The organism is Streptomyces sp. NPDC055140 (genome assembly GCF_053607285.1).
Genome location: NZ_JBSGTG010000016.1, coordinates 48,702 through 106,372 on the forward strand (window position 1 = coordinate 48,702; position 57,671 = coordinate 106,372).

Here is a 57,671-nt window from a genome sequence, read left to right on the forward strand (position 1 = left end):
GGGCTTGGTGGGGGTCTTGCCTCCCCCGCCCCCCCCCCCCCATCGGGGCTTTTTTCTCTGGGGGGGGGGGGGCCCGCGGGGCCGGGGGGGGGGGGGGGGGGGGGGGGGGGGGGGGGGCCGGCCCCCCCCCCGCGCCAGTGGCACAGAGCCGAAGGTACGGGGGGAACCCGCGGCTCGTGCACGGCCGATGACCAGTCGGCTCACTTGTTACTGCGCCATGCCGTCCAAAAACGTCACACCCGCCTCGGAAATCCTTTGTTCCCGCAGGTCAGGGCGCATCAGAGCAGGTCGGTACGGAGGTCAACGCGGAGGTCAGCGCCGGCTCAGGACGTGCTCAGGGCTGTACGGCCGCGGCGCTGTACGAGGCCGAGGCCGTCGCGGTCGGCGTCGTCGGCCCGGTGCCCGAGGCGTCGCCGCCCGGATCGGACGGGACCCACGAGGCGGTCGGCACGGCGCCACTGACGCCGGAGTCCTCGCCGTTCTGGCTGTCCTCGTCGCCGTCCTTGCCGCTGTTCTTGTCGTCGCTCTTGTTGCCGCCGTCGTCCGCGCCGGCGGAGTCGTCGGCCTCTTCGAGGACTCGGGCGCAGAACCGGTCGGGGTCACGGTCCCGCTTCTTCGTGGCGATGCGCTTCGCGGCGGCCCTGAGGCGCTCCTTCTCGGAGTCGCTCAGGGCGCCGCCGCGGTACTTGCGGCAGGCGTCGACCAGGTGCTGCCGCCAGGCCTCCCGGTCCGCGGCGTCCGATTCGCGCAGCCCGGTGCCGGGCTGCGTCGTCGCCGGACCGGGCCGGCCCGCCGTGTCGTTCCGGGACGGGGCGTCCGAGCCCGGCGCGTGCGAGGGGCCGTCGGGCACGGCGCTGCCCGAGCGTCCGCCGTCGGTCTCCGAGATGTCGGACGACGGTGAGGTGAGGGGCTGTTCGGGAGACGCGGCGGCGGAGACGCTGGCGGCGGGCCCGGGTTCGCCGCGGCCGCCGAACGGCGACGGGAGCACCCCGGTTCCGGCCGCGACGGCGACGCCGCCGATCATGCACCCGGCGAGCGCGGCGGCCATCCCGAACCGCACCGGGCGGCCCCAGCGGACGGGCCGCGCGTCGGGTCTCACGAGGCGGACACTGCCGACGTCGGAACCGGCGCACCCGTCGATGGCGACGTTCGTGTTCGCGTTCGCGTCGTTCTCATGGCCCACGGGTCCGTGGAGCGAGGAGACCGGGGCGAGAGCCCCGCGGGGCCTGGCATGGCGTGCCTTCAGAGCCGCCGCGCCGGACTCCTCCGCGACGGATTCGCGCGCCTTGCGGAACGCGGCCAACGCGGCCGCCTCGCCCGGCAGCTCGCCTCCCTCTACGCGTGTCACGGCAAGGGCGTCGAGTGTCTCGGCGAGGCGGGCGGCCCGGGCGCGGGTGGCTGCGTCGACGGCTTCCAGGGGCTCACCGCGCAGCAGACGCTCGGCCGCGTCCCGGTCCAGCCACTTGTTGTGCTCGTCGGCCATCACATGTCCTTCTGCGTCCGCGTCCGCGAATGCGTCACACCGGCGGACGTCACCGCGTGCCCGCGCGGCTCTCTCGGGGGCGGTACGGCGTCGAGCGTGCCGTCACGGCCCGCGTGCTCCGTCTGCACATGCGAATCCTCGGCGCCGAGCAACTCGGCGAGGCGCTTGAGGCCGCGGTGCGCGGCGGTCCTGACGGCGCCCGGCCGCTTGCCCAGCGTCTGGGCGGCGCTCTTCGCGTCGAGCCCGACGACGACGCGCAGGACGACGGCCTCGGCCTGGTCCTGCGGAAGCTGGGCGATGAGCGCGAGCGTGTCGCCGGTGGCGAGCAGTTCCATCGCCTCGTCGGCGGTGTCGGATACCGCGGGCCGGCCGGTGAGCTCGGTCTCGTCACCGCCTATGGCGGGCCGGCGTCCTCGCATCCGTATGTGGTCGAGGGCGCGGTTACGGGCTATGCGTGCGGCCCAGCCGCGGAAGCGGTCGGCGTCGCCGCTGAACCGGTCGAGGTCCCGGGCGATCTGCAGCCAGGCCTCGGACGCGACGTCCTCCGCGTCCGGTTCACCGACGAGTGTCCGTACGTACCCGAGCAGGCGTGGATGCACCGCGCGGTACACAGTCCGGAACGCGGTCTCGTCCCCGTCCTGCGCCGCATGCACCGCGGCCGTCAGCTCCGCGTCGTCCCCCAGCACTGCGCCACCCTTGCGCTTAAACCCTGCGCCGCTCACCGACGCGAACCAGCACGCTACGGCCTGATACGGCTCCCCGTCCACGTTTGGTACAACCCGCAACTAGCACGTGACACAACGCGGTGTGACAGAAACCGCACGCGCGGCGCTGAAGGTAGTACGGGCCGCCGCGCGGCCCGTACCGCGCGACGGCCGGGGCCTCTCCTGTGGGGGGTGGCGGCCTCGGCCGTCCCGGCGGTGCCCTTCGGGGGTGCACGCCGAGGCGTGCCGGTACCGCCCCCGCACTCTTGCTTGCTGGGACTCCCCTGCTTCTTGGGGTTCAGCTACTTCTTGGGATTCTTCGCCCGGCTCGGCTTCGGGCTCGAGGGCCCGTTCTGCTGACCGCCGGCTTTCCCGCCGGCCGCCTTGTCGCTGCCGTTGCTGCCGTTGCTGACGCCGCCGGTCTCCTGGCGGGCCCGCTCCGCCGCGCAGTACGCGTCCACGGAGGCCTCTCCGCCCGCCTGCGCGAGGAAACGCTGCCAGGCGGCCGAGTCGAGCGCCTCGCCTCGACCCCGTACGGATGCGTACGCGTGGCACTTGGCGAGGGTGTCGCCGGCCTGGTCCGGGTGGCCGGCGGACCGGCCCGGCGCGTGGGACGGGGCGGGCACCGTGGCGGGTGGCAGGACCTGCTCGGGCGTGGGCCGCCCGGGGGAGCTGGAGGCGCTCCGCCTGGGCGTCGGCCGGTGTTCGGCATCGTCGCCCGGGGCGTCCCCGACCGCGCCGATCCCGGCCATCGCGACGCCGCCCAACGCGACGCCTGCGACCAGCGTGCCCACGGTGGTGCGCAGTGACCAGCGGGCGAGGCCTCGGGGGCGCGGACGCCAGTCGTCGCGGCGTCGCGTCCTGGCCGCATGGGCTCCCTGGTCGCGGGCCTCGCGGAACGCGGCGACGGCCTGCTCCTCGGCGTCATCCCGCGGCCTCGCGGAACGCACCGCGGCCGCGAGCAGGGCCTCAAAGCCCCCGGCAGCCTCCGAGCCGGCCGGCTCGCCCTCGGACACAAGTGGGTTTTCAGTCATCTCGACTCCCCCAGCGTCGTGGGGCCGTCATCCGTCACACCTCGCGTGCCGAGCCGGTCCGCGAGCTTCTTGAGGCCGCGGTACGCGGCGGTCCGCACGGCCCCGGGGCGCTTGCCGAGGACGCGCGCGGCGGAGGGTCCGTCGAGCCCGACGACGACGCGCAGGAGCACCGCCTCGGCCTGGTCGCGCGGGAGGTCGCTGATCAGCGTGAGCGCCTCTGCGGTGGAGATCGTCTCGAGGGCCTGGTCGGACGTGCTGTGGGTGCCGGGGAGTTCGAGCATGTCCTGTTCGAGGCCGGAGGGGCGCGGGCGCACCTTCTGGCGGCGCAGCAGGTCGAGGGCGCGGTGCCGGGCGATGGTGGCGGTCCAGCCGCGGAACCCGGCGCCGTCCCCGCGGAAGCGTCCGAGGTCGCGGGCTATCTCCAGCCAGGCGTCGGAGGCCACGTCCTCGGCCTCGTCGCCGACGAGGCCGCGCACGTATCCGAGGAGACCGGGCTGCACGAGCCGGTACGCGACCGCGAAGGAGGCTTCGTCCCCCTCCTGCGCCCGTGCCACGGCCATGCCCAGCTCCTCGTCGCGCACGTGCGTGCGACGGGGCTCCCCACCCTGGCCCAACCGTTGTCCTCTTCGTACGTCTGCGTACCGACCCGACGCGGCACGGATCGATGTGTCCATGCCCTCACGGTCATCAGCGTCACGGCCCACGGAAATGTCACTGGGCACACATGTCACAGGGCGGCGCAGGTCTTGCCCTTCGCACGGTCGCCGCCTCGTCCGTGGAGGGTCAGGTAGAAGGTCTGGAGGGATTCCTCGCGGCCGAGTTCGAAGCGGTTGACGACCTTGCCGAGGGGGTTCCACACGCGCCCGTCGGGCATGCGGACGCCCACGGGCTGGCCGAAGTAGGCCCGCTGGGCTTCGTCGAAGTCGACCCACACGGCGCCGGCCCGCCGCACCAGCACCTCGCCCACGTACGCGCCGATACCGAACAGGGCCCCCGCGACCGACGCCCGGTCCGAAGTCCCTTTACGCAGGCCGTCGATGAGGAAGTCCGCGACGCGGAGGCTGGCGACGGTGTAGTCGAGCGGGAGTCGGTTGCGCGCGGTGGCGTGTGCGACGAATCCCGCGGCGTGCCGCCGCATGTCCGCCGCATTCGGCTCAGGTTTGTGGCCCACACCCATGGTGTCCGCTCCTCGTCCAGTTCGGGGAGCAGCCTTCGCGACTCCCCTGCCTGGCCCAGCGGATGACGCCACGTAAGCATCACGCGTCATGCACATGTCGCTTCTCACACGACCAATCAGTGAAGGCCGTACAACCTTTGAGGCGACTGTGCGTCGTGCTGGACCGCAGCGCGGAGGAGCGGACCGGGTGCCTGGGCTTCCGGCCCCGGGCCGTCAGCCGATCGCGATGCGCGGATGCGCGCCCGGCTGAACCCAGCTCATGATGCGGTCCATCGTGGCGCGCGGCACGGAGACGCAGCCCGCGGTCGCGCCCGAGCCGTTGACGTGGAGGAAGATGCCCGCGCCGCGCCCCGGCACGGCGGGCCAGCGGTTGAAGTTGATGACGAGCGCCTTGGCGTACTGCGTCGGGTAGTTGACGAGGTGCTCGCTGCCCCGGTCGCCGCTCTCGGTGAGCGGGAAGTCCGCGCCGGCCGCGGTGTGCATCGAGTTGTAGAACTTCGACTCCGGGTCCTCGACCCACCACTGCGTGGAGTCGACGCGGGTGTACGGCATGTTGGTACCGCCCGCCTCGACACCGAACCCCTCGGTGAGGGTGTACGTGCCGGACGGCGTCGTGTAGGTGCTCTGGCGCCGCGTCGAGCCGGGGACGACGCCGTTGGATCCGACGCGTCCCGCGCTGGTGGATACGACCGACTTCCATCCCGCGGCGCCCTTGGCCCACGCGGTGACGGTCGCGTACGAGCCGCTGGACTTCACGGTGATGACCTGGGTGGCGTTGCCCACCTCGACGGGCACGGGGAAGTCGGGGGCGGAGCCCGGGGCGGGGGCCTTGGGCTCGGTGGCGGCGGACTTGGCCGGGGAACCGGCGGAGGACGTGGCCGAGGCGGACGCGGAGGGGGAGCCACTCGGGCTCGCCTTCTTCGACTTCTTCGACTTCTTCGATGCGGAGGGCGAGGCGGACGTGGATGCCGGGGCGGACGCGGCACCGGCGTCCTGGGCCCGCACCTGGTCCGCGCCGGACGACCCCGGATTGTCCTGGTGCCCGCACGCGGCGGTGGCGGCCAGCAGGATCACGGCCCCTGCGGTGGTAAGTCCGGTACGAAAACGGGAAACGGGCAGCACGAAGAGACCCTTCGAGTGGGCTGGCGTGGGGAGGCGGCCCGTTTATATAGGAGCCCCACACACGCCCGCGACCCGAAAGACATTCAGGGCACACCCTTCGGAATCAGCCCAACGCCGCCAGGTTGCACGGGTTCCACGGCGATCAGTGGAGGTAATCCGCCAACGCGGCGCGCGCCGACGCCGAAAGCCGGTCCACCGCCATGTCCTCGAGCGTGACGCGCAGCATCTCCGGCTGCATCAGGGGGACGGCCGCGACGAGGAGTTCCTCACTCGCGTACAGCGGCTCCACCAGCTGGTAGAACACGGCGGACGCCACGGGCTGGGTCGAGTTCAGGAGCAGGTTCTCGGCGAACTCGGCGCACCGGCCGAGCAGTTCGGCGTCACGCTCCGCCTCGGGCGCGAACAGCTCGGGCCGTACCAGGTCGCGGAAGACCACGTCGCGCAGGAAGTCGTAGAGATCGAACCAGCCGAGATCCCCGGAGACGGCCTGTTCCGCGGACATCCCCGCCACGGCCTCGATCCCGTCCCGGGACTCCGGGACCATGATCAGGAGGAGACCGGGGATCTGGTGCCTGCCGATGCCGAGCCCGGTCACTCGAGCGCCCCCGCCGCTCGCAGCTCACGGAGTGTCGCCGGATATTCCTCGAGCATCGAGACGATCTTCGCCCGTGTCACGGGAAGGCTGGACCGCAGGGCCGCCAGCAGAATTCCCTCGCTTTCCAGGAACTGTTCCAGGATTCCGAAGTAGACGGAGCTCTCCACATAGGAGTTCGGGTCGGATGCCAGGGATTCGACGTACTCGAAGCAGGCACGGACAGACGCCCCGTCGGCAGTGGCGCCGGCCCTCAGCAGGGGCAGCAGCACGGGCCGCGAGAACGCCTGGAGCAGGAATTCCAGCAGGTCGTCGACGCGCCCCCGCGCCCAGGCCCCGTAGTACTCCGGATCTGCGGCGATCACCTCGTCGAGCACGGCGCGCGCCCCAGGGACGATGCGCAGGAACTCTTCGACCGCTCGACCGGCCCCTGTCGAAGTCACTCTTCTCGAACCTCTTTCCTGAGTACGGATGCACTGTAATGCCGGCGGGAAATACCGGCGCGGAAAGGGCCCGCCACGCTGGGTGCGCGGCGGGCCCAGGAATCAGCTGTGGTCAGCCGTTACCGCTCAGGCGCAGTTCCCGCTCGACGGATCGCAGATGTTCGAACCGCCGCCGTCGTCGACGAAGGGGTCACCGTAACTGTTGGCGACGCCCAAGGGGTCGAAGGTGTCCTTGAACATCTCCCATGCCCCTCTGCCCCAGCCGTATGTCTTGATGTAGCTCGGCGCCTGGGCTGCCGAGACCACACCTCCGACGATGCCGAGCGTCTTGAAGGCGCCCCGCATCTTCACGGGCTCACCCACGGGCGTTTGTCGCGCCAGGGGATGGGCCGGGGCGAACTCCTGCCCCGTCAGGTCCTGCATGGCGCGCGTCCCCGCGACAGTGGCCCGGTTCGTGTTGACCGCGGCGAGCATCTCGGGGTTGGCCGACACGTCCTTGGTCAGCGCACCCGCGACGTCCTTGGAGTTGAGGGCGTTCCACAGTTCGCCGGCCTCGGCCTGGGCGACCTTCAGGTCGGCGTCGTTGAGCAGCCCGTTCCCCTTGACCCGGGCCCGGCGGTCGTTCTCCAGAATTTTCGAGAGGGCGACCATCGCGTTGGACGCCTTCTGCATGTGCCAGAGCTTTCCGGTCTTCTGACCGGAGTTGAACTCCTGGAGGAGCGCCGTGGTGGTCTTGCCGTCACCGAAGACGTCCGAGTCCTTGACGAAGTCGCGCGCATACAGCTGGTCGAGCGCCTTGTCCAGGTCCGTGTTCGCGACGGCCGGCTTTCGCGCGATCGGCTTGGACGCGCCGGGGTTCGGCGTGGCCACACAGATCAGGCAGACACCGCCCATGTCCAGCGATCCGCCGCACACGTCCATGATGCCCTCGGCACACGGCGCATGGCCGTCCATCTCCACGAAGCTCGTGGGGTTGCCGCCGGTGAAGGCGTACCGGTTGCCGGTCATGGGGTCGGTGCCGAGGTCACTGTCGGCGAGGGCGCCGTTGTACATGTCCCGGGTGGTGAAGCGGTTCAGGCCCGGGTTGTACTCCCGGAAACCCATGTCGTACGTGCCCGAATTGGCATCCCACCGCCTGGCGTTGTAGCGGTACGGGTTGTACGCATCCTTCGTGGGGTCGGCCGCGTCGGGCTTGTCGATTCCGGTGAACTCGGAGTCGTCGTTCTTGCCGTAGGCGGTGTATCCGTAGGTCGCCTTGGTGTCGCCGTCCTTCGTCGTAAGGGTCTCGACGTCGGAGTGGCCGTTGTAGCCGTAGTAGCCGTCCTCGGTCGTGCCGTCGCTGTTGTGCGTGATCTGCGACAGGCGCTCGCCCCATGGGCTGTACTGGTAGGACTTGGTCAGCTTGCCGGCGACTTCCTCGCCCATGACCTCCGTCGACATACCGAGGTAGTCGTAGTCGGTGGTCTTGCCGTCCGCCGTCTTCGAGGCGGTGCGGTCCAGCGGGTCGAAGGTGTACTTCGTCGACTTCAGGGTGCCGGAGTCGTCGAGCTTCTGCGCGTCGACGACGTGGTCGAACCCGTCGTAGACGCTCCGCTCGATGGTCTTGCCGCCCCCGGTGACCGACTCCTGCCGGCCGAACGGGTCGTAGTCGTACGAGAACGTCGTGCCCGAAGTCGTCGACGAGAGAAGCCGGTTGCGGTCGTAGTCGTACGTCGACGTCGTGCTGTCGACCGTCTGCGAGACGACGTTGGCGTTGTCGTCGTGGACGTAGGTGTCGGTTCCCGCCCCCGTGCCGGTCTTCACGGACTTCGCCAGCCGGTCGGCCGGGTCGTACGTGTAGTCGGTGGTCGAGGAGAGGAGCGCCGCGTGGTCGTCGGCGTTCATCTTCTTCGCGATGTCCTGCGCCTTGTTCCCGTTCGGGTCGTAGGCGTAGGTGTGGTCGCTGACCAGGGTGCCGTTGGATTTCTTCTCGGTCTGGGTCTTGAGGGAACCGTCGAGGTAGTAGCCGTAGTCGACGGTGTTCGCGTTGGCCTTGGTCTCCTTCAGTTTCAGGCCGCGGTCGGTGTAGGCGTACGAGGACACCTTCGGCGACGCGTCCGTGGCCGACGTGCCCACCGACACCGTCTTGACCAGCTCACGCAGGTCATAGGTGTACTTGGAGAACTGGTCGGGGTGGGTGACCGTGTCCGGCTGGCTGTTGGCGTCGTACGTGTAGGACGTCGTCTTCTTGTCCTGGCTCGCCAGCGCCTCGGTGACCTTGGAGATCTGGTTGAGGCCCGTGTACGCCAGCGTGTACGCGTCGATCTTCGCGCCGGACGAGGTGTCGTCGATGGACGTCAGGTTGGCGTTGGCGTCGTAGGCGTATGCGAAGGACTTCTTCTCCGTGTCGGCCGGATCGCCTGCCGTGTCGCGCACCAGCTTCACGCCGTCCGCGACCGCGATGCCGCCGCTGTTCTGGTCCAGCTTCAGCTTGGAATCCTCGCCCTGCTTGAGGGAGTAGGAGCCGAGGCTGACCCACGTACCGGTGTTCGCGTTCTGGTCCTTGGTGACGGCCGACTCGGTCGTCGTACCGTGGGTGAGCGTGTACTTCGCCGTGGTCGCGGCGCCGGTCACCTTTGGGAACTTCACGTACGCCGTGTACGTGCCGTCCTTGGGGATGTTCAGCGTCCACGTGAACGCGTCGGTGCCACTGCCCGCCGCGTGCGTGCGGTGGTCATAGCCCTGCTGCCCGGGGATGTCACCCTTCGCCCAGGTTCCCGTCGAGGACGTGTTCTGCGTGTCGGAGTTGTCGACCAGGACCACCGACTTGCCCACCGGCACACCGTCGTCGGACTTCGACTTCAGCTTGCCGTCGGGGTAGTACGACCACGACATGGTGCGGTCCGAGGAGCCGCCGGCCGACGCGAGCGTGCGAGCGGTCTGCTTGCCGAGCTCGTCGTAGTCGTACGTGGTCCTGATGTCCCACGGGTCGGTCGACGACTTCGTCCAGCCGTTGTCGAAGTAGCTGTAGCCGGTGTCGTTACGGACCGTCTGGCCCTCCGACGGCGGCATCGAGGTCGTGGCGACCCGGCCCACCGCGTCGTAGTCGGTCCGCGTGTAGACGTCCGCCTTGTTGTAGCGGGCGTCCGCCGGGTCGTACGGCTGGTACTGCTTGACCGGACGGTTCAGCGCGTCGTACTCGGTACGCGCGGTGAAGTCGTCCGAGGCCGCGGTCGCCACGCCCCTCGGGGTGATCACCTTGGTGGTGTTGCCGACCTGGTCGTACTCGAACTTCGTCGAGCGGTACGTGATCGGCGCGGTGCCCGAGTACGGGACCTTGACCTCGGTCTGCTTGCCGCGCTCGTCATAGGTGACGTTCACGGTGTTGTTCTCGGCGTCCGTGGTCGAGATGGCGAGGGAGTCCTTGTCGTAGGACTTCTTGCTGGTCTTGCCCGCGGCGTCGGTCAGCGTGGTGACCCGGTGGTCCAGGTCGTAGTCGGTCTTGGTGGTGTAGTCGTCCGGGTCGGAGGTCGCGTTCTTCTTCGGGTCCACGACCTTGGTGGTGTTGCCGACGTTGTCGTAGCCGTACGAGACCTTGTCGCCCCCCGCGTTCACCACGGACGTGAGCTGGTAGATCTCGTCGTAGTTGTTGGTGGTGACGTAGTCGGTGGTGTCCGTCGACGTCAGGGAACCCTTGGGCTCCGTCGTCGTCTTGAGGTTGCCGACCTTGTCGTACGTGTAGGTCGTCTTGCGCTCGTCGGACGTGGTCGTGTCCTTCGGGGCCGTGGCCTCGCTGACCTGGTCCGACTTGTCGTAGACAGCCGTGGAGAACGCGCCGTTGGGCGACGTCGACTTCGTTATGTTGTCGTTGGCGTCGTAGACCGGCGCCGGCGTCGTGATCAGGACACCCGCGGACTGGTCCTTCGGCACGCTCCGGCTCAGCGGACGCCCGTACGCGTCGTACGTCTGCGTGGTCTTCTTGCCGAGCGCGTCGGTGACCTGAGTGACCTGACCGCGCTCGTCGTAGACGAACGACGTCGACTTGCCGAGGGCGTCGGTGATCGTCGCCGGGTACCCCGTGGGGCCGAAGTCGCTGTTGGTGCTCGGGTTGCCGTTGGCATCCGTCGCCTTGGCCAGCTCACCGTAAGAGTCGTACTCGTACGACGTCGTGTAGTCCCCGGCGGTGCCGGTGGTGGCGACGCCCTTCGGGTCGGTGACCGTCTTCAGGTTGCCGAACGGGTCATACGCGAACTGCCACTTGCGCCCCTCCGGGGACGTCTTCGTGTACAGGTCGGCGGAGTAGCCGTCGATCCGGTTCTGGTACTCGTACCGGGCCGAGTTGGCCGGGTACGTGCCCGGGGCGCAGTCCGACTGAGGCGGGACCCCGGCCTTGTTGTTCTCCGGGTCGCGCTGCCAGAGCGGGTAACCGGTCTTCTGGTCGTAGCAGTAAGCGGTCTTGGCGCCATTGTCCTCTTCGAGGTACGTGACGTTGTTGTCCGCGTCCCAGCCCATCTTCGCGGTCTGCGACTTTGCGTTGGTGTTCTGCACCGGACGGCCGAAGTCGTCCGCGACGTGCGTGGTGACGTGCGACTCGGCGTCGGTGACCTTCGAGTCGGTGAACTTCGGGTTCGTGGCGTTCGCCGAGTACGTGAAGCCCGTGTCGCCGCCCGCGCGGTCGGTGATGGTCTTGGTCCACCAGTGGTACTTCGGGTCGTCACCGGCCTTGGGCTCGTTGAAGGCCAGACCGGTGGCGTTGCCGCGCGGGTCGGTGGCCTTGACCAGCTTGACGTTCTTGTTGCCCTGCGTCGCGTCGTACTCGAAGCCGAACACCTTCGGCTGCGACGATCCGGTGCCGTCGGTCAGCTTCGTCAGGAGCGCCTTGTCCGAGTACTCGAACGTCAGCTTGCGGCCCGAGATGTCCGTCATCGACTGGACGTGGTCGATGACCTTCGGGAAGGGCGCCTCACTCTTGTCGTAGTAGTCGACGCTCAGCGACTGCCGCCCCGCCGGGTCGGTGATGTACTTGAGGTACTTGGTGGGCTTGCCGCCCGCCTTGTGCTCCTCGTACGTGTAGGTCTGCGTGTTGCCGTTCCGGTCGACGACCGAGGTCAGATATCCGTCGCAGCCGAAGAGGAAACGGGTCCCATCGGGGCGCGTGAGCGTCCAGGCGTCGGGGATCGGGTCCTTGTTCGGCGTGCAGTCCAGGCCCGACTTCATCGTGACCTTGTAGTGGACGCCCGCGGGCGCCTTCCACGTGCCGTCGCCCTGCTTGGCGAAGACATGGGTCGTACCGTCACCGTCCGGGAGACGGATCTCCGTCGGGTTCGGATTCGGATGGAAGTCCAGCGGCGCGCCCAGGCGGACGGGGCCCGCGGTCTGGCCGGACCAGCCGGCACCCAGCACGGTGTCACTGGTGTCGAGCGAGTTGTACGAGAACCGGGCGAAGGTGTTGAGCCCGCGGCCTGGGTTGTTGAACGCGTTGTACGACCAGACCGCGTTGCCTGAGGCCAGGTTGTTCATCACGGTCGAGCCGGAACCCGTGTTCTTCCCCGTGTACGAGTAGAACTTCTCCAGCCCCAGCGAGTTGGAGGTCGGGTCTTCCACCGCCACGTTCTGCTTGAGGGACGGGATGCCACCGGTCCCGGCCGACAGCCAGCTGCCGTCCGACACCTTCTTGATGTCCCAGCCGAGCACGTAGTCCGTGCGCTTGTTGCCCTCGTCCGAGTTGATCGGCGTCTTGACCTGCGCCTGGACGGTCGCGGACTGTCCCGGCTTCAAGTTCGGGACGGCGGTGGAGAGCTGGTTGCCACCGTTGGTGACGTCCGTGCCGTCGGGCAGCTTCCAGGTGTACGAGAGCTGCCGCTCACCGGCCAGCCACTCGCTGTTGGTGGTGTTGGTGACGGTCATGTCGACCGTGTACGTGGAGTTCGGCGTCATACGGGCCGGCGTCTGCGGCGCGTAGTACGTGTTCTCCGTCGTCGCGTCCACGTAGATGACACGAAGCAGCGGGCCGAGCTGCTGGTCGGCGGCCTCCGACGCCAGGAACAGGGTGCGCTCCTGGGGTCCGGTGGTCGTCTCGTCCTTGAGCTTGACCATGGCGCCCTTGTTGCTGGACGGGGTCTTCACCCAGCCCTGCGTGAGCGAGGTGGCGTCCCACCAGTGACGGCCGACTTCCGAGACCTGGGCGACGGTGTCCGAGACGGTCGCCCCGAAGTCACCGCCCGCGGCGGTCCAGGGGGTGGTCGCCGTGGCGTTGTTCCAGGTGGCGCCGGTCTCCGCGAAGTCCTTGTTGAGACCGTGGAGTTCGTAGATCGCGCCGTCCGTACCGGTCGTCGTCTCCGCGCCCCACATGTAGAGCTTGGAGTCGAGAACGGTGGCCGTCGCGGGGATCGACGTCGTCGGGAACTTCAGCCCGGCGCGCGTCTTGCCGTACGTGCCCGAGTTGTTGCCGACGCTCAGCCACTTCTGCGGCGTGTACGAGAGGATCGTGTCCTCGTTGGTCGTCGGCTGCTGGGACGAGAGGGTGGTGTCGGTGACGCCGCCCGCCGTGCCCTGAATCAGCTTCATCGTCCGGCCCGCCTTCGGCACACCGACGATGCGTGTGGGCGACCCGATGACGGAGCCGTCCTTCGTCTTCACCGCGATTTGGTAGTAATACGAACGCCCGATCTCGTCCGTGGACGAATCGGGCGTCGGGGTCGCGGTGGTGTCGGTGTAGGCGGTGGCCGTCTTGTCGATCGGCGCGACGAGGGTCGCGGCGGACGGGGTGAACACCTGCTGGGTGGAGCGGTGGAGCTGGTACTCGGCGATGTCGAGCCCGCTGTCGCCGGTGGTGTTGCTGTACGCGTTCCAGGTGAGCTCCGGGCCGGTGTCGTGGACGACGGTCGGCGAGTCGAGAGCGGTCCCGACCTTGCCGTACGTCACGGTCAGCCGCGGATACGTCGCGGTCTCGCCGCCGTACGAGGTGCCGTCACCGGCCTCGTAGCGCGGGCCGCCGGTGAGCGTGCCGGCCACGGTGTCGTCCTTGGCCTGGAGCACGAAACCGTTGTTCGTGGACGTACCCGAGACCCACTGCTGGACGGTGTCCGTCACCGGGAACTTGTGCCACTGGTTGTACTCACCGGTGTTCTTGACGATCTGCGCCGGGTTCACCAGGCGGATCGAGTCGGCGATGTTGCGGGTCGTGGAGCTGCCCGTGTCACCGAGGACGATCTTCCCCGCGTTGCCCTTGGCGAAGTAGAACTGGCTGGCGTTCACCGCCTTCCACGCCGACGTCGAACCCGACTGGTTCACCGTGCCGGTCGCCGTGCCGTCCCGGTGGTTGATCGTGTACGGGGCGGCTGTCGCGCCGTCCGTCGCGGGCGGGAAGTGCGCGTCGATCCGGTAGGACGCGGTCTCCGGGATCTGCGGCTGCCAGGTGTACGACTCGCCCGTCGTGCTGTTCTTGTTGTAGGCGAAGTCGTCGTTGGTGGCAGCGCCGCCCGTGGTCGTGGCACGAGGCCACTCCCCCACCGCGGCCGTACCGGCGTCCCCGTCATCTATCTGGTACGTCGTGCCCGACAACTCACCCGACAACGCACTGGTGTTGGCCCAGGTCGCTGTCGACTCGTCCCAGGCGCCGGTCGCCCGGTGAGCCTCGATGGTGACGTCGTTGGCGTTGGTGGTGTGCGCCTGGTCGAAGTACATCTCCAGACGGGCAGAGTCGATCTTCGTGCCCGAAGGGATCTCATTCAGCGGGAACTTGATGAGCGACCGCGAGATGCCCGTGTCGGTCTTGCCCGCCGACAGCTTCCAGGTGTTGTTGAAGTTCGCCGACGGCTGGTCCGACAGAACCATCGTGTCCTGGGACTGCGACGGGGTCGGCGCGATGGTGATCGTCGGGTCGATCGTCACCGGGTACCGACGGGCCTTCACCGCCAGCCACTTGGCGTCCGGGGTGACCTTGATCAGCCAGTTCTTCCCGTCACGGACGAGCTTCTGGGAGACCTTGGGGCTGTAGGCGAGCCCGTACGGGGAGTCCGCGTCCTTACGGGTGTCCGACATGTACGCGGCCGGGATCACCATCACCGGCGTGTTCGGCAGCTCGCCGTACAGCGCGATGGACCCGTCCTTACGGGCCTTCGGCGTCAGACCACCGGTGTTGAGGGTGAAGGTGTAGGAGACTGCCTCGCCCGGCGCCTGCGCCAGGACGATGTTCTCCTTCACGCGCCCGGGCCCGACCTGGTACTCCAGATCGGCGCCACCGGCGGCGGCGTCCTTGTACGTGACCGTCGAGCCCTTGGCGACCGGGTCGAGGGACTTGGCGTCCGCGCCGCCCTTGAGGCCGAGGCTGACGGCGGGACCGTCGACGCCGGCCTGGAACTTCAGCAGCCGCCGGGAATCACCACCGAACCAACTGCGCGCGGAATTCGACGTATTGGCGAAATCGAACCCCTTGGCGTGGGTGGTTCCGACGCCCGTTTCAATGGTCTTCCAGGGTGCCTTCTTCCCCTTGCCGGATCGGTAGCCGGTCGGCACGGCAGAAACTTCGGCCTGAATACGCCCATCGGACAACTGCCAGAAACGGGCGTGCTCGGTGCGGCGGGACGTCAGCTCCTTGACCCGCTTGGCCTTCGGGGCCTTCTTCCCCTTGGGCAGCTTCTCGCGACTCGGCATCTCCAGCTTGCCGCCGGTGGGCGGCTTGTCGCCGTCCTCGTCGTCGTCGGAGAACCAGCCTGCGATGGAGTCGATGACTCCCTTGTCATCGTCCCCGGAGGAGGCCGCGTACGCCATCTGCGGCAACGCGGCACTCACCACCGCCGACACGACCAAACAGGAGATCACTCTCCCATAACGGACTTTCACGTCCAGTAACCCTTCGCCTTTGCTCGGCTCAGCCCGGAATCCAGGCATGCCGAAGAGTCGGCCGGGCATGCCCGGCCGACGAATATTTAGATATGGCGACGGAGTTCTATTCATTCAGGGAGTCGCGAGTCAACTCGACTCCCATTTCGGGCAGATGGAGGTCAAGGCGTCTTTCTGCGCGCGCCGACTTCCCTGCCCGCGGTCGTGCGCCGGGGGTACATCAGCACCGTCGCGCACGCCATGGCCGGGAGCCCGAGGGCGGGAACGGTCCACCACGGGATGCCGATCCAGACCGCCGGGAGCCCCACCCCGAAGCAGACAGCGATGCTGGTGAAGAGCAGCCGCCTGCCGTACGGGTCCCAGGTGAAGGGCGCGTAGGCACGAGGCACGACAAGGCGTACCGCGCCGAAAGCGAACGCCTGAGCCGCGAAGAACGCGGCCAGCATGCCCATGGCGGCGTTCATCTGGAGCTCGTCGCGGGGTGCCTCGGAGCTGTTCTGCCGGACGCCGTCCTTGCTGAGTACGACGATGTCGCGGCGCCAGACGGTGGCCGTGACCCGGTCGCCGGTCTCCAGCCGCTCCAGGAGCGGCCCCGGGTCGCCGAAGTCCACGACTCCCTGCCAGGAGTGCCCGTCCTTCAGCGTCGCCTTATAGGTGGAAGTCCTCCCGCCGTTCTTGATCACCGTCTTCACGACGGTGAAATGCCAGGTGCTCAGGCAGTCCTTCCGCATCTGCGCCGTCGCACGGGCGGGGCACGGCTCGGCTGCCACGTAGTCCCGGTAGCGATCCCTGTCAGAGGGCAGCCACCAAGTGAACGCGATGTAGCAGAGCACCGCCGATATCAGGGCCAGCAGAATCAGCAGCACGCCCATGAACCGGGTCCAGCCCGGTGTCCGCCGGCGGGCACCGCCCTTGCCCGGCAGCCCGCCCACACTCTGAGCCGTAGCCCTCGCCCGTTCCGTCATGGCCCACCCCCTCCGCCCCATCCTCCGTGAGCTGGAAACGGGGACACAACGAGGTCGGACGGCAGTCCGTGGGAGGTACCAGCTTCCGCATCCCGGCAATCGGGCCGCCCGGAGCGGCTCTACAGCCGCGCTGCGCCGTCAGCCACTCGCCCCCGCAGGCACTCGCCGCAGAATTCCTCGTCGCCCGCCGGCCGGAACAGGCGCGCCTGCGTATGCACGCCCTCGCATTCCCGCAGTTGGGCGATACGTGGCTGTACGGGTTCGGGACGGCGGGACTCTTCCTCGACAGGGGCCGGTGGTACGTCGCTCAGGATGTACCGGAGCAGGCCGCCCGGCTTGAGGACCGGCTGCTTAGGCCCCGGCAAGCTGCGCTGCACATGCGCCCGTACGCCACCTGGTGTGTGCCCCGCCTCCAGCCAGGCGCTTGCCAGTGCCGCCAGCTCCGGCAGCATGCCGCGCGGCACGCGGAGCCTTGGCTCCAAGTCCAGGATGGTGGCAACGAGTTGGCGCCCGGCATCCGTCACCGCAGGAGCCTCGGGAGGCGTCCCGGGATGGTGGGGGGTGTTCTCGAGAATGGGTTCTTCTGGATGACGGCCGACGGTCCGGCCGGTCGGCTCACCGGCGGCCGGGTTTGCGCCCGTCGGAGCCCCGTCCCGTAAAGCGAGCGCCTGCTCCGGCTTCAGCGGCACATTGGAGACGAGCTGCACGGTCGCCCACAGTCCACGGACACCCTGCTGGCGCCACTCGTGCAGATAGCCCTCGCGCTTCAGTTCGCTCTTGGCGCGGTTGAAGGCGCACTTGCCGATCCCGGCCTGACGGGCGGTTTTCGACAACGGGTCCCTGGCGTCGTCGGGGAGCGACAACTGCCAGGTCAACAGCCGTACGGCGTCCGACGAGAGGCGCGGGTGGCGGAGGATTTCGTTCGGCACCTGACTGAAGAAACGGGCAGGCGCGATAGCATGACGAAGCATTTTCCGGTGGCTCTTTTCCACTGGTGATGAAGGCCCTCATCGCTGGGTGCGAACCGGCGTTGAGGGCCGCCTCATGTCCGATCAAGGCGACACTGAGGCGTGCTACTGCGCCCACCGTACCTCAACTTGCGTATGCGAACGGTCACTTGGCGTAATCACCACTGCCCGCCATATCTCTGCGCACGCTCCCGCAGCCACGCCCGCACCCATACCTCTTCGCTCGCGGACGCGGGCCGCAGGTCTCGCGCCGCGATCGTCGCCACGAAGTACACGAAGCGCACGCGCCGCGATTCCCCGTCGACGCCGAGCACCTTGCCGGGCCCGTAGACGTCCGTACCGGTGTGGGCGACGAACGCGCCTTCCCCGTGCTGCATCGGCACTGCCTCTCGATCTCGCTCTCCGTGGAAAACCGGTCACAGAGTGAGGTCGCCGCAGCTAGGCTCGCGAGTGGTCCGAGCGTGACAACGCAAGTTGCACATACGGGAGTTGCGGATGGCGATCGAGGACAATCCCGGGTCGCGGACGAGTTACGGGGATGAGCTTCGGCGGCGCCGCGAGGCCGCCGGACTCACGCAGGAAGAGCTGAGCGTGCGGGCGATCATGTCCCGCACGCACATCGCCCACATCGAGGCGGGACGTCGCCGGCCGTCCCTTGAGGACGCGCGACGCCTGGACCAAGTGCTGACTACGGGCGGGGTATTCGAGAACTTCCTGCCGACACAGGGAGAGGGCCGCGTCGCCGAACACTTCGCGGAAGCACTGGAGTTGGAGCGACAGGCGACAGCGATCAGGGAGTACGCGCCAAAGCTCGTGCCGGGGGTCCTCCAGACCGAGGCGTACGCCCGCGAAGTCCTCCAATCCGGCTTCCCGCCGAAGACGGATGAGGAACGTGACAGGCTCCTTGTCACACGCCTGGACCGGGCTCACATCCTGGACGACTTCACCTCGCCGGTGGCCTGGTATCTCCTCGACGAAGCGGTCCTGCGGCGCCCAGTGGGCGGCCCGGCGGTGATGTGCGAACAGCTCTGTCACATCGAAAGGTTGGGCGAACGCCGCCGCATTCGCCTGCACGTGCTGCCATTCTCTGTCGGCTACCACGCCCTCCTGGAGGGCATCGTCGCCCTGATGCGGTTCGAGGACCTGCCACCGGTCGCATACGTGGAGGGCCTCAAGACGGGTCGCGTCCTTGAACTCCCTTCCGTGGTGGGCGAATGTCAAGCGGCTTACGATCACGCCATGGGCGACGCGCTGTCGCACCGTAAGTCCCTGGCGCTGATCAGGTCCGTCGCGGAGGATTACGCACATGACGCACAGCAGCAGTGAGCAGCAGCGGCAGTACGCCCGCGTCGCCGATGCCTCATCCCTGACGATGTGGCGGAAGTCGAGCTACAGCGGCGGAACCAGCGGCGACTGCCTCGAAGTCAACGACACCCCCTGCGCCGCCCACATCCCCGTACGTGACAGCAAGAACCCTCACGGCCCTGCGGTCGTGTTCACGAGCGGCGCGTGGACGGCGTTCCTCGGTGCGGTGAAGGCGGACGACCGCCCGCGCCGCTGAGCGACGGGCCTACTGGCCCACCCTTCCGTCGATGCACTCGCGCAGCAGGTCGGCGTGGCCGCAGTGGCGGGCGTACTCCTCGACCCGGTGCACCAGCAGTTCCCGGACCGGGATCTCGTCCTTCCCGAGACGCTCGCCCAGATCCGGGTGCCCGGCGAGCGCGGCGTCGGTCGCGGCCTGCTCGCGTTCGAGATCGGCGTACGCGGCGTCGATCACGGCCGGCTCGGCGACAGCGCCGTTGAAGTCCCCGTCAGGCTCGCCGTACAGCTTCGGCAGCGGCTCGCCGTCGGATATCCAGTTGAGCCAGTCCCGCTCCGCCTCGGCAAGGTGCCGCAGCAGGCCGAGCAGTGACATCGTCGACGGCGCAACCGACCGGCGGGCCAGCTGCTCCGGGTCCAGGCCCTCGCACTTCATCCGCAGGGTCAGGCGGTAGTCCGACAGGAAAGTCCGGAGCGTCGCCAGTTCGCCTTCGGCACTGACTCCCTCGCGGCTGCGGGGGTCGTCGTCCGGGTCGGCCCACATGTCGGGGTAGACGGACGCCTGGCTCCATCGTGCGGGTTGGTCAGTCATACGTCGCATGGTCGTCGGTGGGGGTCCGGGCCCGCCACTGATTTGCCGAGCTAGTCCTCGTCCTCGTAACTCTGGAACCAGTGCGTGTCGTAATAGCGGGCGACGGAGTGCGGATGCGAGCGCTCGGTCAGCATGCGGAAGACGAACTCGGCGGCCGTGCCGTCGAAGCGGGTCCAGGTGTCCGGGATGTCCTCCGACGCCAGGACGGGCCAGCGGTCGGGGTCGTCGCCCTCGGTGAGCCAGTAGAACTGGTCCGCCTGCTCGGACGACGCCCATTCCAGGAGTCCGCCGGGCGCCGGATGGATGCCGTACGGCTCCCACAGGCTCGTGCCCGAGCGGGCCTCGAACCCGGCCAGATACTCCGCGTGCTCCACGAAGTCCATGCCGGGGACGTCGGACTCGGGCACGTAGAGGGTGAGGAAGCCGTCGAAGGCGCCGTGTCCGAAGATCTCGGCGAGCTGTTTGAAGTCCGTGGGCAGCCTGGTGCCGAGCCGCGCCTCCACCGCATCCCAGTCGACCGTACGGGCCTCACCGGCCCACCCGGTCATGGCGACGACCCGGTCCACCCACGTCGCGTCGGCGGGCAGCCCCTCCACGACGGGCACGGCCCGCTCGGCGACGAGGACGACATGCTGCACGTCGCCGCCCGTCCGGACCGTCCCGGCCCCTATCCACGAACCGGCGTGTGCCCAGGCCCGCATGTCGATCACGTCGGTGCCGAAGGGCGCGAGCAGGGGAAACCCGGTCGTCGCGTCCACGGTGGGATCGGCGAAGCCGCGCAGGGCGAGACTGCGGGAGGACCCGTACCGGCTGCTGATTCCGTCCACCACGCCGGCGAGGTCGAGTTCATCGGATATAGCGACGCACACGTGTCCGGCGCTGTGCCCCTTCCCGCGGCACTTCAACGGCTCCGGGTCGCCTCCGACCAACCGCGTGACGGCGTCGACCAGTTCGTCGCGCTCCATGAACTTCCTCCGCTTCCCGCGCTCACGCGCGAGCCCGCCGTGTTCCCTGATCGCCCGTATCTCCCGCCGGACACGGAAGCCGATGTACGCCCACGCGGGAAGCGTCGCGAGCCCCGACGCCAGCCGGTCGACACCGGACTCCCCTGCCCCGAGGGCGATCGACCCCATGACGGCCACCCAGCACATCCCATAACCGAGCAGCCGGTTCATGGCCCCTCCAGCCCGACGACGGCCCCGGTTCTACAACACGGCACCCCTCACACGCGAACGACGAAACAAACGGAACGAATGAAGCAACCGAAGCGATCCGGTCGCGCCGGCTGGTGGTGAAGGCACGCCGGAGTCTCTTCGGACGGCGACAGCTTTCCACGCTCAACAGAAAATCTCACTCGGCACCCAGCACGGCTTCCGTCGCGTAGTCGCCCATCATGATGTCCGAGGTCAACTCATGCCAATATCCGCCCTCGATGAATGCCGCAGGGTCGACTTTCCGCACAAGGCCCACCACATCGTCAGCCGCTGATTCCCATTCGCTCCCTTCGGCGTCTTCCGAATAGAACGGGAACTGCTCGATCACGCCTTTGACGCACGCGGAGAACTTTTCCAGGGACGAGTTGACGAGGCTTGTCGATTCGAACTCATCGTGAGACTCGACCACGGCACCGGTGACCGTATTCAGCAAGATGGAACCAGTGGCACCCGTATGCCCGAAGCAGATGAACCGCGTCCCGCCGATGACGACGGGCTCCAGCTCTTCCGCCGCCCAGTACGCGTACCCGATCGACTCCGCCGGAACTTCGAGCGACGACCGGTCCGCCTCAAGCAGAACCATGGAAAAGGCGGGCATTTCGGGAGGGGTGGCGCCCATGGTCAGCTCCTCGTGGACGACGGGCAGAGGTGGCGCCGCCAACAGTGGCACGGACTCCTTCGGCCTACCCGGGCTGCCACTCAGTCGATACGGTCGCTCAGGCCCAGCACCTGCGGGTTGCTTCTGGGTAAGTTCCTGGGCATGCCCGGCACATCGATGGTGCGCCCGTACACGCCGGCCAGGAACTCGACGGCGCCGACCGGGAACTCGAACCACTCGGCGTTGTCCGTGCGGACGACCACCGGCCAAGCGTCCGGGTCCGCGGGGCTCGTCTTCCAGTACAAGACGTCCCCCGAATTGGAATCCCCCCAGGAAATCAGGCCTCCCGACTGCGGGTAGGGAACGTAGTCCTCCGTATCGCCCATCTCGTACAGATCCTGAAGGATCTCGTCCTCCCTGGACTGGGACGCCCACGACTCCTCGGTGCCGGGTCGGGGAACGGACACGCTCAGGAAGTCGTCGATGACCAGAACCGGATACGCCTCCGCCAAAGAACGGAAGTCCGAGGGCAGCGCCGTCCCGAGGACCGCCTCAAGGGCGGCCCAGTCCACGCTGCGCCCCGCCGCCACACGCCACTGCGTCATCGACGGAAGCGCGGCCTCCAGTCCTTCGATCTTCAGCATGTCGTCCGCCAATCCGGGCTGTTCACCCAAGCTGTTCCAGCATGTCCATCAACTTTCGGTGAGTGGGGTGCCCCTGGAAGTCCGGGTACCTGCGAGCGATGTACTCCAACGTATCGCCGGAGAACCTGGAGACGTCGACCAGAAACTCTGCAATTGTGCAGTTCCCCGCCACCGGGTCCCAAGACCTCGAGATGGTCAGGGTTTCACCACTGGGCACGAGTTCAATCAACAGGTCACTCTCCGTGAAGGCGACGCTGCCAGCGTTCCCCTCTCTGATTTCCTGCGAGGAAAGCAGGAGGCAAAACATGAAATCGAGCACCGGAATTCCTGGGAACTCCTCGACCCCAAGGCCACCTGCGGCCAGCCGAAAATCCGCCCAGAAGTACTCGTAGCGCAGGTCCATTTCACTGGCACGTTCCAGCTTCTCACGCTGCTTATCGGTCATTTCACGCAGCGATTCCGTGGCGAAGGTTACGCTAAACATGACTCCCCGATATCAAAACGGCACCAACCGGGAACTCCGACCAGTCATGTCGTCTACCAATCCGTGCTGTTCTGGACCAAGACGTTATTGAACGGTACTCAGGCGATAAGAACCTGTCGATCCTCCGATGGGCCAGATCGGCCGACTCCATGGAGCCCTAGGGGACAAGCCCTTTACCTCCCGTGCAATGACTCCGCGACGGCCGGAAGTTGTGCGCTCACCGGGTCATCCGACCTCACGAGGAGCAAAGATCCCCCGAAACCCATCCGCCCTCTCGCGCCTTCGTCTGCATGAGTTTCAGTCGTCAACGGTGCGGCGTGCGCGCGCCGTCACACACCCGACTTCGCCCGGTTCCCCGCCCACTCCCGGTAGTCCCGCCGGAAAGTGTCATCCAACTCGGGCACCGCGAGGAGTGCCTCCTTCTGCTGGGCCGTGTAGTCGTCGACCATGAGCACCAGTTCGGACTGGACCACACCCCAGCGCCGGACGGAAGGCGACCGGGACGAAGTGATCTCCGCCAAAAGCCCGGGTCGCACCAGAAGGCGTCCGATCCTGGGAAGTTCCTCCGCCTCCAGCTGACCGGCGAGTCCCGCACCCACGATGGACCGGTTCCGGCCACCGAAAGCCCAGCGCGCGCGGGCTAGCCCGGGGGCCGTCGGCGCGTGGGCACAGGAGTCCGGCGGCAGCACGGAGTACGCGGCAAGCACTCCGGACGAATCAGCCGGCGGAAGTCCGGCCTCCACGTGCTGCCTGTTCAGCCATTCCCAGTAGGGCTCGGGAACGAAGGAGCAGGTAGCGAAGAAGACGCACGCTTCGGGGTCGATCCTCGTGGTCGAGAAGGTCAGGAATACTGAATCTCCGGATTCATTCTTAAATCTGTACTCTGCTCCCTTTTTCCTGAACCCAGCCGCACTCATCACGGGAGTCACGTACTCCCGAAGGAAATCATTGAGAATCTTCACGAAAACCGCCAAAGAAGAGAGGGCCCGGGCCCTCGCGAATCTATCACGCGAGGACCCGAACCAACATCATGCCGCCAAACCGTAGATGGTTCCCGCGACGACTGTCGCCGCGGCCTCTTCAGGCGCCAGGGCTATGCCTCCGCCCACCACCAGAACAACAATGGGGATGAGCATCGGGTCGAATCCCCCCGAGCTGGACTGCGGTCTTGTCCCCACGCCCGGCTGGTACACCGTTCCCGGATAGGTTCCGGGCCCAGGACCTGCCGAAGGCTGTGGCGTGTTGTTCTGGAGCGCCTGTCGCGCCACCGCCATCGGACTGTTGTTGTAGATCTTCTGGAATTTCTTGTTGGACTGCCGACCGTAGATAACGGCACCCTCCTCGGGACCCATTACCTTGTCGCCGTTTCCGACATCGTAAGGGCCGCCCATCATCCAACCGAGAACAGCCTTTTTGCCTTGTGAGCGCAACCGATTCACATACCACTGCGCCTCGGGCACTGCCTTGTTCGCGTCACCGGCCGACTTGACCTCCCAGACGTAATAGACATCCGACTTGGCGTCATAGCCCAGAATGTCCGGCGTCCCGTAGCTGCAGTCGGGAACCGCAAGGCCACGGTTTCCACGCACCTTTCCGCGGTCTCCATTGCGGGGGTACATGCATTCCTTGTTGGCTCCGGCGATCTTCGTCGGCGGAAGCACCTGGAAGTCCGTCGCACCGGCGCTGGCCGCCTGTGCTTCGATTTCCAGGATCGCCCGTGCCTGGGCCTCATCGTGACGTGACGTCTTGTTCCCGTACTTTCCGGGCAGCGCAGCTGCGGCGAACCCGACGTCCCAGCCGCCGGCACTGTTCATGCGGCACGTGGCACCGGGCTCGTTGCAGTCGGCCGGACGGTGTCCGTCGAGTTCGACGAAGCTGGTCGGGTTGCCTCCGCCGAACGCGTAGCGATTACCCGTGAACGGGTCCGCGCCCAGGCCCATGTCCGCCAGCGCGCCGTTGTACATGTCCCGGGTGGTGAAGCGGTTCAGGCCTGGGCTGTAGTCGCGGAAGCCCATGTCGTACGTGCCCGACTGGGCGTCCCAGCGCTTGGCGTTGTACCGGTAGGGGTTGTACGCCTCCTTCGTGGGGTCGGCGGTGTCGGGCTTGTCGATGCCGGTGAACTCGGACTTGTCGTCGGCTCCGTAGGCCGTGTAGCCGTAGGTGGCTTTGGCATCACCGTTCTTGTCGGTGACGGTCTCGACGTCGGTGTGGCTGTTGTAGCCGTAGTAGCCGTCCTCCGTCGTACCGTCGCTGTTGCGCGTGGCCTGGGAAAGCCGCTGTCCCCAAGGGCTGTACTGGTACGACTTGGTCAGCTGACCCGCGACCTTCTCATCGAGGACCTCGCCCGACAGGCCGAGATAGTCGAAGTCGGTGGTCTTTCCGTCCGCCGTCTTCGACGCCGTGCGGTCCAGCGGGTCGAAGGTGTACTTGGTCGACTTCACAGTGCCGGCGTCGTCCGTCTTCTGGGACTCGACGACATGGTCGAAGCCGTCGTACACGCTCCGCTCGATGACCTTGCCGCCCGATTGCACGGACTCCTGACGCCCGAACGGGTCGTAGGTGTAGTTCGTCGGCAACGCGCCCGCCGAGGTGACACTCAGAAGCCGGTTGCGGTCGTAGTCGAATGTCGTGGACACGCCGCCGACCGTCTGACTGACGACATTGGCGTTGTCGTCGTGGACGTAGGTCTCCGTCGCCGCGCCGTTACCGGTCTTGACCGACTTCGTGAGCCGGCTAGCCGGGTCGTAGCTGTAGTCCGTGGTGGACGCCAGGTACGCCGCATGGTCGTCGGCGTTCATCTTCTTCGCGACGTCCTGCGCCTTGTTGCCGTTGGCGTCGTAGGCGTAGGTGTGCGAGGAGACGAGAGTGCCCGATCCCTTCTGCTCCGTGGTCGACTTGAGCGCACCGTTGGCGAAGTACTCGTAGTCGACGGTGTTGCTGTTGGCCTTGGTCTCCCGCAGCGCCTGCCCACGGTCCGTGTACGTGTACGCGGTGACCTTCGGCGAGGCGTCCGTGGGCGTATTGCCGACCGACACCGTCTTTACCAGCTCGCGCAGGTCGTAGGTGTACTTGGAGAACTGGTCGGGATGCGTGACCGTCTCCGGCTGACCGTTGGCGTCGTACGTGTACGACGTGGCCTTCTTCTCCTGGCCGGCCAGCGCCTCCGTGACCTTCTGGACCTGGTTGAGCCCCGTGTAGGCAACGGTGTACGCGTCGATCACCGCGCCGGACGATGTGTCGTCGATCGACGTGAGGTTGCCGTTGACGTCGTACGCGTAGGTGAACGACTTCTTCTCGTTGTCCGTGACACCCGTGGTGTCACGGACCAGCTTGACTGCGTCCGCGACGGCGGTGCCGGCGCTGTTCTGGTCGAGCTTGAGCTTGGTCTCCTCGCTCTGCTTGAGGCTGTACGAGCCCAGGGACACCCACGTGCCGGTGCCCGCGCTCTGGTCCTTCGACACCGGGGGCTCGGCCGTCGTGCCATGGGTGAGCGTGTACTTGGCCGTGGTTGCGGCGCCCGTCACCTTCGGGAACTTCACGTACGCGGTGTACGTGCCGTCCGTGGGGACGTTCAGCGTCCACGTGTACGCGTCAGTGCCCGTGCCCGCCGCGTGGGTGCGGTGGTCGTAGCCCTGCTGGCCGGTGATGTCACCCTTCGTCCACGTGCCCGTGGACGAGGTGTTCTGGGTGTCGGAGTTGTCGGTCAGGACGACCGACTTGCCCACCGGAACACCGGCGTCAGCCTTGGACTTGAGGGAACCGTCCGGGTAGTAGTCCCACGTCATGGTGCGGTCCGACGAGCCGCCCGCCGAGGTGAGCGTGCGCTTCGTCTGCTTGCCCAGGTCGTCGTACTCGTAAGTGGTGACGATGTCCCACGGATCGGTGGACTTCATCGGCCAGCCGTTGTCGAAGTACTCGAAGACCGTGTCGTTGCGAACCGTCTCGCCCTGTGACGGCGGCATCGAGGTCTTCGCCACCCGCCCGACTGCGTCGTATGTGGTCTCCGTATACACGTCCGCCTTGTTGTAGCGGGCGTCGTTCGGGTCATAGGGCTGGTACTGCCGCTTGGGACGGTTGAGTTCGTCGTACGTGGTGCGGGACGCGAAGTCGTCCGCGTTCGCCGTCGCGGTACCGCGCGGCGTGATCACCTTGGTGGTGTTGCCGACCTGGTCGTACTCGAACTTGGAGATCCGGTAGGTGGTGCCGTCGTAGGGCACTTTGATCTCGGACTGCATGCCCCGCTCGTCGTAGGTGACGGTCGAGGTGTTGTTCTCCTGGTCCGTGGAAGAGGTGACGAGGCCATCGCGGTCGTAGGACTGCTTGGTGAACTTGCCCGCCGCGTCCGTGACCTGGGTGACCCGGTGGTCCATGTCGTAATCGGTCCTGGACGTGAAGTCCGTGGTGTCCGCCGACGCGTTCTTGGTCGGCGCAATGACCTTGGTGACGTTGCCGACCGTGTCGTACTCGTAGGAGATCTTGCCCTGGTCTGCGTTGACCACGGAGCTGAGCTGATACAGCTCGTCGTACTTGTTCGTCGTGACGTAGTCGGTGGCGTCGGACGTGGTCACGGAGCCCTTGGGCTCCGTCGTGGTCCTCAGGTTGCCGACCTTGTCGTAGGTGTACGAAGACGTACGGGGAACCGTCGTGTTGTTATTCGTCGGCGCGGTCGCCGACGTGACCTGGTCCGCGTTGTCGTACACCGCCGTCGAGACCGCTCCGTTCGGCGCCGTCGACTTGGTGACATTGTCATTGGCGTCGTACACCGGCGCCGGTGTCGTGATCAGTACACCCGCGGCCTGGTCCTTGGGCGCGGTGCTGACCAGCGCCCGCCCGAAGGCGTCGTAGGTCTGCGTGACCTTCTTGCCCAGCGCGTCGGTGACCTCGGTGACCTGGCCTCGCTCGTCGTAGACGAACGTCGTCGCCTTGTTCAGCGCGTCGGTCATCGTCGCCGGGAATCCCGTCGGACCGAACTCGCTGTTCGTGCCGGCGTGCCCGTTGGCGTCCGTCACCTTGGTCATCTGGCCGTACGCGTCGTACTCGTACGACGTCGTGTAGTCCCCTGCCGTCGCCGTGGCGACGCCCTTCGGGTCCGTGACCGTCTTCAGGTTGCCGAACGAGTCGTACCCGAACTGCCACTTGCGGCCTTCCGGAGACGTCTTCGTGAACAGGTCGGCCGAGAAGCCGTCGAGACGCGTCTGGTATGCGTACTGCTGCGAGTTCGCCGGATACGTGCCCGGTACGCAGTCCGAGGCCGGAGGCACACCCGCCTTGTTGTTCTCCGCGTCGCGCGACCACAACGGGAAGCCCGTCTTCTGGTCGTAGCAGTACGCGGTCTTCGCGCCGTTCGCCTCCTCGACATAGGTGACGTTGTTGTCGGCGTCCCAGCTCATCTTCGACGTCTGCGACTTCGCGTTCGTCGTCTGCACCGGACGCCCGAAGTCGTCCGTCACATACTTCGTGGCGTACGACTCAGCGTCCGTCACCGTCGCGTCGACGAACTTGGCGTTCGTGGCGTTCACCGCGTACGCGAATCCAGTGCCGCCGCCAACGCGGTCACTGATCGTCTTGGTCCACCAGTGGTACTTCGGGTTGTCGCCCGTCGAGGGCGCGTAGTACGCCATCGACGTCGAGTTGCCGCGCGGGTCGGTGGCCTTGACCAGCTTGACGTTCTTGTTGCCCTGCGTGGCGTCGTAGGTGAACTTGAAGACCTTCGGCTGCGTGGAGCCGTCACCGTCGACGAACTGGCCCAACAGGCCCTTGTCCGTGTAGAAGAAGGAGATCTTGCGGCCCGAGATGTCCGTCATGGACTTCACGTGGTCGTAGATCTTGGAGTTGGTCAGGTTCGTGCCGGTTACCTTGGCGCCTGTGTCGTCAATGTAGTCGTACGACGCGTCGCCCTTCTTGTAGTAGTCGACCGTCAGTGACTGTCGCGCGGCCGGGTCGGTGATGTAGGTGAGGAACTTGGTCGGCTTGTTGTTGGACTTGCGCTCCTCGTACGTGTACGTCTGCGTGTTGCCGTTCTTGTCGATCGCCGACGTCATGTAGCCGTCGCAACCGAAGACGAAGCGCGTGCCGTCGGGGCGCGTCAGGGTCCACGCGTCGGGGATCGGGTCGTTGTTCGGCGTGCAGTCCAGGCCCGACTTCATCGTGACCTTGTAGTGGACGCCCGCCGGAGCCTTCCACGTCCCGTCCGCCTGCTTGGTGAAGACGTGCGTGGTGCCGTCACCGTCGGGCAGCCGGATCTCAGTCGGGTTCGGATTCGGATGGAAGTCCAGCGGGGCGCCGAGCCGGATCGGCCCCGCCGCTTGCGCCGACCAACCCGCGCCGGAGACGGTGTCCGAGGTATCGAGGGAGTTGTACGAGAACCGGGCGAAGGTGGTGAGGCCACGGCCCGGGTTCGTGAACGCGTTGTACGACCAGACCGTGTTGCCCGAGGCGAGGTTGCTCATCACGGTCGAACCGGCGCCGGTGTTCTTGCCGGTGTAGGAGTAGAACTTCTCCAGGCCCAGCGAGTTCGACGTCGGGTCCTCGACCGCCACGTTCTGCTTCAGGGACGGGATGCCGCCCGTTCCCGCCGAGAGCCAGCTGCCGTCCGAGATCTTGCGGACGTCCCAGCCGAGGACGTAGTCCGTGCGCTTGTTGCCCTCGTCCGAGTTGATCGGCGTCTTGACCTGGGCGTGGACCGTCGCCGACTGGGCCGGCTTCAGGTTCGGGACCGCCGTGGAGAGCTGGTTGCCGCCGTTGGTGACATCCGTGCCGTCGGGCAGCTTCCAGGTGTACGAGAGCTGCCGCTCACCCGCGAGCCACTCGGTGCCGGTCGTGTTCGTCACCGTCACGTCCACGGAGTACGTGGAGTTCGGCGTCATCCGGGCCGGCGTCTGCGGCGCGTAGTACGTGTTCTCCGACGTGGCGTCCACGTAGATCACGCGAAGCAGCGGGCCGAGCTGCTGGTCGGCGGTCTCCGATGACAGGAACAGGGTGCGTTCCTGGGGCCCGGTGGCCTCGTTGGCCAGCTTGACCATGGCGCCCTTGTTGCTGGACGGGGTCTTCACCCAGCCTTGCGTGAGCGACGTGGCGTCCCACCAGTGGCGCCCGACCTCCGAGACCTGCGCGACCGTGTCGGACACCGTGGCGGAGAAGTCGCCGCCCGGAGCCGTCCAGGGAGTGGTCGACGTGACGTTGTTCCAGGTCGCCGTCGTCTCGTCGAAGTCCTTGTTCAGGCCGTGGAGTTCGTAGATCGCGCCGTTGGTGTCGGTCGTCGTCTCCGCGCCCCACATGTAGAGCTTGGAGTCGAGGACCGTCGCCGTTGCCGGGATCGAACTCGTCGGGAACTTCAGCGCCGAACGCGTCTTGCCGTACGTGCCCGAGTTGTTGCCGACGCTCAGCCACTTCTGCGGCGTGTACGAGAGGATCGTGTCCTCGTTGGTCGTCGGCTGCTGGGACGAGAGGGTGGTGTCGGTGACGCCGCCCGCCGTGCCCTGGATCAGCTTCATCGTCCGGCCGGCCTTCGGCACGCCGACGATGCGTGTGGGCGACCCGATGAGGGAGCCGTCCTTTGTCTTCACCGCGATTTGGTAGTAGTACGAGCGGCCGATCTCGTCCGTGGACGAGTCGGGCGTCGGCGTCGCGGTGGTGTCCGTGTAGGCCGTGCTCGCCTTGTCGACCGGGGCCACCAGCGTGGCCGCGCTCGGCGTGAACACCTGCTGCGTGGAGCGGTGCAGCTGGTACTCGACGATGTCCTGGCCGGTGTCGCCGGTCGTGTTCTTGTACGCCGACCAGGACAGCTCCGGGCCCGTGTCGTGCACGATCGTCGGCGAGTTGAGCGCCGAGCCGACCTTGCCGTACGTCACGGTCAGGCGCGGGTACGAGGAGGTCTCGCCGCCGTAGTCGCCGTCACCGGACTCGTACCGCGGACCACCGGTGGGCGTCGCGGCCAGCGTGTCGTCCTTCGCCTGGATCACGAAGCCGTTGTTCGTGGCCGTGCCCGAGACCCACTTCTGCACGGTGTCCGTCACCGCGAAGTCGTGCCACTGGTTGTACTCGCCCGTGTTCTTGACGATCTGGGCGGGGTTCACCAGGCGGATCGAGTCGGCGATGTTGCGGGTCGTGGAACTGCCGGTGTCCCCCAGAACGATCTTCCCCGCGTTGCCCTTGGAGAAGTAGAACTGGGTGCTGTTCACCGTCTTCCACGCGGCCGCGGTGCCCGACTGATTGACCGTCCCGGTCCCGGTGCCGTCCCGATGAGTGATCGTGTACGGCGCCGCTGTCGCCCCGTCCGAGGCCGGCGGGAAATGCGCCTCGACCCGGTAGGACGCCGTCTCCGCTATCTGCGGCTGCCAGGTGTACGTCTCGCCGGTCAGGCTGTTCTTGTTGTAGGCGAAGTCGTCATTGGTCGCCGCGCCACCGGTCGTCGTCGCCCGGGGCCACTCGCCGACGGCGGCCGTACCGGGGTCGCCGTCATCGATCTGGACGGTGGTACCGGAGAGCTCACCCGACAGCGCACTGGTGTTGGACCACGTGGCGCCCGACTCGGTCCACGGGCCGGTGGCCCGGTGGACCTCCATCGTGACGTCATTGGCGTTGGTCGTGTGCGCCTGGTCGAAGTACATACCCAGACGCGCCGAGTCGATCTTCGTCCCCGCCGGGATCTCGTCCAGCGGGAACTGGATCAGCGACCGCGCGATACCCGTGTCGGTCTTGCCGGCGGACATCTTCCAGGTGTTGTTGAAGTTCGCCGCCGGCTGATCCGAGAGGACCATCGTGTCCTGCGACTGCGACGGAGTCGGCGTGATCGTGATCGTCGGATCGATCGACACCGGGTACTGCCGCTTCGGCGAAGCCAGCCACTTGGCGTCCGGCGTGACGACGATCTGCCAGTTCTTGCCGTCCTTGACCAGCTTCTGCTTGACCTTGGGGCTGTACGACACCCCGTACGGGGAGTCAGCGTCCTTGCGGGTATCCGACATGTACGCGGCCGGGATCGTCATGACCGGCGTGTTCGGCAGCTCGCCGTACAGCTCGATCGAACCGTCCTTGCGCGCCTTCGGCGTCAGACCGTCCGTGTCGAGGGTGAAGGTGTAGGAGACGGGTCCGTCCGGCGCCTTCGCCAGGACGATGTTCTCCTTCACCCGGCCAGGACCGACCCGGTACTCCAGGTCCGCACCGCCGGCCGCCGCGTCCTTGTAGACCACGGTCGAACCCTTGGCCTTCGGGTCGACCGATTTCCCGGCGCCCTTGAGACCCAGCGTCACCGCCGGACCGTCCGCGCCCGCCTGGAACTTCAGCAGCTTGTCCGGGTCCGAACCGAACCAACTGCGCGCAGAGTTGGATGTGTTGGCGAAGTCGTAGCCCTTGGCCTTGGTCGCGTCGACACCCGTGTCGATCGACTTCCACGACTTCTTCTTGCCGGAACCCGTGGGGTACGCGGTCGGTACCTGGGAGAGCTCAGCCTGGATCTGCCCGTTGGACAGCCGCCAGAAGCGCGCGTGCTCCGTGCGGCGGGACGTCAGCTCCTTGACCCGCTTGGGCTTAGCGGCCTTCTTGCCCTTCGGGAGCTTCTCGCGACTGGCTATCTCCAGCTTCCCGCCCGTCGGCGGTTTGGCCTGATCCTCGCCGTCGTCGTCCGAGAACCAGCCCTTGACCGTGTCGAAGACGCCCTTGTCGTCTCCGTGCTTGCCGGAACCCGGCGCGGAGGCGTAGGCGATCTGCGGCAGTGCGGTACTCGCCACCGCCGACACCACAAGGCAGGAGATCAATCTCCCATAGCGGACTTTCACGTCCTGTGCCCTTTCCTTTGCGGCACGCCCCCCTTCCGTGCGGTATTCCCTGCGCACGTAATGCGGGCACGCCTGATCTCCGAACGGCGATTGCGTCCGGACGTCTGGTGTGTGCCACTCGGGAGGGTCGGCATCTGGGCAGCGCGGATTGACCGACGTACGTCCGGAAGGCCCCTGGCCGAAAAGGCCTTCCGGGCATGCGTCGGTCGGTTTCTGGTTTCCTCCTTCGTGGGCGGACGATTTCTAATCAGGCGCACATGGCCATGTCAACAGGGGGAATCAATCGGGCAGTTGGCCCGTCACGGGTCGGATCACCCGGAGATGATCTAGACCCGGCACCCGCTCCAAGCGCATGCCGGGCCGGTATACAGCCGGCGGGACAAACGACGGCGCGGTTTCTATTCACCGAAACAGTTGCGGGTCAACTGCGGGCACAATTCGGGGCGTTGTGCAGCGTGTTCTGAGCACGTTTGGTCTCCGTCCCTTTCGCCCGCTTGTTCCGGACGCTGGAACCGCCGCGCCCCGATGCGGTATAACCGCCCGGTTCTCCGCCGAGCGCGACGCATTCGCGCGAGGAATGATCGCCTCACGAAAGCCAGGCCCATGCCATCGTCGTCCGAACAGTCAGAGCCGACCGAATCCACCGACACGGCCGAAGCGTCCACCGAAGAATCCGAGCCGCACGACGAAGCCGCGGGCACCAAGGACGCGGAGGCAGCGAAGGAAACGAAGGAGCCGCAGTCCTCGGACGAGTCCAAGAACACCGACGGCGCCGACGACGCCAAGCACGGCAAGGGAGTTGACCGTCGAGGCATAGCCGCCAGCGCCGTCGTCGTCGCCGCCTGTGCCGGGCTCGTGCTCTACGGCGTGCTCGACACCGACGAGAAGCCCGAGCGTCACGTCCCCACCGCCTCCGTGACGTACGAGGTCAGTGGCGAAGGCACCGCCGATCTCACCTGGCAGGCCCGCAGCGGGTCCGGCAAGGCCGTCGAAGCGCGCGGCGTCACGCTGCCCTGGAAGAAGACGGTGCGCGTGCCGCTCGGCAAGCCGCCCATCGTGACCATCACGCTCGGCGAGAAGGGCGGGCGGGCCAGCTGCCAGCTCGCCATCCGCGGCAAGCACGTCCAGACAGCCACCGCCTACGGCAAGTTCGGCCGCGCCACCTGCCAGGGCGAGCTGCCCGCGCCCGAGGTCTCCGAGTCCCCGGCGAGCGCGCAGGGAGAGCAGTGATGTATCCGAGCCTCGGCCGCCAAGCCGCCCGTACCGCGCTCGCCGCCGCCGTCGTGCTCAGCGTCATCTCTTTGTCCGGCCGTACGCAGCCCGCCGCCGCGCGGGCCACCGTACACAAGGGCGCCGTCCACACCGTCGCCGTCCCGGGCGGGACCGACCCCGGCAGGCGCGTACTCGCCGCCCGCTCCACCGAGCCGTTCAGCATGCTCGGCGTCACCTGGTCCGACCCCGACGCCACGCTCGGCGACGGCACCGCCGAGATCCGTACCCGCAATGCGGAGACCGGACACTGGTCGGCCTGGCGCACCCTCGAACTCGACTTCCACGCACCGGAGTCGGGACCCGATCACACGAAGACGGGCGTGCGCGGCGGGACCCAGCCGCTGTGGGTCGGCGCCTCCGACGGCGTGCAGGCGCGCGTCACCGGCGCGAAGCTGCCCGCCGGGCTGCGCGTGGACCTCGTCGACCCCGACGCGGGAGCACGGGCCGCCGCGGAATCGACGGAGAAAACCGCCTCGGCGGCCGGGCAGCCCGCCGTCACCTCGCGCGCCGGCTGGGGCGCCGACGAGTCGATCGTCGCCGACCCGCCGACGTACACGACCGACACGAAGGCCGTGTTCGTGCACCACACGGCCGGGACGAACGACTACACGTGCGCCGAGTCCGCGTCGATCATCCGCGGCATTCTCACCTACCACGTGAAGAGCAACGGCTGGAACGACATCGGCTACAACTTCCTCGTCGACAAGTGCGGGACCGTCTTCGAAGGGCGCGCGGGTGGAGTGGACAAGCCCGTCTACGGCGCCCACACCTACGGCTTCAACACGGACACGAGCGGGGTCGCCGTCCTCGGCGACTTCAACACCGCGACCTCCCCGCCCGCCGTGCGCGACGCGATCGCTCACCTCGCCGCCTGGAAGCTCGGGTTGTACGGGATCAATCCGGCGGGCAGCATCGTGATGGCGGCCGGTGCGGACAACGGGAAGTTCACGCAAGGGCAGCTGGTGACGATGAACCGGATCTCCGGGCATCGCGACGGCTACCCGACCGAGTGCCCCGGCACCAACCTCTACGGCGACCTGCCCGCCATCCGCACGCTCGCCGCGTCGGAGAACACACCCGCCAAGGGCGCCGACGTGAACGGGGACGGCCACGCCGACCTGGCCGCCGGCATCCCGAAAGCCACCGCGAACAATCTGGCGGGAGCCGGCCAGGTCAGCGTCGTACCCGGCGCCCGGACCTCGCCCTACGCGGCGAACAAGACAGTCGTCACGCAGGAGTCCGAGGGCGTGCCCGGCGGCTCCGAGGCCGGAGACGGCTTCGGCTCCGCGACCGCGTACGGCGACCTCGACCACGACGGTTACACCGACCTCGTGGTCGCGTCTCCCGGCGAGGAGGTCACCGCGGGCGCGAGCGACGAGGGCGGCGTGAGCGTGCTGCGCGGCACGGCCAACGGGCTCACCGGACAGGCCGGAATGATCAACGAGCCGGCGGCGGTGCGCACGAACGGCGCGAAGTTCGGGGCCACGCTCGCCACCGGTGACTTCGACGGGGACGGCGGCGACGACATCCTCGCCGTGGCGCCCGGAGCCGGGCGTGCCTGGACCGTCGACGGCGCCGACCGGGCCTTCTCCCCCGCGATCGCCCTCTCCGACGGTCCGGTGCAGGGCGCCTCCGTGGCCACCGGGGACTTCGACCACGATGGATTCGACGACGCGGCGATCACGTTCGGCACGGTGGCGGGCGACAGGCCCCTCGTCGTGGTGCGCGGTTCGTCGAGCGGACTGGATACCTCCGAGCCCGCCGTCCTCGCGGGCGCGGGCGGACGGTCCCTGGCCTCCGGCGACCTGAACGGCGACGGCTTCACCGACCTGGCCGTGGGGCGTCCCGACGTGGTGGACGGCGGCGAGATCACCACGTACCACGGCTCGGCGGACGGGCTCACGACGACCGGTGCGGCTGTCGTGGCGCGAGGTGAGCTGGAAGGAGCGGAATCCGGGGGCGAGTTGGGTGCCTCCGTGGCCGTGAGCGACACGGACGGCGACGGGTACGCCGACGTGCTCGCCGGTGCGCCCGGAGACGACTCCGGCGCGGGCCGCGCGTTCCTGCTGCGCGGTGGCGCGAACGGGCTCGGCGTGGCGGGCGCAGTCACGTACGTCCAGGGAGCGGGCCCGGTGCCGGGCGCGGCCGAGGCCGGTGACCGGTTCGGTTCCGCCGTCACTGTCGCCGATCTCACCGGGGACGGCGTCGCCGGCCTCGCGATCGGCGCCGAGGGCGAGAACGCGGGCGACGGGACCGTGATGACCCTGAGCGGCGGAACGGGAACCTCGTACGGGCCGACCGCTCTCGGAACGACCGCCGGTGCCGGTATCGGCGGTGAACTGACCAGGTGACCGCCAGGTGTCTTCCGGACTACTTACAGGTGAGTTACAGCACACCAGTACAACCAGTGACGTTTACCGACGGTCAACCGCTGAATAGAGCAGTTACCCGTGTAACTGGTGTGGCATTTGTGAACTTCTTCGAGGGGTGGGGCATTTGAGCCCGCGTAATTCGCGTGCGCGCAGATCACATGCGTACAAACCGCTGAGTCTCAAGCGCAGGGCCTGGGTGACAGTGGGGGCCGTCGTCCTGGGCGGCGCGGGCGTCATGACCTACGCCATGGCCGACCCTGGGAACGGCGCGTCTCCCCAGGGCGAGCCGCGCCGCGCGTCGGCGATCCACACACTCGGGCTCACCACCAAGGGCGCCGACCGCAAGGTCGTCCCGCAGAAGTCGACGGACCGCTTCAGCGCCGTCGTCGTCACGTGGAAGAACCCGCACACCACACTCGACGGGACCGCCCAGGTCCGGGCGCGCAACGTCGCGACCGGCGACTGGACGGACTGGCTGACCATGCCGGTCGAGCAGCTCGGCACCGACGGCAACGAGACCAAGGCCGACGGCGGCGTCCGCGGCGGCACCGAGTCCGTGTGGACCGGCGACTCCGACGCCGTCGAGGTGCGGGTCGTGGCCAAGGACGGCACGGCATCCGGCCTGCCGTCCGGCATGGACGTCAAGCTGCTCGACCCGGGCACACTCGCCCCCGCGAAGGGTGCGGGCGCCGCCCAGCCCGCCGCGTTCTCCGAGGACACGACGCCCCCCGCCACCACCGACTCCCCGTCCGTGGACCCCGCGAGCAGCGCCCCCGCAGTAGCCCCTTCGGACTCCGGCACCCCCTCCGCGCCCGCGTCCTCCTCGGCCTCCGCCGACCCGTCGTCGAGCGCGTCCGCGTCGCCCGAGCCGTCCGAGACGGTCCCGGCCGCCCGCCCGTCGACGGTCGTCAAGCCGCCGATCATCACGCAGGCCGAGTGGGGCGCGGACACGGACTACAACGGCACGCCCGAGTACGACGACTCGATCAAGGCCGCCGTGATCCACCACACCGGTGTCGACCCCGACAACACGGTGCCCTGCTCTCAGTCGCGCCAGCGGGTGCACACCATCCAGCAGGAGCACATGGCCAAGGGCTGGTACGACATCGGCTACAACTTCCTCGTCGACCGGTGCGGGCAAATCTTCGAGGGCCGCAGCGGCGGCATGGACCTGCCGGTGCACGGAGCCCACGACTACGGCTTCAACACCGACACGGTCGGCATCTCGTACATCGGCAACTTCATGTCGGCGACGCCTACTCAGGCCGCGCTCAACTCGATCGCCCGGGTCGTCGCCTGGAAGTTCGGCCAGTACGGCATCACCGCGAACAGCAAGGTGACGCTGCAGTCCAACGGCGATCAGGGCGTGTCCGACAACAAGATCCCCATGGGCCAGTCGATCACTCTTGACCGCGTCTTCGGACACCGTGACACCGGCACCACGCTGTGCCCCGGCGACAACCTCTACAAGAAGCTCGCCACCATCCGGACCCTGGCCTCGGCCCCGGGCGTCTCGCACGCCCTGAAGACGTCGGACATCTACTCGTCCGCCGCGCCGACGGCCACGACCCGCGACGGCCTGCCCGACCTCGTCGCCGGCACCCCCAAGGCGTCCTCCGGCGGCTCCATCACCGTCCTGCCGGGCGGCACGAACGGGCCGGTGTACACGGCGAAGAAGACCCTCACCCAGTCCAGCACCGGTGTCCCCGGCTCGAACGAGTCCGGCGACCAGTGGGGCGCGGCCGTCGCCGAAGGTGACATAAACGGCGACGGCTACGCCGACCTCGCGATCGGCCAGCCCGGTGAGGACGACACCTCCGGGCACGCCGACCGCGGCGCGGTCACCATCCTGTACGGACCGGCCCTGAACACCGGTGCGCAGATGAACCTCGACGAGGGCTTCTACGCGAACGGCGCCAAGTACGGCTCCGCCGTGGCGGTCGGCGACTTCAACGCCGACGGCAAGGCGGACGTCTTCGCGTCCTCCACCGGCACCGGCGGCACCTGGACCGCACGCTACGCCGAGGGCCAGGAGTCCAGCTCCAACATCACCAGCGGCGACACGGCCCTCGCCTACGAGGCCGCCACCAGCGGTGACTTCAACCAGGACGGCTACGCGGACGTCGCGCTCAACTACCGCGACTCGACCTCGGTCGGCCGGATCGTCTGGTTCAAGGGCGGCAGGAACGGCCTGACCAAGGCCGGCACGCTCTCGGTCAAGGGCGGCCGCTCCATCGCCTCCGGCGACCTCAACGGCGACAGCGTCGACGACATCGTCATCGGCCAGCCCTACACCGCCGAGTCCGGCGCCTACGCGGGCGGCCAGGTCACCGCGGTCTACGGCTCGAAGATCACGTCCACGACGCCCGGCGGCCTCACCGCCACCGGCGCCAAGACGATCCACCAGGCCACCAGCGGTGTTCCGGGCGCGGCCGAGTCCGGCGACGCCCTCGGCGCCTCCGTCGCGGTCGGCGACTACAACGCCGACGGCTACGCGGACGTCCTGGCCGGCGCCCCGAACGAGGACATCACCCGCACCAGCAACCGTTCCAACGCGGGTACGTCGCTGCTGTTCAAGGGCTCGTCGACCGGTCTCACCGGCACCGGCGCCCTCGCGATCTCGCAGGACGAGCCCGGCGTCCCCGGCTCCACGGAGACCGATGACATCCTGGGCTCCGCCGTCTCCCTCGCCGACCTGTCCGGCTACGGCCGCGCGGACCTGGTGATCGGCGCCGCGGGCGAGGACGCCGGCAACGGCACGCTCCTGTACGTGCCCAGCAACAGCACGGGGCTCGGCCTGTCGACGTCCAAGTACATCGGACTGACGCAGCTCGGCACCCCGGCCGGCGCCCGCCTGGGCACCACGCTGGCCCCGTAGGCACCACCCGTACCACCGCACCATCAGCTGAATCTCTCGCCGCGCGGCTCCCGACATCCCCGGGGACCGCGCGGCGAGAGCCGTTTGTGCCCTGGCGGTCCTGGCGGCCTTGGCGGCCTTGGCCGTCTTGGCCGTCTTGGCCGTCTCGGCCGTCTCGGCCGTCTCGGCCGTCTTGTCTGCTTTGTGCCCGCACTTGCGCCGCCACGCCCGAATGGGTTACTCACTACCTTCCACGGAAGCGGACCCGACCGCAGGAGGGGGCGGCCGGGCCCGGTTCCGTTCGGGTCCGTGTCATCGGATCCGTGTGCTCAGACTCCGGCTGCGTTCTCCTCGAACGACACCGCCACGAGCCGGTCGCTGAACCGCTCGGGGTTCTTGATCCCCGCGACCAGGGCGCGCTGCGCGGGCACCGCCTTGTCCGTGAGCGTGACCGCGACTACGGGACAGTCCTCGATCTGGTTGGTGTACGTGGGCGTGCACCGGCCGATGTCCGCCCGCGTGTGGCCCGGGCAGACGGCCCGTTCGGGCAGTTCGATCTCCAGATCCAGGTTCCCGGCGTCCGTGAAGCGGTAGGCGCCCGAAGTCGGCGGGACGGGCCGCCGCTTCACCCCCTTCATCACCTTCGCCGTCAGTCCGCGCGCCGACGCGATACGGCCTTCCCCGTGCGGCCCGTACACATCGACCGTGATCCGTCGCTCACCCACCGGCGCGGTCAGCGTGAGCGGCTGCGGTCCCGGGGCGATCGCCGCATGGACCGTGAAGGCAGGCGGCCCGTCGAAGCCCGGCCCCGAACTCGAGTACCCGTAAGAGGAGATGACGAGCGCCGGCACCTTGGACTGCTCCCCCTCCCCCCGCGGCGCGGGCCTCACAGGACTCGCCGCACCGCACCCGGACAGCGCCGCCGTGCCACCGGCGGGCAGGCCGGCATCCTTCAACATCCCTGGTACGCCGCGGAGTTGGGCCGTCGGATCCACGAACGGCCGTTGATGTACGGCCAGCGCGACGAGTGCCGCCGCGACCGGCAGCGCGAGCGCCGCCCACGCCCGCGGGGAGGGCCCGGAGATTCCGTGCATCAGACGCGGCCCCGCGCCCGCCGCGACACGACGGCCCGCAGGATGCGCCGACCCTCCGTCGACACGTCGAGCGCCTGGCGCAGGCCGCCCGCGCCCCGGCCCGCTAGCAGCTCAAGGATCCTGACCTGACGCCGCAGTTCGGCCGCCACCAGCGGGGACATGCCGTCCGTGCGGCCCTCGCGCCGGGACCGTACCGAGCCCGCGCCGTCCTCCATCGTGTCCAGCATGCGGTGGATCTGGAGCGCGCCGACCGAGCAGGCGTCGGCCCACTCGCGCAGCGCGGGCGCCGACGGGGTGCCCGGCACGGCGGCCAGCATGCGCCGGGCGAGCCCGGACGCCTCGTCCGCGTCGTCGTCCGGCCCGGCCGGGAAAGCGGCCCGCGCCTTCGCCAGGCATTCGCCCCACTCCGGACCGCCATCGGCGAGGCTTCCCCACAGCGGGCGCAGCGCCTCGTCGTCCTCGGCGCCCAGCAGCGGCACACAGCGGTCGAGGCAGGCGAGACCGCTGGCCGCGAGACCCCGTTCGTCGGCCTGCGCGATCAGCTCCACCAGGCTCATGAAGTACGCCCTTTCCCCTGCCGACCCGGCATTTCGTCCCTACTGGGCTCTACTGCGTGCCGGGGCGCAGGAACGTCACAGCGGCGCGACACCGAGCCGGTCCAGGAAACGGAAGAAGAGCGGCTCGGCGAACGGGTCGGGGTCCTGGCCCAGGACGTCGGCGAGCGGACCCTGCGCGACGGTGCGGCCGCACTCCTGCGCCCACGCGACCGCGCGCCGCGCGGCGTCCGCGGGCTCCAGGAAGTAGTCCTCCAGGGTCAGTTCGTCCGCGGAGAGGTATCCGGCCATGGCGTCGCGCGCCAGACAGGTGGTCCACGCGCCGCTCTCCGGCGCGGCCGCCTCGATGACGACGCAGTCGCTGTCCATGACGTAGCCGAACAGGGCGGGCGCGCCGGTCTCGGCGGCCAGCGCGTTCATGCTGCCGACGTCGTGGCGCCGGTCCCCGCCGTCCGGGCACTCCCAGACCTGCCAGCCGTCGGCCCGCCGCTCCAGGAGCGTGAGCGCGTCGCGCGCCCCGCCCAGCGCGTCGAGCTCGGCGAGCGGCCGCTCACTCCTGGCCACGACGTAATAGCCCCAGTACCCCATGCCGGTGTCCCCCCGGTGCCTTCGAAAGCGGCTGATCTCGGCTCGGGCCGAATACACCACAGCCGTACGTGGCTCCGCCACCGAAAACGCAGATCCGGCGATTACGCCAGACCGTCGCCGAGAGGTGCCTGCACCAGCGCGGGCCCGCCGAGGGCCTTCTCGTTCTGCATGCGGGTCAGGGAGCGGACGAACATGATGGCGGCGACGGCGGCAGCGACGTCGAGCGCGTCGGAGAGCATCAGCATCTCCGTGGCCGTCTTGATCTCGCCGATGCCTTCGGCCTTGTCGTACTGGCTGCCCGCGAAGCGGCCGATGACATTGCCCAGCAGCCACAGCGACCACCAGGAGTTGATGACGGTGTGCGAGTGCTTCTGCGGGATCAGACCGGCCTCCGGAACGCTGGCGTCCCAGGTGTCGGTCGCGACCTGGCGCGGCGCCCACAGGTTCACGAAGGGCACGAACCATCCCCAGGAGGCCCAGCCGCGCGACCTGCTGTGCCCGTCGGGCCGGAACACCTCGGCGTTGACGCGCACCCGCCGGAACCACACGATGAAGACGACCGCGGTCGCCACCAGCGCACAGAGCTGCGCGACGCCGGCCGCCGCGTACAGCGAGTCGATGCGGTCGGCGTCCGCCTCACTGCCCGCCGAGAAGTGCCCGGCCACGAAGTCGGCAGCGAGGCTGCGCTGCTCGAAGCCCACCCACAGCGCGAACAGGTCGATCGCGATCGTCACCCCCAGCAGGACGACGACAGCCATCGAGACGCCGACCGGCGACTTGAGCACAGCAAAGTCTTTGGACACGACTGACCCCCCACGGGTTCAAGGTGAGCCGGCCGCGCGCATCTCCCCAGAGCGCGTCGATCACCGGCCAGCGGAACATACGGTTCAGGCCACCGCACTGTCCACTGCTTAGCCGCGGAAACCGACTGCTCAGCCGCTCAGGACCCCAGCCGGTTCGCGAGCGCCACGAACTGGGGCCATGTGAGCGGGGGCTTGCCCGGGTACCAGAGCTTCTGGATCGTGGCCCGCAGCGGCATGCGGATCCCCTGCGCGACCTGCGCCTGCGTCTGCGAGTTCGCCAGGTCGCTCCACACGGCGAACGTGCCGCCCAGGATCTGGCTGTCGTACCTCACAGGCACCGGCGTCGTGCCGCGCACGACGAGCGGGGTCCAGCTCTCGTAGATCCGCTGCCCGGTCGGGTACACGAAGTTGTTGGGCTGGCCGAGGACGTAGTAGAGGTACTCGTCGTTGTAGTTGGTCATCTTGCGGCCCTCGCGCAGGTACTCCTCCGGCGGGCGCGCCCCGATCTCCCTGCCCGTCCAGTAGGCGACCTCCAGGCTCTTGTCGGCCTTGACGACACCGCCCCGGAAGAACCCGTCGTTCCACGCCTTGAGGGAGCGGTTGAACGGCTTCATGGTGGCGACCCGGTCGTTCAGCCAGCCCGTCGTGAGGTCCTCGACCGTCGCGTTCGCCCCGTACTTCTTCTTGGCGGCGGCCGCGAGCTGCGGGAAGGACGCCTCGGGGTTCTTCACCGTCAGGGCCTGGTACTCGTCGCCGCCCAGGTGCCAGAAGGCACCGGGGAAGAGGGGAGCGTACTCACGCAGCAGATCGTCGACGATCTTCGCGGAGCCGGGGTTCGAGATGTCGACGGCGCCGCGCGTCGGGACCCCGGCCGTGTTCCGCAGCTGGAGCTCGGGGTGCGCCGCGATCACGGCGCCGAGGTGTCCGGGCGAGTCGATCTCGGGGATCACGGTGATGTGCCGCTCGGCCGCGAGCGAGACGATCTCGCGGACCTGCGCCTTGGTCAGGTGGTCGGGCGAGACGATCTCGGGGTGCGAGTCCGACTGGATGCGGAAGGCCTGGTCGTCGGAGAAGTGCAGACCGAACTGGTTGTACTTCAGGTCGCCGATCTCCCGGATCCGGTCCTTGATCCAGCCGGCCGTGAAGTGCTTGCGCGCGATGTCCAACATGAACCCGCGCTGCGGCTTCGCCGGCGCGTCCTTCACCACGCCCTCCGGCGCGGTCCCTCCGCCGTGCACCTCCTGCTTGAGCGTGCGCGTGCCGTAGAAGACACCCGCGTCCCCCGGCCCCACGATCCGCACCCGGCCGTTCTTCACGGTCATCGTGTACGACTCCGGGTTCCCGCTCCCGCCGAGCGCCAGCTCCACGTCACCGGCGCCGGCCTTGGCCTTGCCCGCGTACTTCAGCCTCAGCTCGTCGGCGATGAGCTTGCCCTCGTCGGAGAGCTTCGCGTCCCCGATGACGACACGGCCGCTGGTGGGGCGCCACCCGGGGCCGCGCGCCGGCGTGTGCTCGCGCACGGAGGGGATGGTCTGCGGGGTCTTCGACAGGGGGTACGACTTCGAGGGCGAGGGCTCCGCCGAGGCCGGGGACGCGGACTTTCCGTCGGAGGGGCGCTCGGCACGGGTGGCGCTCGTGCCGCCTCCGTCGCCGGCGCAGCCGACGAGGACCATGGTCAGCGCGACCGACCCCGCCGTGACAACTCCCGCGCCGACCCGCGATCGACTCCGCGTACCCATCAGTGACCGCCCTCTGGTTTCGACAGCAACCTCGACATCGAATTCCGCGTCCTAGGAGGCGACCGTAAGGCCCCGTTCCCCCGACCTCCCGTCCACCACACGCCCCCGAACTCTCCCGTCCGGGTGAAATCGGTGCATCCGCCAGACAGCTCCTGGCCCGGATCGCTAGCGTGGAAGCACATCCGACACACCTTCACCACATGTCCCGTGACGCTCCTGACTCACGTCTCGTCCCAGTGTCAGCCCAGTCGCGTCCCACGTCTCGCCGAGGAGCGCACGCTGCCTTCGCACCGTTTCTCCCGCCTCCCCGGGCATGCCGCCATACCGGTGCAGTCCTCACCAGGGCATTCGTCGCCCGTGCAGTCGTCCCCGCACGGCCTCACGCGGTTCAACACGCTGCGCGCGATCGAGGCCGAGCGCGCGCTCCTGACCTGCTGCGGGTCACTCCACTGGGCCCGCCGCCTCGTCGCCCACCGGCCCTACCCGGATCTCGACGCGCTGCTCGCCGCCGCCGACGAGGCGGTCTACGACTTCGCGCACACCGACCTCGACGAGGCCCTCTCCCGCGAGACGCTCCCCCTGCCGCCGCACGGCTCGTACTCCGTCGCGCACACCGCGCTCGGCGCCGCGCACAGCGCGTACGAGAGCCGCTTCGGGCATGCGTTCGTGATCTGCCTCGACGGCTACGGGCCCGACGAGGCCCTCGACCAGCTCCTGGCCGAATTCCGGTCACGCCTTGGCAACGATCCCGAGGAGGAGCGCGTCCTGTCCTGGGACGAACTGCGCCGACTCGCCCGGGGGCGACTCGCCCGGCTCGTCCGGTCGCTCGACGCCCGGACAGAGCCCCAGGAAGCGATAGACCCGCAGGAACCAGCGGATTCCGGGCGCCCGGACAGCGCGTCCGATAGCCCGTACGTGGCTGTTTGATTGCCTGTTTGATCACACCGGCGGCCCCCGGGCGAACGAGCCGACAACTCGTCGATACGATGACGAGCGGCCGGTGGACCGTACCCGGCCGGGCCCGACCGACACTGAAGCCGGCGCGGCCCCAATCCCCGCTCCCGGAGGGTTCTTCCGTGCCGGCTGGAACGCTGTACCGCGGCCGGGAAGGCATGTGGTCGTGGGTGGCTCATCGAGTCACCGGTGTCCTCATTTTCTTCTTCCTGTTCGTACACGTCCTGGACACCGCTCTCGTCCGCGTCTCCCCCGAGTCGTACGACGACGTCGTTTCCACCTACAAGACGCCGATCGTCGCGCTCCTCGAGTACGGCCTCGTCGCCGCCATCCTCTTCCACGCGCTCAACGGCCTGCGTGTCATCGCCGTCGACTTCTGGTCGAAGGGTCCGCGCTACCAGAAGCAGATGCTCTGGACCGTCGTCGGCATCTGGGTCGTGCTGATGGTGGGCGCGCTGTACCCGGTCCTCGGCCACGCCGTCCGTGAACTCTTCGGGAGCTGACGCCAGACATGTCTGCTGACACCACCCCTGCGAAGACGCCCGGCGTCGGACCCGTCGAGGTCGTCGCCCTCTACGACGTCGACCACCCGGCCCCCGTCATCGAGGCCCCCCGCAAGCGCACCTCGAAGACCCCGCGCTCGACGCGCGGCAACTTCGAGATGGCCGCATGGCTCTTCATGCGCCTGTCCGGCGTCGTCCTCGTCGTCCTGGTCCTCGGCCACCTGCTCATCCAGCTCGTCCTCGACGGCGGCGTGAGCAAGATCGGCTTCGCGTTCGTCGCGGGCCGCTGGGCCTCGCCGTTCTGGCAGGGCTGGGACCTCCTGATGCTGTGGCTCGCGATGCTCCACGGCGCGAACGGCCTGCGTACGGTCATCAACGACTACGCCGAGCGCCCGAACACGCGCCTGTGGCTGAAGGGCCTCCTGTACACCGCCACGGTGTTCACGATCCTGCTGGGCACGCTGGTGATCTTCACCTTCGACCCGAACATCCGATAGGCACGGGGCTGAGGTATCCACTCATGAAGATCCACAAGTACGACACCGTCATCGTCGGCGCCGGTGGCGCGGGCATGCGCGCGGCCATCGAGTCGACGAAGCGCAGCCGCACCGCCGTCCTGACGAAGCTCTACCCCACCCGCTCCCACACGGGCGCGGCGCAGGGCGGCATGGCCGCCGCGCTCGCCAACGTGGAGGAGGACAACTGGGAGTGGCACACCTTCGACACGATCAAGGGCGGTGACTACCTGGTCGACCAGGACGCCGCCGAGATCCTCGCGAAGGAGGCCATCGACTCCGTCCTCGACCTGGAGAAGATGGGCCTGCCGTTCAACCGCACCCCGGACGGCACCATCGACCAGCGCCGCTTCGGCGGCCACTCGCGCAACCACGGCGAGGCCCCGGTCCGCCGGTCCTGCTACGCCGCGGACCGCACCGGCCACATGATCCTCCAGACGCTGTACCAGAACTGCGTCAAGGAGGGCGTGGAGTTCTTCAACGAGTTCTACGTCCTGGACCAGCTCCTGGTCGAGGAGGACGGCGTCAAGAAGTCGGCCGGTGTGGTCGCGTACGAGCTCGCCACCGGCGAGATCCACGTGTTCCAGGCCAAGTCGGTCATCTACGCCTCGGGCGGCACCGGCAAGTTCTTCAAGGTGACGTCGAACGCGCACACCCTGACCGGTGACGGCCAGGCGGCCTGCTACCGGCGCGGTCTGCCGCTGGAGGACATGGAGTTCTTCCAGTTCCACCCGACCGGCATCTGGCGCATGGGCATCCTTCTCACGGAGGGCGCCCGCGGTGAGGGCGGCATCCTCCGTAACAAGGACGGCGAGCGCTTCATGGAGAAGTACGCGCCCGTCATGAAGGACCTCGCGTCCCGTGACGTCGTGTCCCGCTCCATCTACACGGAGATCCGTGAGGGCCGCGGCTGCGGTCCCGAGGGCGACCACGTCTACCTCGACCTCACGCACCTCCCGCCGGAGCAGCTCGACGCCAAGCTCCCGGACATCACGGAGTTCGCGCGCACCTACCTCGGCATCGAGCCCTACACGGACCCGATCCCGATCCAGCCCACCGCGCACTACGCCATGGGCGGCATCCCGACGAACGTCGAGGGTGAGGTCCTGTCGGACAACACCACCGTCGTCCCCGGTCTGTACGCCGCCGGCGAGGTCGCCTGCGTGTCCGTGCACGGCGCCAACCGCCTCGGCACCAACTCGCTGCTCGACATCAACGTCTTCGGACGTCGTGCGGGCATCGCGGCCGCCGAGTACTCGGCCAAGAACGACTACGTGGAGCTCCCGGAGAACCCGGAGTCCCTCGTCGTCGAGACGGTCGAGCGCCTGCGCAACTCCACGGGCACGGAGCGCGTCGCGGTCATCCGCAACGAGCTCCAGGAGTGCATGGACGCCAACGTGATGGTGTTCCGCACCGAGCAGACGATCAAGACGGCCGTCGAGAAGATCGCCGAGCTGCGCGAGCGGTACAAGAACGTCTCGATCCAGGACAAGGGCAAGCGGTTCAACACCGACCTCCTGGAGGCCATCGAGCTGGGCAACCTGCTCGACCTGGCCGAGGTCATGGCGACCTCCGCCCTGGCGCGCAAGGAGTCCCGCGGCGGCCACTACCGCGAGGACTTCCCGAACCGCGACGACGTCAACTTCATGCGCCACACCATGGCGTACCGCGAGGTCGGCGACGACGGCTCCGAGTCCATCCGTCTGGACTACAAGCCGGTCGTCCAGACCCGCTACCAGCCGATGGAGCGTAAGTACTGATGGCTACCCCGACCATGGACAAGCTCGAGGCGCTCGAGGCGGACAACGGCTCGCACCTCATCACGGTCACCTTCCGCATCCGCCGGTTCAACCCGGAGATCTCCGCGGACGCGGTCTGGGAGGACTTCCAGCTCGACATCGATCCGAAGGAGCGCGTCCTCGACGGCCTCCACAAGATCAAGTGGGAGCTCGACGGCACGCTGACCTTCCGGCGCTCCTGCGCGCACGGCATCTGCGGCTCGGATGCCATGCGCATCAACGGCCGCAACCGCCTGGCCTGCAAGACGCTGATCAAGGATCTCAACCCGGAGAAGCCGATCACGGTCGAGGCCATCAAGGGCCTCACGGTCCTCAAGGACCTCGTGGTCGACATGGACCCGTTCTTCCAGGCGTACCGGGACGTCATGCCGTTCCTGGTCACGACGGGCAACGAGCCGACGCGCGAGCGTCTGCAGTCCGCCGAGGACCGCGAGCGCTTCGACGACACGACCAAGTGCATCCTGTGCGCCGCGTGCACGTCCTCGTGCCCGGTGTTCTGGAACGACGGCCAGTACTTCGGCCCGGCCGCGATCGTCAACGCGCACCGCTTCATCTTCGACTCGCGTGACGAGGCGGGCGAGCAGCGCCTGGAGATCCTCAACGACAAGGACGGCGTGTGGCGTTGCCGCACGACGTTCAACTGCACGGACGCCTGCCCGCGCGGTATCGAGGTCACCAAGGCGATCCAGGAAGTCAAGCGCGCGCTGATCACGCGCCGCTACTGACCTTCCCGGCGTTACGTCCCTGAGGGCCCCGCTCCCGGTTTCACACCGGCGGCGGGGCCCTCGGCGCGTCACGGACCTGCTGTCACGGGGCGCTCGAAGAACGTCTCCAGGGCCACTGTCGCCTGCGTGCCGCTGACACCCTCGATCGCGTACAACCGCCGTAGCACGTCCTGGAGTTGCTGCGTCGTCTCCGTGCGCACCTTCACCAGGACCGACGCGCTGCCGGCGATGACGTGCGCCTCCTGGATCTCGGGGATCGCGGCGAAGCTCCCGGCCGACTCGCCCATCCACGACGACGACTCGACCATCACGAACGCGAGCACCCCCTGCCCGAGCGCGGCGGGGTCCACGTCGACGGTCGTCCGCCGGATCACGCCCCGCTCGCGCAGCTTGCGCACCCGCTCGTGGGCCGCGCCCGCCGAGAGGCCGACCTCCTTGCCGAGCGCCGCGTACGCCGTCGTCGCGTCGCGCTGGAGCAGCGCGACCAACTTCCGGTCGATGTCATCCACTGCCACTGTGACCCACTCCCGCTCCGCCGACCATGGCGTAACCGTATCCCGTTCTGCAATAGTCCCATACGACAGGATGTCATTCGGTCGAAAGTTCTTGGGGGATAACCATGTCTGGTCAGAACCAGCCCAGCGTGTACGAGATTCTGGACGAGCGCTTCCGCACCGGACGATGCGCTTTCGGGGACGACACCCTCACCACCCTGCACACCGGCAGCCGTTGGGCCGAAGGGCCCGTCTACCTGCCGGCCTGGCGCCAGCTCATCTGGAGCGACATCCCCAACGACCGCCTGCTGCGCTGGGACGAGGTGACGGGCGCGGTCAGCCTCTTCCGCGCCCCGGCCGGACACACCAACGGCAACACCCTCGACCGCGAGGGGCGCCTCATCAGCGCCGAACAGGGCGGCCGCCGCGTCACCCGCACCGAAGCCGACGGGCGCGTCACCGTCCTCGCCGACCGCTTCGAGGGCAAGCGGCTCAACAGCCCGAACGACGCGGTGGTGCGCTCGGACGGCTCGATCTGGTTCTCCGACCCGGACTTCGGGATCACCAGCGACTACGAGGGCTTCCGCGCCGAGTCCGAGATCGGCGCCAACAACGTCTACCGGATCGACCCCGCCACCGGCGAGGTGCGCCAGGTCGCCGACGGCTTCGGGGCGCCGAACGGGCTCGTCTTCTCGCCCGACGAGCGCCAGTTGTACGTCTCCGACACCCGGGCGGGATACATCCGCGTCTTCGACGTGCTCGACGACGGCGAGAGCCTGAGCGACGGCAAGGTCTTCGCCGAGACCGGCGGCGACGACGGCCGCTTCGACAACATCCGCTTCGACGACGGCGGGCGACTGTGGGCCGCAGCCATGCACGGCGGTGTGCACTGCTACGACCCGGACGGCACGCGGATCGGAAGCATCAACGTCCCGGAGCCGGTCTCCAACGTCGCGTTCGGCGGCCCCAAGAACAACATCCTCTTCATCACCGCAACGACGTCCCTGTACTGCCTGATGACGTCCGTGACCGGCGCGCCACGTATCCGCCGCTGACGATGTGCTGTCCGGTTCGCCCTGATCACGGCTAATCTGACGGTATGTCACTTGAGCTTGAGCTGCTCGGCTTCGACAACGTGCTGTTCCCCGTCGGCGATCTCGGCGAGGCAGTCTCCTTCTACGAGCGGGCCGGTTTCCGCGTGAAGTTCCGCCTCGACGAGGCCGGGATCGCCCTACTCGAAGCCGGCAAGGAAACACCCGGCGTACTGCTGCGCGCGGAGGAGGACTTCGGCCGCCGACCCCCTCCGTGGCCGGGCCCGCGCGTCTGGCTCGAGGTGCGCGACGCCAAGGCGGCGGCCCGCGCGCTGACGGAGGCCGGAGTCCCGCCCATCGACCCGCCGTTCTCCACCTCCACCGGTTACGTCGTGGAGATCGCGGACCCATGGGGCAACGTCATCGGCCTCACGGACTATCTCAAGCGGCCCGAACTGGCCCGCAGTTGATGCCCGGGTTCGCCGATCCCCGTCGGCCGACCCTCGCTTGAACATGTTCAAAAACAGGTCTACAGTCCTTCTCGACAGCGTTTTTGAACGCGTTCAAGAAGGGGTGGGGAATGGACCTCACAGTCGTCGCATACGTCGTCTACCTCGTCGTCAGCATCAGCCTGACCGTCTGGGTGGCGCGCACCCTGAGCCGTAACGGAAGGGTCTTCCTCGCCGACGTGCTGCACGGGAACGAGAAGCTCGCGGATGCCGTCAACCATCTGCTGGTGGTCGGCTTCTACCTCGTCAACCTCGGCTTCGTGGCGCTCTACCTGAGCGGGGACGACGACATCGCCGACACCCGGGGCATCTTCGAGGCCCTGTCGACGAAGCTCGGCGTGGTGCTCCTGGTGCTGGGGGTCATGCACCTGGGGAACGTGTGGGTGCTCAACAAGATCCGGCGGCGGGGCGTGATGGAGCGGGAGCAGCTGCCGCCCGTTCCCCCGCAGGGCTGGGCCGCGCCGCCGGTGGCCGGGGCGTGACGGCGATGAACGAGGTCGCGGACCGGGGCACCACGGGGGCCCCGGTCCGCCGGCTCATCCTCCTCTACGACGCCCAGTGCCCGCTCTGCACGTTCCTGCGGAACTGGCTCGCCCGGCAGCGCCAGCTCGTCCCGCTCGACCTGGTGCCGGCCGGGTCCGAAGAGGCCCGGCGCCGCTGCCCAGGGATCGACCACATCTCCACGCTCTCGGAGATCACGCTCGTCGGCGACAGCGGCCAGATCTACCGCGGGCCCGCCGCCTGGGTCGTCACCCTGTGGGCGCTGTCCGAGTACCGGCCCCTGTCCCACAGGTTCAGCACCCCCGCGGGCGCCCGCCTCGCGCGCGCCGCGGTCCTCGCCGCCGCCAAGTACCGCCAGGCCCACCGGGACCAGCAGGTCAGGAGGGCCGGGGGCGGCGCCTACCGCAGGGCGGACGGCTGGGCGTACGACCGCGTCGACGGCTGGACGTACTACGGCCCCGCGGGCTGCGACAGCGGCTGCCACGTGCCCGATTAGGCTCTGAGCGTGCCAGCAGAGAAAGAGACCCCCGAGAGCGCTGCGACGAGTCCCGCGAAGAGCCCTTCGAAGAGTCCCGCCAAGAGTGAGCAGACACGGGCGCTGATCCTGGAGACCGCGATGCGGATGTTCCGGGAGCGGGGCTACGACAAGACGACGATGCGGGCCATCGCCAAGGAGGCCGGGGTCTCCGTCGGCAACGCGTACTACTACTTCGCGGGCAAGGAACACCTCATCCAGGGGTTCTACGACCAGATCTCCGCAGAGCACCGGGCGGCCGTGCGGTCCGTGCTCGACCGGGAGACCGACCTGGAGAAGCGGCTCGCCGGGGTGCTGCGCGCCTGGCTGGAGATCGCGGAGCCGTACCACGAGTTCGCGGCCCAGTTCTTCAAGACCGCCGCGGACCCGACCAGCCCGCTCAGCCCCTTCTCGCCCGAGTCGGAGCACGCCCGCGAGACGGCCATCGACGTGCACCGCGAGGTGCTGGCCGGCTCCAAGGCGAAGGTCCCGGCCGAACTCGCCGCGATCCTGCCGGAGTTGATGTGGCTCTCCCAGATGGGGCTCGTCCTGTACTGGGTCTTCGACAGCTCCGAGGACCGGGAGCGCAGTCGGCGCCTCGCCGAACGGGGGGCCCGCCTGACGGCGCGCGGGGTCGCGCTCGCCCGGTTCCGGGTGCTGCGGCCGCTCGTCCTCGAGGTGCACGAGCTGTTCACGGACTTCCTGCCGGGCATGACGGAGGCGTCGACGGCGGCGCGGGAGAAGGGGAAGGAGAGCGGGAACGAGAAGGGGCACGCTCAGGGGAAGGGCTGAGGCGGGGGCTCTTACCTTTGGTTCATGCGCAGCTTGTACGGTCGTCTGATGCCCGGCTCCTCTTCATCGCACCACGTCAGCCGTCGCGCCGCGCTCGCCCTCGGTCTCGGCGCCGCAGCCTCCGTCACCCTGCCAGGACCGCGTGCCGCGGCCGCCGTCTCCGCCGTCGGCGGGGAGCGGCTCGGCAGGTCCGGTGTCCAGGTGGCGTCCGGCGCGCCCCGGCTGCCGAAGCTCGCCGCGAAGGCGTGGCTCGTCGCCGATCACGACAGCGGCGACGTCCTCGCCTCGTACGCGGCACACCGCGCGCTGCCTCCGGCGTCGACGCTCAAGATGCTGTTCGCGGACACGGTCCTGCCGAAGTTCGGGCGGACCTCGGTCCACAAGGTGACCGCCGCCGACCTCGCGGGGATCCCGTACGGCAGCAGCCTCGTCGGCGTCCAGGCGGGGACCTCGTACACCGTCGAGCAGCTGTGGCAGGGCGTGTTCCTGCGCTCCGGGAACGACGCCGTGCATGTGCTCGCCAGTATGAACGGCGGGGTGGGCGAGACCGTCCGCCAGATGCAGGTCCGCGCGAAGGACCTCCAGGCGAACGACACACATGTGGTCAGCCCCGACGGCTTCGACCACAAGGGGCAGGTGTCGTCGGCGTACGACCTGACGCTGTTCGCGCGCGCCGGGCTCAAGAACGACGACTTCCGCGGCTACTGCGACACGAAGACGGCCGACTTCCCCGCCGGGGGCAAGAAGACGTTCCAGATCCAGAACACGGACCGCCTCCTCACCGGGCAGGGCGTGGCCGCGTACCAAGGGCTCATCGGCGTGAAGAACGGCTACACCTCGCACGCCGGCAACACGTTCACCGGCGCGGCGACCCGCGGCGGGCGCACCCTGCTCGTCACCGTCATGCACCCCGAGTCCGGGTACGAGGCGGTGTACGAGGAGACGGCGGCGCTGCTCGACTGGGGGTTCGCGGCGGCGGGCAAGGCCGATCCGGTGGGCACGCTGGTCACGCCGCTGAGCGAGCAGCCCAAGGGGGCGGCGGCGAAGCCGCGTGCGGGGGCCGCGGGCGCGGGCGCGGCGGGCGCTCCCGTCGCGGCGTCGGCCACGTCCCACACGGACGACTGGGCGTTCGGCGGCTCGGCGGCGCTCGCGGTGCTTGCGGGTGGGGGGCTGCTGGCGCTGCGGCGGCGAGAGCGGGAGCGGCCGAGCGGGCGTCGGCGGCGTCAGGACTGACGCGGCCCGGTCGCGGGGTGCGGTGTCAGGGCTGACGCGGCCCGGTCGCGGGGTGCGGGATCAGGGCCGACGCCGACCCAGTGGGCGAGGTGCGGTACCAGGGCTGACGTCGCTGGGGGTGTGCCCGTCAGGGCCGGCGGCCGCCGGGGCCCGATTCGGCGGCCACCATCACCCGCCGCAGCAGGTCCGAGAGCTGCCTGCGCTCCTTCGCGTCGAGCGCGCCGAGCACCCGGTGCTCCTCGCCCCCGAGCCGGTCCATCGCCTTACGCCAGATCGCGCGGCCCGCCTCGGTCAGCTCCACGTCGACCCGGCGCCGGTCGGTCCTGGACGGTGTACGGACGACGAAGCCGCGACGTTCGAGGCCGTCGAGGCGGCCCGTGACCGAGGCCGGGGCGAGGCCCAGGTCCGAGGCGAGTTCCGAGGGCGCCGCGCGTCCGTCACGCCCCGCGAGCTTGTGCAGCGTGTCGTACTCGAACCGCTCCAACTCCACGTCCACCAGGGCCTGTTCACGAACCCTGCGCAGATGTCGGGTGAGCTCGCCCGCGCGCGTGATCGCGCCCTCGATGTCCGGGTCGAGGTCCGGCATGACCGGCAGCCAGCGCGCCAGATGCCCATCGGTCCAGTCACGTTCCATAGGGGCAGTTTACGGCCAGACCCTTCGGCGCCGTATATTTTGATGCCCGATACTTCGTTGACGAATACTTCGGCAACGAAATACATTCGCCCGCATGCCGCGCCCCAGCCTCCGTCACCCGTTGTTACGCAACGCCCGCTTCCGCCGGTTCTTCCTCGGCCGCCTCCTCTCCCTGGTCGGCGACGCCGTCATCCCCTCCGCCCTCGCCCTCGCCGTGCTGCGCGCCACCGGCTCGGCCTCGGCGCTCGCGCTGGTCCTGGGCTGCGCGATGGTGCCGCGGCTCGTGCTCCTCCCTCTGGGCGGCGTGATCGCCGACCGCTTCAACCCGCGCATCGTGGCCCTGACCACCGACCTCGTGCGCTGCGCCGGACAGCTCTTCGTAGGCATCGAACTCCTCTCCGGGAAACCGGAGTTGTGGCAGATCGCGGTCGCCGAGGCGATCGGCGGGGCCGCCTCCGCCTTCGCCATGCCGACGCTCGCCTCACTGATCGTCGGCATCGTCGGCCAGAAGGACCGGCAGGCCGCCAACTCCGCGCTCGCCGTGGTGCGCAGCGGCACGCTGGCGGGCGGTCCGGCGCTCGCCGGGCTGCTCGTCCTGACCGCGGGTCCCGGATGGGCGTTCGTCCTGGACGCCGCGTCGTTCGCCGTCAGCGCCGCCCTGCTCGCCACCCTGCGGCTCAGCCGCACCACGACACCCGCCGAGGAACGCCGCTCCCTCCGGTCCGACCTCGTCGAGGGCTGGCACGAGGTGCGCTCACGCGGCTGGTACTGGACGAGCCTGGTCGCCCACGCCACCTGGAACGGCGGGTCAGCCGTGTTCGCCACCCTCGGACCGGCCATCGCCGTCAAGGAACTCGGCGGCGACGGCGCCTGGATCGTGATCGCCCAGGCGGGTGCCGTCGGCCTGCTCCTCGGATCGCTCCTGTCCGGGCGGGCCCGCCCCCGCCGCCCGATCCTCACGGGCAACCTGGTCCTGACCACGTACGTCCTGCCGCTGGGGCTGCTCGCCCTGCACGCCCCCGCACCGGCGGTCGCCGCCGCGTTCGGCGTAGCCCTGGCCGGTCTCGGCTTCTTCAATCCCCTGTGGGAGACGGCGGTCCAGACGGCCGTTCCCGCGGCGGTCCTCGCCCGCGTCACCTCGTACGACTGGCTGCTGTCACTGGCCGCGATGCCCCTCGGCTACGTCCTCGCCCCGCTCGCCGCCGACGCCTGGGGCGAGGCGACCCCGCTGTGGATCGCGGCGGCGGGCGTGGGCCTGGCCTGCGTGGCCACGGCGGGGGTGCCCGGCGTACGGCACTTCACGCTGAACACCCCTGCCGACGCCCCTACGGGGAAGGTCGGTTCACGAGACCGGCCCCGTCGTCCGTCAGCTCCACGTCGTACACCAGCGGACCGCCCCCGACCGTGACGTGGTGGGCGCGCGACGCCAGACCGCGCGCCGTCACCGCCAGGATGTACGCCCCCGGCGCGGGCACCGACACGATGTACGAGCCGTCGGCGATGGACGTGACACGGTCGAGCTGGCGGCCGCCCCTGGAGACGAGGGTCACGGAGGCGCCGGCCAAGGGGTCACCGTCGGCGGTGCGCAGGAATCCGTGGATGACGGTGGCTCCGCCGGTGCCGCTGTTCGCCGGCTCCGCGGTCTTGACGGACTCGGTGGTCTTGTTGGACCCGGTGTTCTTGTCGGGCCCGGTGGTCTTGTCGGGCCCGGTGGTCTTGTCGGGCCCGGTCGGGGATTCGGCGGGCGGCTCGGCCGCCTCCACGGCCAGGTGCGGGAGCCGCCCCTCCAGCCATCCCGGCAGCCACCAGTTGGAGCGGCCCAGGAGATGCATCGCCGCCGGGACCAGCGCCGTACGCAGGATGAACGCGTCGAGTGCGACCGCCGCGGCCAGCCCGATGCCCGCCATCGCGCCCTCCATGTCGCCGCTCAGGACGAACGCCGAGAACACGCAGATCATGATGAGGGCCGCGCAGTTGATGACCCGGCTCGTCTCGGCGAGGCCGACGCGCACGGCCCGCGCGTTGTCCCCGGTGTGCACCCACTCCTCGTGCATCCGGCTCACCAGGAACACCTGGTAGTCCATGGAGAGGCCGAACAGCAGCGACAGCATGATCACCGGCAGGAACGCGGTGATCGGCCCCTCCTTCCCGATGCCGAGGAACTCCGTCCCCCAGCCCCACTGGAAGACCGCCACCAGGACGCCGAACGACGCGGCCGCCGCGATCAGGTTCATCAGCGCGGCGGTGAGCGGCACGACGAGCGAGCGGAACGCGATCAGGAGCAGCAGGAAGCCGAGCCCGATGATGGCGCCCACGAAGTAGGGCAGCCGGTCGCCGGTCACCGACGCGAAGTCCTTGAAGACAGCCGTCACCCCGCCGACGTGCGCCTCGACACCGGCTTCCGGGATCACGTCGTCACGCAGCCGGTCGATGAGCCGGTCCGTCCCGACGGACTGCGGGGACGTCTTCGGCACGACCTGGATGACGGTGATGCCCCCGGCGGGCGGGGCCGCGGCGGCCTGCGCGACGCCGTCCGTCGCACGGATCGTCCTGACGAGCTCCGTGGTGTCGGCGCCACCCGGGACGACGACCTGAAGAGGCCCGTTGAAGCCGGGCCCGAAGCCCTCCGCGAGCAGGTCGTACGCCTGCCGGGTCGTCGTCGACTCCTGGTTGTTGCCCTGGTCGGTGGCGCCGAGCCGCAGTGACAGTACGGGCAGCGCGAGCACCGCCATGACCACCAGCGCCATCGCCGCGATCGAGCGCGGGCGTTCTTGCACATACGCCGACCAGCGCGCCGCGGGACCGCTCGCCTCGGCGGGGTCGGGCCCGGCCGCCGCGAGCTTCCGCCGCTGCTTGCGACTGAGGACGCGCGGGCCGAGCAGACCGAGGAGCGCGGGCAGCAGGGTGACCGCCGCCAGGACGCTGAGCACGACCGTGAGGGACGTGGCGATAACGACTCCGTCCAGGAACCGCAGGTTCATCACCAGCATTCCGGCGAGGGCGATGCACACGGTGCCGCCCGCGAACAGGACCGCGCGCCCGGACGTGTTGAGGGCGCGCACCGCCGACTCCTCCGGTTCGAGCCCTCGCTGGATGCCGCGCCGATGCCGGGTGACGATGAAGAGCGCGTAGTCGATGCCGACGCCGAGACCGATCAACGAGCCGAGCAGCGGGGCCACTTCGGGCACGTTCGTCACATGGCTGAGCAGCATCGTCGCCATCATTCCGCTGCCGACGCCCGTGATCGCCACGATGATCGGAAGCAGCATCGCGAAGAGCGAGCCGAAGGCGAGGAAGAGGACCACGGCCGCCGCCGCGATGCCGACCACCTCTGAGACGCCGGTGGGCGGCTCCTGGATGCGGGTGATGGCCTGGCCGCCCACCTCGACCTGGAGACCGTCACGTTCGGCGGCCTGAGCCGTGTCGACGACTTTCCGGACGAGGTCCTTGGGGACCTCGTCCGCCTGGTCGGTGAAGGTGATCTGCGCGAAGGCGGTACGGCCGTCGCGGCTGATCCGGGCGGCGTTCTTCGCGTTGTACGGGCCCACGACCTCGCCTACGCCCCGCATCCCGGCGATCTCCTTCAGCGCGGGCTCGATCCGGGACCGTACGGCCGTGTCCGTCACCGACCCCGCGTCACCGGACGACCGCCACACCACGGTGTCCGTGTCACCCGAGCTCTGCGGAAACGCCTTCGTCATCAGGTCGTACGCCTGCTTGGAGTCCGTGTCGGGGAGGGAGAACACGTTCGAGTAGTCGGTCCCCGCCGAGGTGCCCGCGGCCCCCAGGCCGAACAGCGCCCCCACCCACAGCACCAGGACCACCAGGCGGTGCCGGTAGCACCACCGTGCCAATGCCGTCACGTTTGCCACTCCTTCGGTCTTCCCCCGGGCCTTCCTCGGCCTCAGCATCCGGGGACACGGGCGCACGGCGGGACGGCGCGGCCATGACTCTCAAGGAACTCCAAGGGGGCGAGCAGGGCCGAGCGGGGGCGGGCCCGCCGATACTGGACTTATGAACGCTGGGGGTA

At 68.7% G+C, this 57,671-nt stretch carries 44 protein-coding genes; 17 read left to right on the forward strand and 27 right to left on the reverse strand.

Going from position 1 to position 57,671, the window contains the following annotated elements:
* Positions 1–334: 334 nt before the first annotated feature.
* From ACWFR4_RS27545 to ACWFR4_RS27600, 12 genes are all read right to left on the reverse strand, one after another.
* Positions 335–1,483: a hypothetical protein gene (locus ACWFR4_RS27545; protein ID WP_453655047.1), complete on the reverse strand. Its 1,149-nt coding sequence runs from the start codon at positions 1,481–1,483 to the stop codon at positions 335–337.
* Entirely contained in the window at positions 1,483–2,169 is a 687-nt protein-coding gene (locus ACWFR4_RS27550) for an RNA polymerase sigma factor (protein ID WP_453463645.1), read from the reverse strand. The genes ACWFR4_RS27545 and ACWFR4_RS27550 overlap by 1 nt, the downstream gene beginning before the upstream one ends.
* Before the next feature lie 320 nt (positions 2,170–2,489).
* The gene (locus ACWFR4_RS27555) at positions 2,490–3,221 is read right to left on the reverse strand and encodes a hypothetical protein (RefSeq protein ID WP_453655049.1); all 732 of its coding nucleotides are present in this window, start codon (positions 3,219–3,221) and stop codon (positions 2,490–2,492) included.
* On the reverse strand, positions 3,218–3,835 hold the full coding sequence (locus ACWFR4_RS27560; RefSeq protein ID WP_453463672.1) for an RNA polymerase sigma factor: 618 nt from the start codon (positions 3,833–3,835) through the stop codon (positions 3,218–3,220). The genes ACWFR4_RS27555 and ACWFR4_RS27560 overlap by 4 nt, the downstream gene beginning before the upstream one ends.
* A 113-nt stretch (positions 3,836–3,948) precedes the next feature.
* Positions 3,949–4,398 (reverse strand): hypothetical protein, encoded by a 450-nt coding sequence (locus ACWFR4_RS27565; protein ID WP_453463640.1) that lies wholly within the window; start codon positions 4,396–4,398, stop codon positions 3,949–3,951.
* 213 nt (positions 4,399–4,611) lie between these two features.
* Positions 4,612–5,472 (reverse strand): L,D-transpeptidase family protein, encoded by an 861-nt coding sequence (locus tag ACWFR4_RS27570; RefSeq protein ID WP_453655051.1) that lies wholly within the window; start codon positions 5,470–5,472, stop codon positions 4,612–4,614.
* A gap of 190 nt (positions 5,473–5,662) precedes the next feature.
* Entirely contained in the window at positions 5,663–6,115 is a 453-nt protein-coding gene (locus ACWFR4_RS27575; protein ID WP_453463635.1) for a hypothetical protein, read from the reverse strand.
* Positions 6,112–6,555 (reverse strand): hypothetical protein, encoded by a 444-nt coding sequence (locus ACWFR4_RS27580; RefSeq protein ID WP_266560894.1) that lies wholly within the window; start codon positions 6,553–6,555, stop codon positions 6,112–6,114. The genes ACWFR4_RS27575 and ACWFR4_RS27580 overlap by 4 nt, the downstream gene beginning before the upstream one ends.
* Before the next feature lie 126 nt (positions 6,556–6,681).
* Positions 6,682–14,370, reverse strand: a complete 7,689-nt coding sequence (locus tag ACWFR4_RS27585; protein ID WP_453655162.1) for a golvesin C-terminal-like domain-containing protein — start codon at positions 14,368–14,370, stop codon at positions 6,682–6,684.
* Positions 14,371–15,539: 1,169 nt separating this feature from the next.
* Complete coding sequence (locus ACWFR4_RS27590; protein WP_453655053.1) at positions 15,540–16,343, reverse strand: hypothetical protein; 804 nt, start codon at positions 16,341–16,343, stop codon at positions 15,540–15,542.
* Between the two features lie 119 nt (positions 16,344–16,462).
* Positions 16,463–17,272: a hypothetical protein gene (locus tag ACWFR4_RS27595; protein ID WP_453462209.1), complete on the reverse strand. Its 810-nt coding sequence runs from the start codon at positions 17,270–17,272 to the stop codon at positions 16,463–16,465.
* Between the two features lie 197 nt (positions 17,273–17,469).
* A complete protein-coding gene (locus tag ACWFR4_RS27600; RefSeq protein ID WP_266560900.1) occupies positions 17,470–17,688 on the reverse strand; it encodes a hypothetical protein in 219 nt (72 codons plus the stop codon).
* A 118-nt stretch (positions 17,689–17,806) separates the two neighbouring features.
* Between ACWFR4_RS27600 and ACWFR4_RS27605 the strand changes: the two genes are divergently transcribed.
* Both ACWFR4_RS27605 and ACWFR4_RS27610 read left to right on the forward strand, forming a co-directional pair.
* Positions 17,807–18,637: a helix-turn-helix domain-containing protein gene (locus ACWFR4_RS27605; RefSeq protein ID WP_453655055.1), complete on the forward strand. Its 831-nt coding sequence runs from the start codon at positions 17,807–17,809 to the stop codon at positions 18,635–18,637.
* Positions 18,618–18,872, forward strand: a complete 255-nt coding sequence (locus ACWFR4_RS27610) for a DUF397 domain-containing protein (RefSeq protein WP_355687130.1) — start codon at positions 18,618–18,620, stop codon at positions 18,870–18,872. Before ACWFR4_RS27605 ends, ACWFR4_RS27610 begins: the two co-directional genes overlap by 20 nt.
* Before the next feature lie 9 nt (positions 18,873–18,881).
* Here the strand turns inward: ACWFR4_RS27610 and ACWFR4_RS27615 are convergent, their stop codons facing one another.
* The 7 genes from ACWFR4_RS27615 to ACWFR4_RS27645 form a co-directional block, all read right to left on the reverse strand.
* Complete coding sequence (locus ACWFR4_RS27615; RefSeq protein WP_355687128.1) at positions 18,882–19,451, reverse strand: DinB family protein; 570 nt, start codon at positions 19,449–19,451, stop codon at positions 18,882–18,884.
* A 41-nt stretch (positions 19,452–19,492) separates the two neighbouring features.
* The gene (locus ACWFR4_RS27620; protein WP_453462212.1) at positions 19,493–20,617 is read right to left on the reverse strand and encodes a hypothetical protein; all 1,125 of its coding nucleotides are present in this window, start codon (positions 20,615–20,617) and stop codon (positions 19,493–19,495) included.
* A gap of 175 nt (positions 20,618–20,792) precedes the next feature.
* Positions 20,793–21,275, reverse strand: a complete 483-nt coding sequence (locus ACWFR4_RS27625) for an SUKH-4 family immunity protein (protein ID WP_266560908.1) — start codon at positions 21,273–21,275, stop codon at positions 20,793–20,795.
* A gap of 80 nt (positions 21,276–21,355) precedes the next feature.
* Entirely contained in the window at positions 21,356–21,928 is a 573-nt protein-coding gene (locus tag ACWFR4_RS27630; protein ID WP_266560910.1) for an SMI1/KNR4 family protein, read from the reverse strand.
* Positions 21,921–22,382, reverse strand: coding sequence for a hypothetical protein (locus ACWFR4_RS27635; RefSeq protein WP_453462218.1), 462 nt, complete (start codon positions 22,380–22,382; stop codon positions 21,921–21,923). The genes ACWFR4_RS27630 and ACWFR4_RS27635 overlap by 8 nt, the downstream gene beginning before the upstream one ends.
* A gap of 329 nt (positions 22,383–22,711) precedes the next feature.
* Positions 22,712–23,344: a hypothetical protein gene (locus ACWFR4_RS27640; RefSeq protein WP_266560914.1), complete on the reverse strand. Its 633-nt coding sequence runs from the start codon at positions 23,342–23,344 to the stop codon at positions 22,712–22,714.
* Positions 23,345–23,410: 66 nt separating this feature from the next.
* Positions 23,411–31,141 carry a DNRLRE domain-containing protein gene (locus ACWFR4_RS27645; RefSeq protein WP_453655164.1) on the reverse strand — a complete coding sequence of 2,577 codons (7,731 nt, stop codon included), beginning with the start codon at positions 31,139–31,141 and terminating at the stop codon, positions 23,411–23,413.
* A gap of 1,620 nt (positions 31,142–32,761) precedes the next feature.
* Between ACWFR4_RS27645 and ACWFR4_RS27650 the strand changes: the two genes are divergently transcribed.
* The 3 genes from ACWFR4_RS27650 (at position 32,762) to ACWFR4_RS27660 (ending at position 38,680) form a co-directional block, all read left to right on the forward strand.
* Complete coding sequence (locus ACWFR4_RS27650; RefSeq protein ID WP_355687118.1) at positions 32,762–33,388, forward strand: hypothetical protein; 627 nt, start codon at positions 32,762–32,764, stop codon at positions 33,386–33,388.
* On the forward strand, positions 33,388–35,781 hold the full coding sequence (locus ACWFR4_RS27655) for an FG-GAP-like repeat-containing protein (RefSeq protein WP_453462224.1): 2,394 nt from the start codon (positions 33,388–33,390) through the stop codon (positions 35,779–35,781). Before ACWFR4_RS27650 ends, ACWFR4_RS27655 begins: the two co-directional genes overlap by 1 nt.
* 217 nt (positions 35,782–35,998) lie before the next feature.
* Positions 35,999–38,680 carry an FG-GAP-like repeat-containing protein gene (locus ACWFR4_RS27660; RefSeq protein ID WP_453655057.1) on the forward strand — a complete coding sequence of 894 codons (2,682 nt, stop codon included), beginning with the start codon at positions 35,999–36,001 and terminating at the stop codon, positions 38,678–38,680.
* Positions 38,681–38,988: 308 nt separating this feature from the next.
* Here ACWFR4_RS27660 and ACWFR4_RS27665 read toward each other — a convergent pair whose 3' ends face one another.
* The 5 genes from ACWFR4_RS27665 to ACWFR4_RS27685 all read right to left on the reverse strand — a co-directional run bounded on the left by ACWFR4_RS27665 (position 38,989) and on the right by ACWFR4_RS27685 (position 43,437).
* The gene (locus ACWFR4_RS27665) at positions 38,989–39,753 is read right to left on the reverse strand and encodes a hypothetical protein (protein WP_453655059.1); all 765 of its coding nucleotides are present in this window, start codon (positions 39,751–39,753) and stop codon (positions 38,989–38,991) included.
* Positions 39,753–40,310, reverse strand: a complete 558-nt coding sequence (locus tag ACWFR4_RS27670; RefSeq protein WP_453462233.1) for a hypothetical protein — start codon at positions 40,308–40,310, stop codon at positions 39,753–39,755. The genes ACWFR4_RS27665 and ACWFR4_RS27670 overlap by 1 nt, the downstream gene beginning before the upstream one ends.
* A gap of 75 nt (positions 40,311–40,385) precedes the next feature.
* Positions 40,386–40,895: a hypothetical protein gene (locus tag ACWFR4_RS27675; RefSeq protein ID WP_453462236.1), complete on the reverse strand. Its 510-nt coding sequence runs from the start codon at positions 40,893–40,895 to the stop codon at positions 40,386–40,388.
* Between the two features lie 101 nt (positions 40,896–40,996).
* On the reverse strand, positions 40,997–41,698 hold the full coding sequence (locus ACWFR4_RS27680; RefSeq protein ID WP_453462239.1) for a DUF4328 domain-containing protein: 702 nt from the start codon (positions 41,696–41,698) through the stop codon (positions 40,997–40,999).
* A 137-nt stretch (positions 41,699–41,835) separates the two neighbouring features.
* Positions 41,836–43,437 carry a beta-N-acetylhexosaminidase gene (locus tag ACWFR4_RS27685; protein WP_453462242.1) on the reverse strand — a complete coding sequence of 534 codons (1,602 nt, stop codon included), beginning with the start codon at positions 43,435–43,437 and terminating at the stop codon, positions 41,836–41,838.
* A 357-nt stretch (positions 43,438–43,794) separates the two neighbouring features.
* Here ACWFR4_RS27685 and ACWFR4_RS27690 point away from each other — a divergent pair, with 357 nt between their 5' ends.
* From ACWFR4_RS27690 to ACWFR4_RS27710, 5 genes are all read left to right on the forward strand, one after another.
* Positions 43,795–44,364, forward strand: a complete 570-nt coding sequence (locus ACWFR4_RS27690) for a 2-oxo-4-hydroxy-4-carboxy-5-ureidoimidazoline decarboxylase (RefSeq protein WP_453462245.1) — start codon at positions 43,795–43,797, stop codon at positions 44,362–44,364.
* Positions 44,365–44,513: 149 nt separating this feature from the next.
* Positions 44,514–44,894, forward strand: coding sequence for a succinate dehydrogenase, cytochrome b556 subunit (sdhC, locus tag ACWFR4_RS27695; RefSeq protein WP_100594758.1), 381 nt, complete (start codon positions 44,514–44,516; stop codon positions 44,892–44,894).
* 8 nt (positions 44,895–44,902) lie between these two features.
* A complete protein-coding gene (locus tag ACWFR4_RS27700) occupies positions 44,903–45,391 on the forward strand; it encodes a succinate dehydrogenase hydrophobic membrane anchor subunit (protein WP_453462248.1) in 489 nt (162 codons plus the stop codon).
* Between the two features lie 23 nt (positions 45,392–45,414).
* On the forward strand, positions 45,415–47,169 hold the full coding sequence (sdhA, locus tag ACWFR4_RS27705) for a succinate dehydrogenase flavoprotein subunit (protein ID WP_453462251.1): 1,755 nt from the start codon (positions 45,415–45,417) through the stop codon (positions 47,167–47,169).
* On the forward strand, positions 47,169–47,933 hold the full coding sequence (locus tag ACWFR4_RS27710; RefSeq protein ID WP_453462254.1) for a succinate dehydrogenase iron-sulfur subunit: 765 nt from the start codon (positions 47,169–47,171) through the stop codon (positions 47,931–47,933). Before sdhA ends, ACWFR4_RS27710 begins: the two co-directional genes overlap by 1 nt.
* Positions 47,934–48,001: 68 nt before the next feature.
* On the opposite strand, the gene ACWFR4_RS27715 is transcribed toward ACWFR4_RS27710, so the two are convergent.
* Positions 48,002–48,442 carry an Lrp/AsnC family transcriptional regulator gene (locus tag ACWFR4_RS27715; protein WP_453462266.1) on the reverse strand — a complete coding sequence of 147 codons (441 nt, stop codon included), beginning with the start codon at positions 48,440–48,442 and terminating at the stop codon, positions 48,002–48,004.
* A 110-nt stretch (positions 48,443–48,552) separates the two neighbouring features.
* Here ACWFR4_RS27715 and ACWFR4_RS27720 point away from each other — a divergent pair, with 110 nt between their 5' ends.
* The 6 genes from ACWFR4_RS27720 to ACWFR4_RS27745 all read left to right on the forward strand — a co-directional run bounded on the left by ACWFR4_RS27720 (position 48,553) and on the right by ACWFR4_RS27745 (position 53,007).
* Positions 48,553–49,482 (forward strand): SMP-30/gluconolactonase/LRE family protein, encoded by a 930-nt coding sequence (locus ACWFR4_RS27720; protein WP_453655061.1) that lies wholly within the window; start codon positions 48,553–48,555, stop codon positions 49,480–49,482.
* 44 nt (positions 49,483–49,526) lie between these two features.
* Positions 49,527–49,928, forward strand: coding sequence for a VOC family protein (locus ACWFR4_RS27725; protein WP_453655063.1), 402 nt, complete (start codon positions 49,527–49,529; stop codon positions 49,926–49,928).
* A gap of 110 nt (positions 49,929–50,038) precedes the next feature.
* A complete protein-coding gene (locus tag ACWFR4_RS27730) occupies positions 50,039–50,449 on the forward strand; it encodes a hypothetical protein (protein WP_227296884.1) in 411 nt (136 codons plus the stop codon).
* A 5-nt stretch (positions 50,450–50,454) separates the two neighbouring features.
* Entirely contained in the window at positions 50,455–50,964 is a 510-nt protein-coding gene (locus tag ACWFR4_RS27735) for a thiol-disulfide oxidoreductase DCC family protein (protein ID WP_453655166.1), read from the forward strand.
* A 9-nt stretch (positions 50,965–50,973) separates the two neighbouring features.
* Positions 50,974–51,774 carry a TetR family transcriptional regulator gene (locus ACWFR4_RS27740; RefSeq protein ID WP_453461407.1) on the forward strand — a complete coding sequence of 267 codons (801 nt, stop codon included), beginning with the start codon at positions 50,974–50,976 and terminating at the stop codon, positions 51,772–51,774.
* Between the two features lie 24 nt (positions 51,775–51,798).
* Positions 51,799–53,007: a D-alanyl-D-alanine carboxypeptidase family protein gene (locus tag ACWFR4_RS27745; protein ID WP_453655065.1), complete on the forward strand. Its 1,209-nt coding sequence runs from the start codon at positions 51,799–51,801 to the stop codon at positions 53,005–53,007.
* Positions 53,008–53,134: 127 nt separating this feature from the next.
* Here the strand turns inward: ACWFR4_RS27745 and ACWFR4_RS27750 are convergent, their stop codons facing one another.
* Complete coding sequence (locus tag ACWFR4_RS27750; RefSeq protein ID WP_453461412.1) at positions 53,135–53,641, reverse strand: MarR family winged helix-turn-helix transcriptional regulator; 507 nt, start codon at positions 53,639–53,641, stop codon at positions 53,135–53,137.
* A 94-nt stretch (positions 53,642–53,735) separates the two neighbouring features.
* Here ACWFR4_RS27750 and ACWFR4_RS27755 point away from each other — a divergent pair, with 94 nt between their 5' ends.
* Positions 53,736–55,049 (forward strand): MFS transporter, encoded by a 1,314-nt coding sequence (locus ACWFR4_RS27755; RefSeq protein WP_453655067.1) that lies wholly within the window; start codon positions 53,736–53,738, stop codon positions 55,047–55,049.
* Here the strand turns inward: ACWFR4_RS27755 and ACWFR4_RS27760 are convergent.
* Positions 54,967–57,495: an MMPL family transporter gene (locus ACWFR4_RS27760; RefSeq protein ID WP_453655168.1), complete on the reverse strand. Its 2,529-nt coding sequence runs from the start codon at positions 57,493–57,495 to the stop codon at positions 54,967–54,969. The two genes, ACWFR4_RS27755 and ACWFR4_RS27760, sit on opposite strands and share 83 nt — an antisense overlap.
* Positions 57,496–57,671 lie beyond the last annotated feature (176 nt).

Bases quoted from the DNA above. Each gene is read 5' to 3' on its own strand.
- ACWFR4_RS27730 (WP_227296884.1), top strand. From the start codon at position 50,039: ATGGACCTCACAGTCGTCGCATACGTCGTCTACCTCGTCGTCAGCATC.
- ACWFR4_RS27645 (WP_453655164.1), bottom strand. From the start codon at position 31,141: ATGGTCCTCTCGGATCAGCCGGCGGCGAACTTCAACAACACCTGGAAG.
- ACWFR4_RS27710 (WP_453462254.1), top strand. From the start codon at position 47,169: ATGGCTACCCCGACCATGGACAAGCTCGAGGCGCTCGAGGCGGACAAC.
- ACWFR4_RS27590 (WP_453655053.1), bottom strand. From the start codon at position 16,343: ATGACGGAACGGGCGAGGGCTACGGCTCAGAGTGTGGGCGGGCTGCCG.
- ACWFR4_RS27735 (WP_453655166.1), top strand. From the start codon at position 50,455: ATGAACGAGGTCGCGGACCGGGGCACCACGGGGGCCCCGGTCCGCCGG.
- sdhA (WP_453462251.1), top strand. From the start codon at position 45,415: ATGAAGATCCACAAGTACGACACCGTCATCGTCGGCGCCGGTGGCGCG.
- ACWFR4_RS27670 (WP_453462233.1), bottom strand. From the start codon at position 40,310: ATGAGCCTGGTGGAGCTGATCGCGCAGGCCGACGAACGGGGTCTCGCG.
- ACWFR4_RS27755 (WP_453655067.1), top strand. From the start codon at position 53,736: ATGCCGCGCCCCAGCCTCCGTCACCCGTTGTTACGCAACGCCCGCTTC.
- ACWFR4_RS27605 (WP_453655055.1), top strand. From the start codon at position 17,807: ATGGCGATCGAGGACAATCCCGGGTCGCGGACGAGTTACGGGGATGAG.
- ACWFR4_RS27565 (WP_453463640.1), bottom strand. From the start codon at position 4,398: ATGGGTGTGGGCCACAAACCTGAGCCGAATGCGGCGGACATGCGGCGG.
- ACWFR4_RS27610 (WP_355687130.1), top strand. From the start codon at position 18,618: ATGACGCACAGCAGCAGTGAGCAGCAGCGGCAGTACGCCCGCGTCGCC.
- ACWFR4_RS27555 (WP_453655049.1), bottom strand. From the start codon at position 3,221: ATGACTGAAAACCCACTTGTGTCCGAGGGCGAGCCGGCCGGCTCGGAG.
- ACWFR4_RS27545 (WP_453655047.1), bottom strand. From the start codon at position 1,483: ATGGCCGACGAGCACAACAAGTGGCTGGACCGGGACGCGGCCGAGCGT.
- ACWFR4_RS27625 (WP_266560908.1), bottom strand. From the start codon at position 21,275: ATGGGCGCCACCCCTCCCGAAATGCCCGCCTTTTCCATGGTTCTGCTT.
- ACWFR4_RS27620 (WP_453462212.1), bottom strand. From the start codon at position 20,617: ATGAACCGGCTGCTCGGTTATGGGATGTGCTGGGTGGCCGTCATGGGG.
- ACWFR4_RS27675 (WP_453462236.1), bottom strand. From the start codon at position 40,895: ATGGGGTACTGGGGCTATTACGTCGTGGCCAGGAGTGAGCGGCCGCTC.
- ACWFR4_RS27585 (WP_453655162.1), bottom strand. From the start codon at position 14,370: ATGGTTCTGTCGGACCAGCCGTCGGCGAACTTCAACAACACCTGGAAG.
- ACWFR4_RS27725 (WP_453655063.1), top strand. From the start codon at position 49,527: ATGTCACTTGAGCTTGAGCTGCTCGGCTTCGACAACGTGCTGTTCCCC.
- ACWFR4_RS27700 (WP_453462248.1), top strand. From the start codon at position 44,903: ATGTCTGCTGACACCACCCCTGCGAAGACGCCCGGCGTCGGACCCGTC.
- ACWFR4_RS27635 (WP_453462218.1), bottom strand. From the start codon at position 22,382: ATGTTTAGCGTAACCTTCGCCACGGAATCGCTGCGTGAAATGACCGAT.
- ACWFR4_RS27655 (WP_453462224.1), top strand. From the start codon at position 33,388: ATGTATCCGAGCCTCGGCCGCCAAGCCGCCCGTACCGCGCTCGCCGCC.
- ACWFR4_RS27685 (WP_453462242.1), bottom strand. From the start codon at position 43,437: ATGGGTACGCGGAGTCGATCGCGGGTCGGCGCGGGAGTTGTCACGGCG.
- ACWFR4_RS27720 (WP_453655061.1), top strand. From the start codon at position 48,553: ATGTCTGGTCAGAACCAGCCCAGCGTGTACGAGATTCTGGACGAGCGC.
- ACWFR4_RS27600 (WP_266560900.1), bottom strand. From the start codon at position 17,688: ATGCAGCACGGGGAAGGCGCGTTCGTCGCCCACACCGGTACGGACGTC.
- ACWFR4_RS27750 (WP_453461412.1), bottom strand. From the start codon at position 53,641: ATGGAACGTGACTGGACCGATGGGCATCTGGCGCGCTGGCTGCCGGTC.
- ACWFR4_RS27650 (WP_355687118.1), top strand. From the start codon at position 32,762: ATGCCATCGTCGTCCGAACAGTCAGAGCCGACCGAATCCACCGACACG.
- ACWFR4_RS27615 (WP_355687128.1), bottom strand. From the start codon at position 19,451: ATGCGACGTATGACTGACCAACCCGCACGATGGAGCCAGGCGTCCGTC.
- ACWFR4_RS27665 (WP_453655059.1), bottom strand. From the start codon at position 39,753: ATGCACGGAATCTCCGGGCCCTCCCCGCGGGCGTGGGCGGCGCTCGCG.
- ACWFR4_RS27745 (WP_453655065.1), top strand. From the start codon at position 51,799: ATGCGCAGCTTGTACGGTCGTCTGATGCCCGGCTCCTCTTCATCGCAC.